Annotated in this window: 59 protein-coding genes and 1 riboswitch (2 of these 60 only partly in view); of the genes, 46 read left to right on the forward strand and 13 right to left on the reverse strand. The window is 54.0% G+C overall.

Translation table 11 applies throughout. From position 1 onward, the window contains the following. The 9 genes from ACI48J_RS11130 to ACI48J_RS11170 all read left to right on the forward strand — a co-directional run. A protein-coding gene (locus ACI48J_RS11130; protein ID WP_405082784.1) for a multi antimicrobial extrusion protein MatE crosses the window boundary here: on the forward strand, window positions 1–335 show its final stretch. The gene continues 1,102 nt to the left of window position 1, outside the view; only the last 335 of its 1,437 coding nucleotides appear in the window; its start codon lies off the left edge, out of view; its stop codon occupies window positions 333–335. A 128-nt stretch (window positions 336–463) separates the two neighbouring features. After that, window positions 464–1,900, forward strand: coding sequence for an erythromycin esterase family protein (locus tag ACI48J_RS11135; RefSeq protein ID WP_405082785.1), 1,437 nt, complete (start codon window positions 464–466; stop codon window positions 1,898–1,900). 147 nt (window positions 1,901–2,047) lie between these two features. Then, window positions 2,048–2,671, forward strand: coding sequence for an MSMEG_1061 family FMN-dependent PPOX-type flavoprotein (locus tag ACI48J_RS11140; RefSeq protein ID WP_405082786.1), 624 nt, complete (start codon window positions 2,048–2,050; stop codon window positions 2,669–2,671). A gap of 39 nt (window positions 2,672–2,710) precedes the next feature. After that, on the forward strand, window positions 2,711–3,133 hold the full coding sequence (locus ACI48J_RS11145; RefSeq protein ID WP_405082787.1) for an immunity 22 family protein: 423 nt from the start codon (window positions 2,711–2,713) through the stop codon (window positions 3,131–3,133). A gap of 151 nt (window positions 3,134–3,284) precedes the next feature. Further along, the gene (locus ACI48J_RS11150; protein WP_405082788.1) at window positions 3,285–3,422 is read left to right on the forward strand and encodes a hypothetical protein; all 138 of its coding nucleotides are present in this window, start codon (window positions 3,285–3,287) and stop codon (window positions 3,420–3,422) included. A gap of 36 nt (window positions 3,423–3,458) precedes the next feature. Beyond that, a complete protein-coding gene (locus ACI48J_RS11155) occupies window positions 3,459–4,049 on the forward strand; it encodes an AAA family ATPase (protein WP_405082789.1) in 591 nt (196 codons plus the stop codon). Window positions 4,050–4,062: 13 nt separating this feature from the next. Beyond that, complete coding sequence (locus ACI48J_RS11160; RefSeq protein ID WP_405082790.1) at window positions 4,063–4,611, forward strand: hypothetical protein; 549 nt, start codon at window positions 4,063–4,065, stop codon at window positions 4,609–4,611. Between the two features lie 52 nt (window positions 4,612–4,663). Then, a complete protein-coding gene (locus ACI48J_RS11165; RefSeq protein WP_405082791.1) occupies window positions 4,664–4,942 on the forward strand; it encodes a protein tyrosine phosphatase in 279 nt (92 codons plus the stop codon). Between the two features lie 167 nt (window positions 4,943–5,109). Further along, complete coding sequence (locus ACI48J_RS11170; protein WP_326050357.1) at window positions 5,110–5,301, forward strand: antitermination protein NusB; 192 nt, start codon at window positions 5,110–5,112, stop codon at window positions 5,299–5,301. 38 nt (window positions 5,302–5,339) lie between these two features. Here the strand turns inward: ACI48J_RS11170 and ACI48J_RS11175 are convergent, their stop codons facing one another. The 5 genes from ACI48J_RS11175 to ACI48J_RS11195 form a co-directional block, all read right to left on the reverse strand. After that, a complete protein-coding gene (locus ACI48J_RS11175) occupies window positions 5,340–6,002 on the reverse strand; it encodes a sensor domain-containing protein (RefSeq protein ID WP_326050358.1) in 663 nt (220 codons plus the stop codon). A gap of 66 nt (window positions 6,003–6,068) precedes the next feature. After that, window positions 6,069–6,716 (reverse strand): metal-dependent hydrolase, encoded by a 648-nt coding sequence (locus ACI48J_RS11180; RefSeq protein WP_405082792.1) that lies wholly within the window; start codon window positions 6,714–6,716, stop codon window positions 6,069–6,071. Between the two features lie 196 nt (window positions 6,717–6,912). Continuing rightward, a complete protein-coding gene (locus tag ACI48J_RS11185; RefSeq protein ID WP_326050361.1) occupies window positions 6,913–8,010 on the reverse strand; it encodes a Ger(x)C family spore germination protein in 1,098 nt (365 codons plus the stop codon). Then, complete coding sequence (locus tag ACI48J_RS11190; protein ID WP_405082793.1) at window positions 8,003–9,085, reverse strand: GerAB/ArcD/ProY family transporter; 1,083 nt, start codon at window positions 9,083–9,085, stop codon at window positions 8,003–8,005. The genes ACI48J_RS11185 and ACI48J_RS11190 overlap by 8 nt, the downstream gene beginning before the upstream one ends. 10 nt (window positions 9,086–9,095) lie before the next feature. Continuing rightward, window positions 9,096–10,574, reverse strand: a complete 1,479-nt coding sequence (locus ACI48J_RS11195; RefSeq protein ID WP_326050364.1) for a spore germination protein — start codon at window positions 10,572–10,574, stop codon at window positions 9,096–9,098. A 210-nt stretch (window positions 10,575–10,784) separates the two neighbouring features. Here ACI48J_RS11195 and ACI48J_RS11200 point away from each other — a divergent pair, with 210 nt between their 5' ends. From ACI48J_RS11200 to ACI48J_RS11220, 5 genes are all read left to right on the forward strand, one after another. Further along, on the forward strand, window positions 10,785–11,606 hold the full coding sequence (locus ACI48J_RS11200) for an MBL fold metallo-hydrolase (RefSeq protein WP_326050366.1): 822 nt from the start codon (window positions 10,785–10,787) through the stop codon (window positions 11,604–11,606). A 307-nt stretch (window positions 11,607–11,913) separates the two neighbouring features. Continuing rightward, complete coding sequence (locus ACI48J_RS11205) at window positions 11,914–14,763, forward strand: 2-oxoglutarate dehydrogenase E1 component (RefSeq protein ID WP_405082794.1); 2,850 nt, start codon at window positions 11,914–11,916, stop codon at window positions 14,761–14,763. A gap of 25 nt (window positions 14,764–14,788) precedes the next feature. After that, window positions 14,789–16,051 carry a 2-oxoglutarate dehydrogenase complex dihydrolipoyllysine-residue succinyltransferase gene (gene odhB / locus ACI48J_RS11210; RefSeq protein ID WP_405082795.1) on the forward strand — a complete coding sequence of 421 codons (1,263 nt, stop codon included), beginning with the start codon at window positions 14,789–14,791 and terminating at the stop codon, window positions 16,049–16,051. A gap of 377 nt (window positions 16,052–16,428) precedes the next feature. Then, window positions 16,429–16,584, forward strand: coding sequence for a hypothetical protein (locus ACI48J_RS11215; RefSeq protein WP_405082796.1), 156 nt, complete (start codon window positions 16,429–16,431; stop codon window positions 16,582–16,584). An 88-nt stretch (window positions 16,585–16,672) separates the two neighbouring features. Then, window positions 16,673–16,966 carry a DUF6509 family protein gene (locus tag ACI48J_RS11220; RefSeq protein WP_326050372.1) on the forward strand — a complete coding sequence of 98 codons (294 nt, stop codon included), beginning with the start codon at window positions 16,673–16,675 and terminating at the stop codon, window positions 16,964–16,966. A 240-nt stretch (window positions 16,967–17,206) separates the two neighbouring features. On the opposite strand, the gene ACI48J_RS11225 is transcribed toward ACI48J_RS11220, so the two are convergent. Both ACI48J_RS11225 and ACI48J_RS11230 read right to left on the reverse strand, forming a co-directional pair. Continuing rightward, window positions 17,207–17,449 (reverse strand): hypothetical protein, encoded by a 243-nt coding sequence (locus ACI48J_RS11225; protein ID WP_405082797.1) that lies wholly within the window; start codon window positions 17,447–17,449, stop codon window positions 17,207–17,209. 104 nt (window positions 17,450–17,553) lie between these two features. Next, window positions 17,554–18,009: a GNAT family N-acetyltransferase gene (locus tag ACI48J_RS11230; protein ID WP_326050375.1), complete on the reverse strand. Its 456-nt coding sequence runs from the start codon at window positions 18,007–18,009 to the stop codon at window positions 17,554–17,556. Between the two features lie 152 nt (window positions 18,010–18,161). On the opposite strand from ACI48J_RS11230, the gene ACI48J_RS11235 reads away from it, so the two are divergent. From ACI48J_RS11235 to bshB2, 7 genes are all read left to right on the forward strand, one after another. Then, entirely contained in the window at window positions 18,162–18,305 is a 144-nt protein-coding gene (locus tag ACI48J_RS11235; protein ID WP_405082798.1) for a hypothetical protein, read from the forward strand. A gap of 126 nt (window positions 18,306–18,431) precedes the next feature. Continuing rightward, window positions 18,432–19,361 (forward strand): manganese-dependent inorganic pyrophosphatase, encoded by a 930-nt coding sequence (locus ACI48J_RS11240; protein WP_326050379.1) that lies wholly within the window; start codon window positions 18,432–18,434, stop codon window positions 19,359–19,361. Between the two features lie 184 nt (window positions 19,362–19,545). Then, the gene (locus ACI48J_RS11245; RefSeq protein WP_405082799.1) at window positions 19,546–20,064 is read left to right on the forward strand and encodes a TetR/AcrR family transcriptional regulator; all 519 of its coding nucleotides are present in this window, start codon (window positions 19,546–19,548) and stop codon (window positions 20,062–20,064) included. A 95-nt stretch (window positions 20,065–20,159) separates the two neighbouring features. Continuing rightward, window positions 20,160–21,047, forward strand: coding sequence for a hypothetical protein (locus ACI48J_RS11250; RefSeq protein ID WP_405082800.1), 888 nt, complete (start codon window positions 20,160–20,162; stop codon window positions 21,045–21,047). A 269-nt stretch (window positions 21,048–21,316) separates the two neighbouring features. Beyond that, a complete protein-coding gene (locus ACI48J_RS11255; protein ID WP_405082801.1) occupies window positions 21,317–24,781 on the forward strand; it encodes a PAS domain S-box protein in 3,465 nt (1,154 codons plus the stop codon). Between the two features lie 189 nt (window positions 24,782–24,970). Then, window positions 24,971–25,315, forward strand: a complete 345-nt coding sequence (locus tag ACI48J_RS11260) for a YojF family protein (RefSeq protein ID WP_326050386.1) — start codon at window positions 24,971–24,973, stop codon at window positions 25,313–25,315. A gap of 26 nt (window positions 25,316–25,341) precedes the next feature. Further along, complete coding sequence (gene bshB2 / locus ACI48J_RS11265) at window positions 25,342–25,998, forward strand: bacillithiol biosynthesis deacetylase BshB2 (RefSeq protein WP_326050388.1); 657 nt, start codon at window positions 25,342–25,344, stop codon at window positions 25,996–25,998. A gap of 84 nt (window positions 25,999–26,082) precedes the next feature. Here bshB2 and ACI48J_RS11270 read toward each other — a convergent pair whose 3' ends face one another. Continuing rightward, window positions 26,083–26,571: a spore coat protein gene (locus ACI48J_RS11270; protein WP_405082802.1), complete on the reverse strand. Its 489-nt coding sequence runs from the start codon at window positions 26,569–26,571 to the stop codon at window positions 26,083–26,085. A 253-nt stretch (window positions 26,572–26,824) separates the two neighbouring features. After that, a riboswitch (cobalamin riboswitch) is annotated at window positions 26,825–27,035 on the forward strand. 233 nt (window positions 27,036–27,268) lie between these two features. Between ACI48J_RS11270 and ACI48J_RS11275 the strand changes: the two genes are divergently transcribed. The 3 genes from ACI48J_RS11275 (at window position 27,269) to ACI48J_RS11285 (ending at window position 30,374) form a co-directional block, all read left to right on the forward strand. Next, window positions 27,269–28,159, forward strand: a complete 891-nt coding sequence (locus tag ACI48J_RS11275; RefSeq protein WP_326050395.1) for a class I SAM-dependent methyltransferase — start codon at window positions 27,269–27,271, stop codon at window positions 28,157–28,159. A 224-nt stretch (window positions 28,160–28,383) separates the two neighbouring features. Then, window positions 28,384–29,406 (forward strand): permease, encoded by a 1,023-nt coding sequence (locus ACI48J_RS11280; protein ID WP_405082803.1) that lies wholly within the window; start codon window positions 28,384–28,386, stop codon window positions 29,404–29,406. 29 nt (window positions 29,407–29,435) lie between these two features. Continuing rightward, complete coding sequence (locus ACI48J_RS11285; RefSeq protein WP_405082804.1) at window positions 29,436–30,374, forward strand: TIGR03943 family putative permease subunit; 939 nt, start codon at window positions 29,436–29,438, stop codon at window positions 30,372–30,374. Between the two features lie 179 nt (window positions 30,375–30,553). On the opposite strand, the gene ACI48J_RS11290 is transcribed toward ACI48J_RS11285, so the two are convergent. From ACI48J_RS11290 to ACI48J_RS11300, 3 genes are all read right to left on the reverse strand, one after another. Then, window positions 30,554–31,624, reverse strand: coding sequence for a CobW family GTP-binding protein (locus ACI48J_RS11290; protein ID WP_405082805.1), 1,071 nt, complete (start codon window positions 31,622–31,624; stop codon window positions 30,554–30,556). 279 nt (window positions 31,625–31,903) lie between these two features. Beyond that, window positions 31,904–32,041 carry a hypothetical protein gene (locus ACI48J_RS11295; protein ID WP_009672324.1) on the reverse strand — a complete coding sequence of 46 codons (138 nt, stop codon included), beginning with the start codon at window positions 32,039–32,041 and terminating at the stop codon, window positions 31,904–31,906. A gap of 186 nt (window positions 32,042–32,227) precedes the next feature. Continuing rightward, entirely contained in the window at window positions 32,228–33,292 is a 1,065-nt protein-coding gene (locus tag ACI48J_RS11300) for a lytic polysaccharide monooxygenase (RefSeq protein ID WP_326050403.1), read from the reverse strand. Window positions 33,293–33,764: 472 nt separating this feature from the next. On the opposite strand from ACI48J_RS11300, the gene ACI48J_RS11305 reads away from it, so the two are divergent. Further along, the gene (locus ACI48J_RS11305) at window positions 33,765–34,961 is read left to right on the forward strand and encodes an MFS transporter (protein WP_405082806.1); all 1,197 of its coding nucleotides are present in this window, start codon (window positions 33,765–33,767) and stop codon (window positions 34,959–34,961) included. 229 nt (window positions 34,962–35,190) lie between these two features. On the opposite strand, the gene ACI48J_RS11310 is transcribed toward ACI48J_RS11305, so the two are convergent. After that, window positions 35,191–35,685 carry a DinB family protein gene (locus ACI48J_RS11310; protein WP_405082807.1) on the reverse strand — a complete coding sequence of 165 codons (495 nt, stop codon included), beginning with the start codon at window positions 35,683–35,685 and terminating at the stop codon, window positions 35,191–35,193. 197 nt (window positions 35,686–35,882) lie between these two features. On the opposite strand from ACI48J_RS11310, the gene ACI48J_RS11315 reads away from it, so the two are divergent. The 5 genes from ACI48J_RS11315 to ACI48J_RS11335 all read left to right on the forward strand — a co-directional run bounded on the left by ACI48J_RS11315 (window position 35,883) and on the right by ACI48J_RS11335 (window position 40,450). Beyond that, on the forward strand, window positions 35,883–36,434 hold the full coding sequence (locus tag ACI48J_RS11315) for a CGNR zinc finger domain-containing protein (RefSeq protein ID WP_405082808.1): 552 nt from the start codon (window positions 35,883–35,885) through the stop codon (window positions 36,432–36,434). 122 nt (window positions 36,435–36,556) lie between these two features. After that, window positions 36,557–37,789 carry an aminopeptidase gene (locus tag ACI48J_RS11320; protein WP_405082809.1) on the forward strand — a complete coding sequence of 411 codons (1,233 nt, stop codon included), beginning with the start codon at window positions 36,557–36,559 and terminating at the stop codon, window positions 37,787–37,789. 262 nt (window positions 37,790–38,051) lie between these two features. After that, window positions 38,052–38,687, forward strand: a complete 636-nt coding sequence (yqeK, locus tag ACI48J_RS11325) for a bis(5'-nucleosyl)-tetraphosphatase (symmetrical) YqeK (RefSeq protein ID WP_405082810.1) — start codon at window positions 38,052–38,054, stop codon at window positions 38,685–38,687. After that, window positions 38,675–39,031: a DUF3139 domain-containing protein gene (locus ACI48J_RS11330; protein WP_405082811.1), complete on the forward strand. Its 357-nt coding sequence runs from the start codon at window positions 38,675–38,677 to the stop codon at window positions 39,029–39,031. Before yqeK ends, ACI48J_RS11330 begins: the two co-directional genes overlap by 13 nt. Window positions 39,032–39,223: 192 nt before the next feature. Then, window positions 39,224–40,450, forward strand: a complete 1,227-nt coding sequence (locus tag ACI48J_RS11335) for an MFS transporter (RefSeq protein ID WP_405082812.1) — start codon at window positions 39,224–39,226, stop codon at window positions 40,448–40,450. 71 nt (window positions 40,451–40,521) lie between these two features. Here ACI48J_RS11335 and dhaS read toward each other — a convergent pair whose 3' ends face one another. Continuing rightward, window positions 40,522–41,106: a dihydroxyacetone kinase transcriptional activator DhaS gene (gene dhaS, locus ACI48J_RS11340; RefSeq protein WP_326050416.1), complete on the reverse strand. Its 585-nt coding sequence runs from the start codon at window positions 41,104–41,106 to the stop codon at window positions 40,522–40,524. Between the two features lie 381 nt (window positions 41,107–41,487). On the opposite strand from dhaS, the gene ACI48J_RS11345 reads away from it, so the two are divergent. The 16 genes from ACI48J_RS11345 to ACI48J_RS11420 form a co-directional block, all read left to right on the forward strand. Further along, the gene (locus ACI48J_RS11345) at window positions 41,488–44,670 is read left to right on the forward strand and encodes a bifunctional cytochrome P450/NADPH--P450 reductase (RefSeq protein WP_405082813.1); all 3,183 of its coding nucleotides are present in this window, start codon (window positions 41,488–41,490) and stop codon (window positions 44,668–44,670) included. A 387-nt stretch (window positions 44,671–45,057) separates the two neighbouring features. After that, on the forward strand, window positions 45,058–45,672 hold the full coding sequence (locus tag ACI48J_RS11350; protein ID WP_405082814.1) for a TVP38/TMEM64 family protein: 615 nt from the start codon (window positions 45,058–45,060) through the stop codon (window positions 45,670–45,672). Window positions 45,673–45,840: 168 nt separating this feature from the next. Continuing rightward, complete coding sequence (locus ACI48J_RS11355) at window positions 45,841–46,458, forward strand: cupin domain-containing protein (RefSeq protein WP_405082815.1); 618 nt, start codon at window positions 45,841–45,843, stop codon at window positions 46,456–46,458. Between the two features lie 189 nt (window positions 46,459–46,647). Continuing rightward, complete coding sequence (locus ACI48J_RS11360) at window positions 46,648–47,214, forward strand: helix-turn-helix transcriptional regulator (protein WP_405082816.1); 567 nt, start codon at window positions 46,648–46,650, stop codon at window positions 47,212–47,214. A gap of 5 nt (window positions 47,215–47,219) precedes the next feature. Continuing rightward, window positions 47,220–48,881, forward strand: a complete 1,662-nt coding sequence (locus ACI48J_RS11365) for an amidase (RefSeq protein ID WP_405082817.1) — start codon at window positions 47,220–47,222, stop codon at window positions 48,879–48,881. 18 nt (window positions 48,882–48,899) lie between these two features. Beyond that, window positions 48,900–49,514 (forward strand): SRPBCC domain-containing protein, encoded by a 615-nt coding sequence (locus ACI48J_RS11370; RefSeq protein ID WP_405082818.1) that lies wholly within the window; start codon window positions 48,900–48,902, stop codon window positions 49,512–49,514. A gap of 108 nt (window positions 49,515–49,622) precedes the next feature. Then, complete coding sequence (locus ACI48J_RS11375; RefSeq protein WP_405082819.1) at window positions 49,623–49,961, forward strand: VOC family protein; 339 nt, start codon at window positions 49,623–49,625, stop codon at window positions 49,959–49,961. A gap of 24 nt (window positions 49,962–49,985) precedes the next feature. Then, the gene (locus tag ACI48J_RS11380; protein ID WP_405082820.1) at window positions 49,986–50,387 is read left to right on the forward strand and encodes a GNAT family N-acetyltransferase; all 402 of its coding nucleotides are present in this window, start codon (window positions 49,986–49,988) and stop codon (window positions 50,385–50,387) included. Between the two features lie 270 nt (window positions 50,388–50,657). After that, the gene (locus ACI48J_RS11385) at window positions 50,658–51,323 is read left to right on the forward strand and encodes an amino acid ABC transporter permease (RefSeq protein WP_405082821.1); all 666 of its coding nucleotides are present in this window, start codon (window positions 50,658–50,660) and stop codon (window positions 51,321–51,323) included. After that, the gene (locus ACI48J_RS11390; RefSeq protein WP_405082822.1) at window positions 51,304–51,972 is read left to right on the forward strand and encodes an amino acid ABC transporter permease; all 669 of its coding nucleotides are present in this window, start codon (window positions 51,304–51,306) and stop codon (window positions 51,970–51,972) included. The genes ACI48J_RS11385 and ACI48J_RS11390 overlap by 20 nt, the downstream gene beginning before the upstream one ends. Before the next feature lie 33 nt (window positions 51,973–52,005). Next, complete coding sequence (locus ACI48J_RS11395; protein ID WP_405082823.1) at window positions 52,006–52,773, forward strand: amino acid ABC transporter ATP-binding protein; 768 nt, start codon at window positions 52,006–52,008, stop codon at window positions 52,771–52,773. After that, window positions 52,770–53,657: a transporter substrate-binding domain-containing protein gene (locus ACI48J_RS11400; protein WP_405082824.1), complete on the forward strand. Its 888-nt coding sequence runs from the start codon at window positions 52,770–52,772 to the stop codon at window positions 53,655–53,657. The genes ACI48J_RS11395 and ACI48J_RS11400 overlap by 4 nt, the downstream gene beginning before the upstream one ends. A gap of 169 nt (window positions 53,658–53,826) precedes the next feature. After that, the gene (locus tag ACI48J_RS11405) at window positions 53,827–54,423 is read left to right on the forward strand and encodes a TetR/AcrR family transcriptional regulator (protein WP_326053727.1); all 597 of its coding nucleotides are present in this window, start codon (window positions 53,827–53,829) and stop codon (window positions 54,421–54,423) included. A gap of 306 nt (window positions 54,424–54,729) precedes the next feature. After that, complete coding sequence (locus ACI48J_RS11410) at window positions 54,730–55,749, forward strand: aliphatic sulfonate ABC transporter substrate-binding protein (protein ID WP_405082825.1); 1,020 nt, start codon at window positions 54,730–54,732, stop codon at window positions 55,747–55,749. Window positions 55,750–55,772: 23 nt separating this feature from the next. Further along, complete coding sequence (locus ACI48J_RS11415; RefSeq protein ID WP_405082826.1) at window positions 55,773–56,630, forward strand: ABC transporter permease; 858 nt, start codon at window positions 55,773–55,775, stop codon at window positions 56,628–56,630. A gap of 2 nt (window positions 56,631–56,632) precedes the next feature. Continuing rightward, window positions 56,633–57,369 carry the 5' portion of an ABC transporter permease gene (locus ACI48J_RS11420; protein ID WP_405082827.1) on the forward strand. Its footprint extends 124 nt past the window's final position, so 737 of the gene's 861 nt are visible here — the first part of the coding sequence; it begins with the start codon at window positions 56,633–56,635; its stop codon lies off the right edge, out of view.

Here is a 57,369-nt window from a genome sequence, read left to right on the forward strand (position 1 = left end):
GTGTCGGCGACCGGCTGATGGAGGAAGTGATCAAAACGCTGCGCGTGTTTATGATTCTCACGCTTGTGTTTCCCTGGCTCGATTACGGCAACGGGATTCTTATGCTGCGCCGGGAAACGAGGACGATGGTCTATTCGCAATCGGCCAACGTTACCGTGATGCTCGTCTCGCTTGTTCTGCTGATTGTGATCACGCCGGGCTGGAACGGGGCAATCGGTGCGTTTGCCCAGTCAGTCGGAACGCTGGCTGAGTGTATCGTCGTATTCGCTGCGGTAAAGCGCGGCAGGGGAGAAGCGCTCGTAAGCGGCAGCGCCCCGCGAGAAAAATCCGTCTAATCCTTTCAATAATTTAAACGAAATTTAAACAAACCCCTTCCTCCTTTTAAATGGCAAGGTTTAGCATAAAGGTGGTCATCCTCATGACGCTTTTACTTACCGGCTTACTTACTAGGGGGGAATTTCTTTTGTATTTACATCATCTGAAGCTAAGAACCATCAAAACGACCGTCGCCTTGACGATAGCCGCCGTCTGCGCTTTTCCCGCTGCGGGTATGGCAGCCGCCGATACCGCTGCGGACAGCAAGCCGCCCGCAGTCAGAACAACGGAGCAGTACGGCCGCAACTGGGCGAACTGGCTTCAAAGCCACGCGTATGCCCTGGACCGCATCCAGCCTGAAGCAAGCGTGAAAGGCATCATAGAAAAAGACCGGTTTAAGGATCTGGAATTTCTGAAACCGCTGCTGATCGACAAAAAATTGGTCTACCTCGGTGAAAACACGCATGGGGCGGCGGAATACAGCTCTTCGAAAGTCCGTCTCATTCAATACCTGCACCAGGAGCTCGGTTACGATGTCATCGCTTTCGAATCGGGACTAGGAAATGCGTCCGCCGCCCTTGCCAAAAGCGCCGATTCGACTCCGGAACAAATGATGAAAGAAGCCATTTTCGGAGTGTGGTGGTCCAAGGAAACGCTGCCTCTATTCGACTATATCAAGCAGACTCTCGCAACGGACAAGCCCTTGATCCTGAGCGGATTCGATATGCAAATTCAGTCCCCGTATTCGGAGTTCGTCCGTGACTGGATCGGGTCCAGAGACGCCAAATTGGCCGAAGCGTTCGCGGATGCGGAGCGGGAGCTTGGCGATTGGAGCTTCAGTGAAGACGAAGCGGGATACGCCAAGGCGAAACCGCGTCTGCTGGAAACGTATGCGGGCATGAAAACGTTTGTGAAAGAGAACGCCGACAAGCTGAAAGCGGACTATCCCCGTAACCCGCACTTGATCGAGATGACGCAGCGCGTTCTGGATGACCGCATCGAGGTCATCCGTACATATACCGAAGCGAATATCCGCAGCAACCTTGCGCTCAAGAAGAACGATATCGTCCCCTTCCAGGAAACCGTTAGGATGCGTGACGAGATGATGGCCGCTAATCTGACCTGGCTTGCCGAACAAGTTTATCCGGACAAGAAAATCATTGTCTGGGGACATAACGTACATATTCGGAAGAAAAACTCGGCGGTTTTAAATTCGGCCTACTCGGGTCTGAGCCTTATGGGCGAGAGCATGCCGGCCCGTCTAAAGAAACAGAGCTATGTGATCGGCCTGTATACGTATCAAGGCGAAGCCGCCAACAATATGGGGCAGAGCTATCCCATCGTTAAGCCGGAACGGGGTTCGCTCGAAGACATTTTGAAGCAGTACGGGCATCCTTATACGTTCGTAGATATCAAATACCGTAAAGACAAACCGGGAACTTCCTGGATGTTTGAACCCCGTCTCTCACTCGATTGGGGATTAATGCAGGAAAGCTTTATTCCACGCGACCAGTTTGACGGGCTGCTGCTTATCGATACGGTCCATGCGCCGTCTTACATACGCGGTAAACAGGGTTCGCAGTAGCACTGCCCTCCCATAATGAACGGCCGGAATCCGCTTAGGCAGATGACCGGCTTTTTTTCGTTTAACCTGAAAAGATGCAAGTGAGATATAAAATCCGATATAATCAAAAATAAAGTAAAATTGTTCCAAGGAGAGGAGGTTGGATAGATGTATTATTTTGAGGACCGGATCGAAGCCGAGGCGGAATTGCGTGAGATGCTGGGGTACCCCAACAAAATCGTGGAAGCGATGAAAATCACTTATATGGAGCGGCACTGCCGGGAATTTATCGGTCTGTCGCCTATCCTGTTTGCGTCGACGGCCGATCTCTGGGGAAATTGCGACGTTTCGCCGAGAGGCGACGCGCCCGGTTTCGTGAAGGTGCTGGACGATCATCATCTGATTATTCCCGAAAGGCCAGGCAACCGGCGCATGAACACATACCGGAATATTCTGGAGAATCCGCATATCGGACTCATTTTTATTATACCGGGCTTGGAAGAAACCTTGCGGATTAACGGAAAAGCCTGTCTGACGAAAAATCCCGGTCTGCTCGCTCCGCTTGAGGCGCACGGCAAGATTCCGAAGCTGGCGATCGGGGTCGAGGTGGAAGAAGTTTTTCTCCACTGCGCGAAAGCGTTTAAACGGTCCGAGCTGTGGGATACGAAGACCTGGCCTGCGGCGCTGCCCTCCGTACCGGAAATGATTGCCGCTCACGCCAATCGTCCGGACATTACGGCGGATGAGGTTTCCAAAGGGTTAAAGGACAGCTATGAGAAGAGGATGTATTGAGACTCTCAGCATACTCTGGGCATATAGGAGGTCGGTTTAATGCCAAACACCGAGGAAGAACAGGAGCTTACCGGGGAACGCCCCGGCATTGTTTCCTTATGGGTGGGACAGTTCGGCGAGGATGAAGACCTCAGGCAATATACCGAATTTACGTATGATGAAGACGGAGAAAGCGTATTGCCGGCATTTTGCGCCGACTTCGGAATCGGCTGGTTCGACGAAGATTTTTTCGAAGCCTATCGGGTCGGGGAAGAAACCTCTTCGTTAGCTGAGCTGCTGGAAGGATGTTCGTACGACGAAAAGATCATTCCTGAGTTCGTATCGCAAAGTCTCCCGGAGGGAGGCGCCTGGAATACGGTGGTGCTCCTTTACAATTTCGGCTATCCCTTAAAGAACCGGGGAAAAAGTTCCGCGCCCGGCGCAAACCGTCTTGTATTCGCAGGGATGGCCGAGTACGAATAAGGAGAAAAATTTTTGTTATCCCGCTGATTAAAAAGGATGATTTTTACATCGTGTGCTTTTGCCTGTAAGGCAGATAGCAGAGGTGAAACGACATGACAATTGATTTCGGAATAGTATCCGGCGGCATCTGATGCCAGGGGGCAGCCTCATCGTGATCAATTCCGTATTTGAATCCAAGGAACTCCGCATGAAGGTGAGCGGCGAACTGCTGCGGAGCTTGTCCGGCTTTGACCCGATTTTGCCTATTCCGCATAAATTCTCGGCGGCCGTGTTGACTCTGGAGAGCTGAGCGGCCTCCGCACATTTTAGGAAAGCGGGTGATTCCGTGATTATATGGGTGAACGGCGCCTTTGGCTCCGGTAAGTCCCAAACGACGCACGAGCTGCACCGACGGATACCCGGCTCGTTTTTATACGATCCCGAAAATGCGGGGTTTTTTATACGCAAAAATGTGCCTCTTTCCACGGCGCTGGATGATTTTCAGGATTATCCGATGTGGCGGGAAAGCAATTACGGGATGCTGGACTACATAAGCGGCAAATTTGACGGCGTTATCCTCGTTCCGATGACGCTCGTCAACCCGGTTTATTTCGACGAGATCGTGGGAAGACTCCGGCGGAATAATAGGACCGTTCACCATTTCGCCCTCTGCGCGTCCAAGGAAACGCTGCTCAAACGATTAAGATCGAGAGGGGAAGGCGCGAATTCGTGGGCGGCCCGTCAGATTGACCGCTGCAGGGAGGGACTCTCGCAGGAAGTTTTCAAACATCACGTGGATACCGATTTTTTGACGATCGGTGAAGTCAGCGAGGGAATCGCCGCCATTGCCGGGATACGGCTTCTCCCCGACAACAGGAGCACAATCCGGAAGAAGGCCGACCGTCTGCTGACCCAGCTTAAACAAATCCGGTTCTAGGAAGGAAGTCGCCGTGACGACCATTCAAAGCATTACAGGCTTGTTTCTGCTCGTGTTCGGAACGTTTTTCTCTTTTTCGGCAGGCAATCTGCCGGCGGCGTTTATCAGTCTGGTGGGCGGCTTCGTCCTCATGTCCTTGTCTAGGCTTGTGGATCTTCAACAGGCGGCGTATCTCAAAGCGCTTGGACTGCCGGTAACGGGCGACCAGCTCCACTTGATGATGAAATATTCGCCGGAATATGCGGTAGAGTCTGCGGATTTTAACGTTTATCCGGGAAGTCATAAGGAATATGCTCTCATTCGTCTGGAAGGCGAATTATACTTGTCCGTACAGGTTTTTAAAAACGTAATGACCCAGGAGGAGAACGAGTATACGTTCCGCTTTCCGGGACGCGAGCCCATCAGCCTTTACCGTACCCTATCGTTATACAAAGGGGCCGAGTTGTTTGAATACGGAGGCCTGGCGTTTGTCAGCATTTCGGCATTAAATCTGGTAAGCGACATCCGCGAAGGCAGGCTCCTGCTGAATTTCGCGGTACGAGGGAGAGAGGCGGACAATTAAACTATTATTTCTTTGCAGCCGGAACAGGTGGCGGAGCTTAACGGCCGAGAAAGTGTTTGACGGGGTAAAAGATTGGCAGGTCCGTTCCGCCGGAACGGAGCAGAATGCGCGAATTAAGGTGACCGAAGGCCACGTCGGCTGGGCGGACGTTATTTTCGTCATGGAGAAGAAGCATAAAAGAAGAATTGAGGATAAATTCGGCTCCGTCGTGAGACAGAAGCGGGTGATTTGCCTGGAGATTCCGGACGAGTACGGATTTATGGACGAGGAGCTCGTCGAACTTCTGGAATCCCGGGTATCGGACTATTTTCCTCTCACGGAAAACGGATGATTTTTCGGCGTGCAGGCTGCATTTGTGCAGCGGAAGGACAGCGTTTGGAGAAGGATGTCATCTGAACGCTTATCTTAGCGTTTTATGCGGTTGCCCGGGAAATGAATCGCTGATTTCTCTGATTATTTCCTGGAGGTCAAGCATGCGGGGAATGGAGGGACGCGACTTTGGAGGTAAACGGGGAAAACGGGATCGGCTGGCTGACGCTGGCGCTCATCAATGCGGGTCTGGCTCAAGGGAAAAACAGGAGCGGATCAAACTGGTTTTTCATTTCGCTGCTGATCGGGCCGCTGGCTACTCTGCTCATTGTCGTTTGGGATAGAATTCCGAAGGACCCAGAGCGGAAAAGAATGTACTAAAAAAGAGCTGTCTTCCCTAAGGGAGACAGCTCTTTTTATTATCGGAGGGGAGCGGGATGATACGCCGGCGCGCCGATGCGGGTCATCTCTACGGCGATAGAGCCCATGAACTGGGCCAGTTTGCGGATAGCGATCACGCCGACAGGAGCGGCCAGGATGCCGATTCCCGTATGGATCAGGGAAAGCTGCATGGAATCGATCCGTTCGTTCATCAGGAAGAAGTTCAGCTGATCATGAAATATATCGATGTGGAGGGTCTGGAGAAGAACCCAGTACACAATCGGAGAAACCAGCAGAGCCAGGACGACCGAGGCAATCGAGACCGCGAACGCAAAAGCGAGAATGCCAAGCGGCAGGCGGATGAACTGCCAAAGCAGCGCGCTGAACGATCTTGCGTCGACCAGCTCCGCGCCGAGCAGGGCCCAGAAGGACTTCCGTTCTCCCCGGTGAATGTTGCCGGACGTTTCCGCCTTGGTCTGCGGTTCCAGGCCAAGCAGCCGGGAGGCGAGTCGGGCGTCCAGATCCGTCAGGTTCCGGTTCGTCCGCAGTACAAACAGAAGGAGCGGAAATCCGATAAAAACCGGCATAAGCCCGATGGATAATGCTATCCCTACGACTGCATATACGAAGCCGAACAGTCCCATGGGAAGTAGAGCAAGCAAATAAAAAAACGACGCCGTGAAATCTGGTGATTTATTCAATGTCTTCCACCGTCCTTATGTGATCTGTTTAATAAGACGACGATGGAGGACGATTCCCTTCAAAACTTACAGAAACGGGATTTTGAAAGACTTTTTGTAGATCGGATACAGCCATTTGACGCCGCTTGGCGTTAAGGTATCGGCGAACAGATGGGAGAAGTAGCCCGCGACTGCGACCATCATAATGCCTTCCAGCTTCAGCTGGTTCTCCAGCTCCATACCGATGGCGCCCCAAGCCGCAAGCGCCCATACCGTGTGCGTCATCCCGCGGTGTTTCAACCAGGGAGCCCAGACGACAAAAGCGCCGAGTCCGATCAGCCATCTCATTTGCGTATTCCAGCCCCAGTAAATGAGGCCCGCTCCGACGAGACTGACCAGCGTGTTGCGGATAATCCCTTCTTTGGTCACGAAGCCGATCAGAAAAATCATGACCGCGATCGTCATCCGTTCCGGGTAAAACTGATGCTTCGTAAAAAAGAGATAGGCCACGGCCGCGACAAGCAAAGCGCCTCCCCACAGAAACACTTCGCGCAGCCATTTGGAAATTTTGCCGAGCTTGCTGCTCAGCATGCTGGGACCGTCCAGATCCGCGCTTAATGCGGAGAAAGCGGCCACCGATATGTACACCGCAAAATTCGTTGGGGTAAAAGGATGAAAAGCGGACGCGGCAAGTCCGATGGCAGTGCCGATTGCGAGATGAGTTGAACCTTTCATAATGCCTCCGTTTGACTGACGATGATAGAATGCAAACGTATGTTTGCTAAAACAGTATACAAGGAAAGCTCATTACGCACAAGGCACGGAGGAAAAATAAGCACATCGGCGGATAATCGGACTTCGGAGAAAGCGAGAAAAAGGCGCGGCACCCGTCAAAACGGGCTGCCGCGCCTTTTCCTGCATTTGTCTGCGTTCAATCAAAGAAATTGCCGAAATTTTTGATAAGGAAATCGGTTGTGACATGAACTTGTATAGCCGGATAGGTCTCTTCCCAGTCCAGCTTCTTCCACTCCGCATACCCCAGCTTGTTCCGGACGTACCGGCCCAGCCCGATGCTGTCTGTGCCGTTTTCCTGCATAAAGGAAAACACCCTTTCGGACTGCTCCGATATATAGGCGGCTACCTTCTTCTCGACCTTGGATCGCTCATTCGTGCTCAAATTCAGGTTGCCGCTATATTCAAGCACGCTCCCGTGGACTTTTAATCGGATGTCCGCGTGTATAACGCCTTTCTCGTCTTTGCGGATTTTAATTTTCCGCTTGCTGGTGATGGCGTTGAACATGATCGACTTAACTTCCTCGTCGTTCAGGGCGAATGAAAATTCACCCTGTTTCTGATTTTGGTACAGCAGATTGAAAAAGATCATGTCTTTCGTAGGCAGCTTCGTGACATACACATCGTTTCTGAATAAAGCGATCCCGCTGACCTCCAGATCCTTTCCGGTCATGCGGATGATGGTCGCGATGGGATCGATGCCTTCATCAAAATAGTCCCGGACAAATTGATGGAGGAGAATACGCGGCATATTTTGAAGCTGGTATTCTTTTTGCAGCAGCTTATCTATATATTGCTCCGTTTTGGGATGCCCCGGGTAGTCCCGGTCGATGATATCGTGCGCTTTGTCTTCCGTCAGGATGATATTCGCTCTTTTGGAGATGGAGGGATCGCGCAAAAGAGCATCCATATGCTGCCGCAGCCCGGTTCTGGCCAGTTGAATGCCGTAAAGCAGGTTTCTCAGCTGACCGCTGACCAGCGTCCGGCTCGTTCTCCTGGACAACAGGTTTTTCGCCGCTTTGTTGCTTGAAGCTGTAATCGTTAGCACCTCTTCGTGCCCGTCCCCGGATTCTCTCTCGATAACCGGGATGCTGAGGGTTACCGTCATTTTGTTGCCGGGTGCCCAGTCATAAGCGGCGGATTGAACGTAGCCGATCTTTTCCAGGACGTTCTGGTCCCTTGCGCAGCCTGCTAGAAGGAAGAGGGCAGGAAGAACAAGAATCCGCGGTTTAAACATGGGGCTGCCTCCTTTTACGGAAAAGTAAGACAACGAGAGCGAATACGGGAAGAAAAAATGCCAGAAAAATCATCATCACGCTGAGATAGCCGAACCACTCTTCCACGACGATGAGGGTTTGGGGAATGTAGGAAATGAAAAAAGTGGCCAGCATAATGGCGACGATGAGGTAGGTTCCTTTTATTCTGGGAAAAAGCCGTTTCAACGTTTCTTTTCCGCTCCAGAAGTACATGGCCGCCGTAACGATAACGGAAATGAGAAATACGCTGTACAGGAAATTTTGAATCCGTTCCATAAACGGAAATTTCAAAAAAGCGAGCAGGTCCAGCAATGGGAAAGACTGATGTTTAAGCTGGATGTAGCTGAAAAAGCCGTAGCAGATGAAAGTCACCGTCGTGTAGACGAACGTGACCACGAAATTTCCGATATACACTCCCCGCATCCATTTGACGCTTTTGCTTGCGTACGGAATGAAGAAGAGACTGATCTCGTAACCCATAAATGCGCTGTACATCTTGACGAATCCCTTGGATATGCTTTCCCCGTCTTTGAAAAAGGAAGTTGTGAGACGGACCGAATCGAACTCCGTCGTGAAAGCGATGAATATCGGAACGAGCAGCAGCAAGAGCAGACAGAAGATGATGTTCGCTTTCGAAATGGTGTAAATTCCTTTGAGAAGCAGCAGCAGAACAAGGAGATCGACCACCAGCTTCAACACGATATCGGGCGTAGACGGAAAAATCAGAAGCTGGTAAATGAGCACATACTGCTTGACCACCAGGCATCCGACCATACTGAACACGGCGGTCATGAACAGGTAAAGCGGCGCCAGCACCCACTTGGGAATCGCCTTCTCCACGATCTCGAAGAACGACACTCCTTTTCCGTACTTGTTGACAAGCGAAATCAGGTAGATATTGAAGGTGGCGATCACACCGACGAGCAGTACGGACATCCATCCGTTCGTCCCGAAATAGGTGGCGGCAATCCGGGGGAGAGTGAAGAAGACGACACCCATCTGCGTATTAAAAACGAGAAACCCGGCATGGTGGGTATACAATTTCTCCCTGGACAAATCAGACCACCTACTTTTTGAGCTTGTTGTATTTTTTGTTTATGGATAAGGATTGGGCCGGCCGGCTTTTCAGGCTCCAGAAAGGAGCGCGGATAAAGATGTCTTTCCAGTCCTTTAATTTGATAGGGGCGACCGGCATGGTGTAAGGAGCGCCCAAGCTCGTTAATTTGGCCAGATGGATGATAACCAGGGCGATACCGGCCATCAGGCCGAAATTGCCCAGCACGCCTGCCGCGATGACCAGACCGAAGCGGATCAGCCGGATGGAAGCGCTCATCGTATAGCTCGGAATCACGTAAGAGGCTATCGCCGAAGAAGCCACCGCAATAATCAGGATATTGCTCGTAAAACCCGCCTGGACGGCCGCCTGCCCGATGACGATACCGCCTACGATGCCGATCGTCTGTCCGATTTTGGTCGGGAGCCGGGCTCCGGCTTCCCGGAGCAGTTCGATCGTCGTTTCCATCAGGAGCGCCTCGAAAACCGGCGGAAACGGAACGCGGCTGCGTGATTCCGTCAGCGTCGTGATCAGGTTGTCCGGAATCATCTCGTAGTGGTACGTCGTAACGGAGACGTAGAGAGCCGTGAACGAAATCGTGATGATAAAGGCCGTGTAGCGCAGCAAGCGGGTCGCGGTGCCGACCGCCCAGCGGCTGTAATAGTCGTCCGGTGAAATAAAAAATTCGAAAAAGGAAGTCGGTCCGCAGATGACCGACGGGCTCTGCTCGACGATAGCGACGACTTTGCCTTCCACGAGTTTGGAGGCCGCAACGTCAGGGCGTTCCGTGTTCAGCATAACCGGGAACACCGAGTTGGGAAAATCGTCGATGAGCTGGACGAGCATGGTCGCATCGAAGATCGCGTCCGTCTCGATAGCCTGTATACGCTGCGTCATCGTGTTGACGTACTCCATGTTGGCGATTCCATCGATATAGAGGACGAATACTTTGCTTTTCGTAACCTCGCCTACGGTCAACGTCTGGACTTTCAGACGGTTGCTTTTCACCCGCCTGCGGATGAGAGACAAGTTCGCTTCCAGAGATTCCGTAAAAGCGTCGTGGGGGCCGACGATGACGCCTTCCGTCTCCGACTGTTCGATGGCGCGGACTTCGGGCCCGTAAATATCGACGGTATAGGCGGTCCCTTTGACGAACAGAGCGGCCCAGCCGCTTACGATTTTTTCGATAAGCAGCTTTTCCTCGGTCACACGGATAAAAATCGAATTTTTCAGCAGCTCGTCCGTTTCGTCCGCCTGGATATTTTCGAGGGGAGTCAGAACTTCGCGCTCGAACAAATCGGGGCTGACCATGTGCTTAAAATAAAAAAGCGTGATCTCGAGCTCCGGAAATTCCCGCTCGGTCAGATCGCTGCAATCTTTAAACTGTTCTCTGATCGTGTCAAGCACAGGAGGAACGGCATGAATTTGCCGGATAACGGGCGAAGGGGGATTCGTGCCGGACAACAAACGCATCCATTTTTTGAAAAGCATAGCCCATCTCCTCTCCGCCGGTTTTTCCTATTTTGTGAAAAGAGGGAAGATTTATACCTCCTATCAAATTTTGCGCTTTAACGCACTTCCGCTCCAAGAGAATTCATAGAAAAGCCCGGAGCGGAACCGATTTTTTTATGTTGAATGGGGTAAGTATAAGCAGGCGCTGCGTTTTCTGGAAAACTGCGGAATAAGAAAGGAGCCGAACAGATGGAAAATCCGTTTGAAGATAAAAGGATGCCGGTCACGTCCGTCAAGAGTGGGGAAGGGACCGAGGCCGCCCCGGACATCTATTGTCTCACCTTGCAGATCGTGAACGTCGTATTTGTGGGCGAAGTCAGCAGCCCGCAGGGGTGGGTTCTTGTGGACGCGGGAATGCCGCGCTCCGCGGACGACATTGTCGAAGCCGCGGAAAAGCGTTTCGGGACGGTGCCTCCGCGCGCGATTGTATTGACCCACGGTCATTTCGATCATGTCGGGTCCATCGCCCGGCTGGTCAAGCGGTGGAACGTGCCCGTATACGCGCACGAGCTCGAAATTCCTTATTTGAACGGCATGCAGGACTATCCCCCGGCCGATCCCGACGTGGACAGCGGGCTTGTCGCGAAAATGTCGCCCACTTTCCCGAACGAAGGAATCGACCTGGGCAGCTATTTGCGCAAGCTCCCGTCGGACGGCTCCATCCCCGACATGCAGGACTGGAGATGGATTCATACGCCGGGACACACACCCGGGCATATTTCACTTTTCCGGGACAAGGATAAGGCATTGATTGCGGGGGACGCTTTCGTGAACGTCAAGCAGGAATCGCTTTATAAAGTGATCATGCAGACGCCGGAGGTAAACGGACCCCCGAAATATTTTACGACCGACTGGGAAGCGGCCAAAATCTCCGTCCGGTTTCTGGAAGGATTGCAGCCGTCTCTGGCCGTCACCGGACACGGAAGACCGGTTTCCGGACCAGAATTGGCGGAAGGATTGCGAACACTTTCTGAACATTTCGAAGAACGGGCGATGCCGGAGAAGAAATAACGGCTGAAAACCCTCTTTTTTTAAGGTAAATTGTCTGAAAATTTGTCGAAAAAACCGGCAATCTATGAGGTTTTTACCAAAAAAGCCATAATTGCCGGTTAAATTGTGAACTCTTGTGACAAAATGCGCAATTTTTTTGGACTTTTCTATAGACTGCATTATAATAAGTATTGTAATTTCCACATTTGATGACGATACCTGAAATTGAGAAGAAATTCTCGACGAGGAAGGCTATCGTTATTGTTATGCTAGGATGTTCTATACGAGCAGAACTAATATCTTAAAAGTGAGGCGGAAAATTACAGCTATGAGGAATGAAGTGGAAGGCAGTCGATGGCCCTGGGAATCTTATTACGGGCCGAACCTAGGTTACATTCAAGAGAAGTATGAGCAGTATCTGAACGATCCCGACTCTGTGGAAGCAGCTTATCGGGACCTGTTTGCGCGTTTTGGAGCGCCTCCGGCATCGGTACAAACCGTCCAATCCGAAGGTCAGGCAAACGCAGGAACCACTACCACCAGCGACCCGAACGTGCTGAAGAAAGTCGTCGCCGTCGGCAAACTGGTGTGGAATATTCGCACATACGGGCACTTAGCTGCCAACCTGGACCCGCTGGGTCTGAGCACCAACCCGGATACAAGACTGCTTGAGCCGGGCACATACGGCCTGACCAAAGAAGATCTGATGGCTATGCCGGCATCAATCGTCTGGGAAGAAGCTCCGTCCGACGTGGCGAACGGCTGGGAAGCGATCCAGCGCCTGCGTCAAAGATATTCCCAATCGATCGGTTTTGAATTCAGCCATGTTCATGAAGAAGACGAGCGTAACTGGCTGAACCGTCAAGCGGAATCGGGCGCATCTATCGAGCCGCTGACGAAAGAAGAGCGCACCAAGCTTCTGGACCGCCTTGTACAGACAGAGCAGTTTGAAAACTTCCTGCACCGCACATTTGTCGGCCAGAAGCGTTTCTCGCTGCAAGGTACGGACGTACTTATTCCACTTTTAGACGAAATCGTTCATGAAGTCGTTCACGACGGAGCGGAACACATTCTGATGGGGATGGCTCACCGCGGACGCCTAAACGTGCTCGCTCACATTCTGGGCAAGCCGTACAAGAAGATCTTTTCGGAATTCCATCATGCGCCGAACAAAGACATCATTCCGTCCGAAGGTTCCACAGGAATCAACTACGGCTGGACAGGGGACGTAAAGTACCACCTGGGTGCACGACGCTCAATCAAGGAAGGCGAAACTAGAGAAGCCAAGCTGACACTCGCGAACAACCCGAGTCACTTGGAGTTTGTAGGCGCAGTCGTTGAGGGCTTTGCGCGTGCGGCACAAGATAATCGCGAAAATCCCGGCTATCCAGAACAGGATCTGAACAAGGCGGCTTGTATTGTCATGCACGGCGACGCCGCTTTCCCGGGTGAAGGTATCGTTGCCGAGACGCTCAACTTTACGAAACTGACCGGTTATCAGAACGGCGGAACGATCCATATTATCGTCAACAACCGGGTAGGTTTCACGACCGACAGCACGGATTCCCGCTCCACTCACTATGCGAGCGACCTGGCCAAAGGCTACGAGATTCCGATCGTTCACGTCAACGCGGACGACCCGGAAGCATGTCTTGCAGCGGCGCGTCTGGCTTGCGAATACCGCAACCGGTTCAAGAAAGACTTCCTGATCGACCTGATCGGCTACCGCCGTTACGGCCACAACGAGAACGACGATCCGGAAACGACTCAGCCGCTGATGTACGGCAAAGTGAAGAACCATTCGACGATCTCCGTCCTGTATGCCGAAAAGCTGAAGCAGGAAGGGCTTGTAGACGACAACGGCTACCAGCAGATGATCCAGAACATCCAGAGCACGCTTCAGGAAGCGTACGAAGTCGTTAAAAATCACCAAGGCAAGGGACAGCGTGTCGCCGAGCCGGCTATTTTCGACGATCTTAAGAAAATCAAGACGGCCGTTCCGCTTCAGGAACTGCAGGAAATCAACCGCGAGCTGATTACATGGCCGGAAGATTTCAACGTCTACCCGAAATTGCAGCGTATCCTGGAACGCCGCGGAGACGCGCTTAACGAAGGCGGCAAGGTAGACTGGGCGCTCGCGGAAACGCTGGCGTTCGCTTCGATCCTGGCCGACGGCAAGCCGATCCGGATCAGCGGACAGGACGTAGGCCGCGGAACGTTCGCGCACCGCCACCTCGTGCTGCACGATGTGAAGAACGGCTCGACCTACTCGCCGCTGCACAAGCTGCCTCAGGCGCGCGCATCGTTCGCGATTTACAACAGCCCGCTGTCCGAAGGCTCCGTCCTTGCTTTCGAATACGGCTATAACGTCTATTCGCCGGAAACCCTCGTGATCTGGGAAGCCCAGTATGGCGATTTCGCCAATGCGGCGCAGGTAATCATCGACCAGTTCATTTCCGCGGGCCGCTCCAAATGGGAGCAAAAATCCAGTCTCGTGATGCTTCTGCCTCACGGCTACGAAGGTCAAGGACCGGAGCATTCCAGTGCCCGTCTGGAACGTTTCCTGCAGCTCTCCGCAGAGAACAACTGGACGGTCGCGAACCTGAGCAGCGCGGCGCAATATTTCCATATTCTCCGCCGCCAGGCTGCCATTACGGAACGCGAAGAGGCTCGCCCGCTCGTTATTATGGCGCCGAAAAGCCTTATCCGTAACGCGCGCGTATCGTCCGACGGCAAGGAATTCAGCGAAAGCTCCTTCCTGCCGGTCATGGAACAGAAAGGTCTTGGCAATCAGCCGAAGAAAGTGAAACGTCTTGTGCTGACCACCGGTAAAATGGCGATCGATCTGGAAGAAGCGCTTGAAACGGCCGAAGACCGCGATTTCTCGTGGCTTCATATTGCCCGCGTAGAGCAGCTTTACCCGCTGCCGGAACAGGATATCGCGGATATCATCGCGAAGTTCCCCGGACTGAAAGAAATCGTCTGGGTACAGGAAGAACCCCGGAACATGGGCTCCTGGAACTTCATGGAATCCAGAATCCGTTCCCTTGCGCCGGATAAAGTCAACGTGCGTTACGCAGGTCTGCCTGACCGCTCCAGCCCGGCCAGCGGCTTCCAGGAGATTCATACGTACGAGCATAACCAGATTATCTCGCTCGCTCTTAAACAACCGGAATAATAAACTCGCATAGGAGGTCACCATCGTGGCTGATATTAAAGTGCCTGAATTAGGCGAATCTATTACTGAGGCAACCATCTCTAAATGGCTTGTGACTGAAGGAAGTACGGTAAATCAAGGCGACTTGCTTCTTGAACTTGAAACGGACAAAGTAAACCTGGAAATCAGCGCGGAACAAGACGGCGTCCTGTCTGAAATCCGCAAACAGGAAGGCGACAACGTATCGGTCGGCGAAATCGTCGGCGTGATCGGCGCTTCCTCCGGCGCACCGGCGTCAGCGGCTCCAGCGGCAGCGCCTGAGGCTCCGAAAGCGGCGGAAGCTCCTGCAGCTTCCCCGGCTGCCAAAGCTCCTGCGGCTTCCGCAGCGGAGAGCGACAGCGCGTCGCTGGCCGCTTCGCCGGCAGCCAGAAAGCTTGCCAGAGAGCGCGGTATCGACCTGAGCCAGGTCAAATCGCAGGATCCGATCGGCCGCGTATACTCGGACGACGTGAAGTCCCACGGCACGCAAGCGGCACAACCGGCAAGCGCGCCAGCCGCAGCGAAGTCCGGTGGCGCCGGACAAGCCGCTCAGCAAGCGGTACCGGGCAAACCGGTTGAGCGCAAGCGCATGTCCCGCCGCCGTCAGACTATCGCGAACCGTCTGGTGGAAGCTCAGCACACGGCTGCTATGCTGACGACTTTCAACGAAGTCGACATGACGGCGATTCTCGACGTGCGCAAACGCCGCAAGCAGGCGTTCCTTGACAAGCACGATGTGGGTCTGGGCTTTATGTCCTTCTTCACGAAAGCGGTCGTTGGCGCGTTGAAGAAATTCCCTCATCTGAACGCCGAGATCGACGGAGACGATATCGTAGTGAAGCAGTTCTACGACATCGGTATCGCCGTATCCGCGAAAGAAGGTTTGGTCGTTCCGGTCGTTCGCGAAGCGGATCGTCTGAGCTTTGCGGATATCGAGAAGCAAATCGGAGACCTGGCCGGCAAAGCGCGTGCCAACACACTGGCGCTGTCCGACCTTCAAGGCGGTACGTTCACGATCACGAACGGCGGCGTATTCGGTTCCCTGCTGTCCACACCGATTCTTAACGCTCCGCAAGTGGGTATTCTGGGCATGCACAAAATCCAGATCCGTCCGGTTGCGATCGATGCGGAAAGAATGGAAAACCGTCCGATGATGTACATCGCGCTTTCTTACGATCACCGTATCGTTGACGGCAGCGAAGCGGTTCGCTTCCTCGTAACCGTCAAAGAACTGCTCGAAGATCCGGAATCCCTGCTGCTTGAAGGTTAAACGCCCAACTGGAGCGGTTTAACCGACAGACATGTTCTATAGCTTATTGACATAAAAGCCTGCCGAGCATTTGCTCGGCAGGCCTTTTTGCAAATAATGTCCCGTTTGGCTTTCAAATATCCAACTAATTAAGGTTAATAATTATTAATGAGATTAACTAAAGAATTTCAGATAATTACATCTGCTTTTTCTTCTGAATCCGTCACGGTGCGTCGCCTACCTATACTTTCCGGAGGTTCGGCACTGCGCCTGGCTTGTCGGATAAGCAGGCTGCTTTTAAAATTCAGGAAGCTTCGGCTGTCATAGTACTTGCATTTCTGGGTAATGAATGAAAAGAAGCGCGATGCAGCGATGACCATTCGAAGGGGGAAGAAGAGATGAAGATCATGATTACGCAAAGCGAGGCGCTGGAGAAGGGTATCTGGCCCGAAGTGATGAAAATGTTCGGCTTGAATCAAGAGGACGATGTGTGGCCCGGCGAAGAATTTGTCCTGACCGAAGAACAGGCAAGAAAGCTGGGATTGATCTCTTGAAAATTCGGGGCCGGAAGAGAGGGATGGGAAATTCCCGGATTCGGTGTATAATAGGCTTCGAAGGTTTTGATGAGAAAGGAATGCTGACATGCTAACGATTACAGCTTTTAGTGCAGAACTTGTAAAAGATCCGTTCGGGATTATTCCGGGAAAGCGTTATGAATTTAATCTGGAGATAGACGTTCCGGAAGACGACGAGCTGTACACGGCCAACGGAATCTACCTGCGGGTCATATACGGCGTGGACGAAGGCCAGGGCCGGATCATCAAGTACGATATCCATGAAAATTCGACGGATACCTACCTCGAGTTCGATCTTGAGGACGAAGAGCTTGCGGTCGTCGATACGTTCTGCAGGGAACATCTTCCGCAGGACGAATAAAATGCGGGGATGAAGGGACGGCTTATTGCCTCAACCAATCCCGTCATGCTGGCTGGTAAAAGGCTTACCAGGCCCGTCTTCGGATGGCCGCGGGAAGCCTTTTTTCATGCTTTTTGTGCTGCATACGAGGTACCGCCGCCATTTGAGTGCCGAACGGATGCCAGCCGCCGCATAAAAAGCCTGTTCCTACAGGAACAGGCTCGGCAGATGTAAGTAAAGGTTTCGAAGGGATTGCAGGGGTTAATCCGTAACGTCTTCGGATTCCGTATCTTCGACGGCTTCATCCGCTTCCGGGACTTCGCCGACGACCTCTTCCGTACTGTCTTCTAAGGCATCTTCGTCGGGGGCGGCCTCTTCCGTCGTTTCGGTTTCCGCGGCATCGGCGGCGCTTTCCGCATCCGCTTGGGCTTCCCGGGCTGTTTCTACCTCGCCGGCAGCGGCTTCTTCTTCAGACAATTGAATTTCATTTTCGGACTCTGCCATCGTTCATCCCTCCATTTGTACACTTAGTTCTCTAAGCGCATCCTAAGCATACCAAACGAAAAGCGAAGAAAATGTCGGAGGTTGAGAGCGATTTCATTAAAATCTTATAAATCCTGGGACATCCGGACCATATCGATCACCTGCATCCCGTTCTCGTAGATTTCTTCGGCATAGTGCCGGACGAAAAAATCTTTGTCGATTCCCGTAATCCGGAATCCGCACTTTTGATAGAGCGCAAGCTGGGCAACCCCGGTGCTGCCTGTTCCGATTTCGATCGTTTTGAAGCCGATCTCCCGGGCCTGCCCGACGGCATGTAGAACCAGCTCCTTGCCGTAGCCCCTGCCGTGACAATCCTCGCGGACCGCCACGTTGACGAGTTCGACCGTCCCCGGGCGGGTCGGCAGCAGTACATAGACGCCTATCACGGTCCCGTCCGCAGCCGCTCCGGTAAAGCAGCGTCCTCTTTGTATGTATTCACGCACCAGTTCTTCCGAAGGATCGGCAAGCAGGAGCAGGTCCATCGGATGTGGTTCGCCATGACGCAATTCGGTAATGTTCATCTTTTTTCTCCTTTTATACGGTTTCTGTCTTCTAACAACTCCACGCCTCTACTCCTATTAAACATCCGTCCCCCTAATTCCTGTTTTGTGAAAAGGAAAAACGGCTTTCGGCTCGAATTGTTTGGAGTAACAGCAAACGGGTTACCGGCGGAATGACGGAGGAGCAGTGGGATTACTGGCGCTCGCAAGGGGAGGAAGTCTCCCGGAGAGTGATGGATCTGATCATGCAAGCGGCCGAAGATCCCTACAATCTCGGCTCTTCCACGCACCTTTTGTACGTGGGCAGGAGACTTTAAAACAGCCGTCCGATTATTCTCTGTATAGGGATTGGAATAAGATGATTTTAACGCTATAATCGAGTTAGGATTTTAGCTCTTTTTGCGATCCATTTCAAATTCAAACGAAGTAAGGAGCCTTTACTGATGGAAAAAACATTGATTTTCGGACACAAAAACCCGGACACCGACACCATTTGTTCCGCACTCGCATATGCAGACCTGAAAACCCAGCTTGGCGAAAACGTAGAAGCGGTCCGCCTGGGAGCCGTAAGCGGCGAAACCCAATTCGCGCTGGATACTTTTAAGGCAGAAGCTCCCCGTCTTGTCGAGACGGTTGCCGGCGAAGTCAAGACCGTTATTCTCGTCGATCATAACGAACGTCAGCAGAGCGTTAGCGACATCGATCAAGTGCGCGTAGCCGAAGTCATCGACCACCACCGCATCGCGAATTTCGAGACGAGCGGCCCGCTTTACTACCGCGCCGAACCTGTCGGCTGCACGGCGACGATTTTGAACAAGCTGTACAAAGAAAACGGCAAGTCCGTTCCGCAAAACATTGCCGGACTGATGGTGTCCGCCATCATCTCGGACACGCTGCTGCTGAAATCGCCGACCTGCACGGAGCAGGATGTGGCGGCCGCCCGCGAACTGGCGGAGATCGCCGGCGTTAACCTCGAAAGCTACGGACTGGACATGCTCAAAGCGGGCGCGGACCTCAGCGACAAAACGATCGAGCAGCTCATTTCGCTGGACGCGAAAGAGTTCCAGATGGGCTCCCGCAAAGTGGAAATCGCGCAGGTAAACGCGGTGGACACGAATGAAGTGCTCGCCCGCCAGGACGAGCTGGAAGCAGCTTTGAACGCGATTATCGAGAAAAAAGGGCTGGATCTTTTCCTGTTTGTCGTAACGGATATTCTTAACAACGATTCCATCGGTCTGGCGCTCGGCTCCTCCGCTAAAGCGGTGGAGGAAGCGTACAACGTAACGCTTGCCGACAACAAAGCGGTGCTGAAAGGCGTCGTTTCCCGCAAATCGCAGATCGTTCCCGTTCTGACAGACATTTTGAGCAAATAAGTCTTTAAAAATAACGGCCGCCGGGCATCCAAGCCAGGCGGCTTTTTTACGTTCGGTTAAAGGAGGAATCGGGAAGGAACAGGCTTCTGGTTACGGGCTGGTAAAAAAAGTTAGCGTCGCCTCTTGACGAAACGTTGCTCGGGTTTTATTATTTATTTATCAATAAATAAAAGGAGGTGCGGAATTGGTTGTCCGCGAAGATCGTAAAGAACAGATTATAAACGCAGCCGTGGGAATATTCGCGGAACTCGGATATTACAAAACAACGACAGCCATGTTGGCTAAAGCGGCGGGCGTGACCCAGCCGTACGTGTTTCATTTTTTCAAGAACAAGGAAGAGCTGTTCAAGGCGGTGATTGACCGGGCCGTACTGCGGCTCTATGATGCCTTCATGCAGGTGGAGGGTCCAGGGAATCTCATTATGGAATCGATGGGCCAGGCGTTCAAAGAGTTTATGCGGGTTAACCGGGCGGAAATATTGATGGTCATGCAGGCGCCTGCCATATCGGAACCGGAAATCCGCAGGCACATGAGCGAGAAGTTTGCCCTGATCCACGCCACAATTTTGCGGAAATTCGAAGAATCCGGAATGGACGATGCCGAGACGGCAGCTGGCAATTTCATGGCAATCGGACTTCTGATCGTAACTTCGGATGTGCTGCAGCTTCCCGGGCTGCTCCCTTTCAAAGATGCGAACTGCTAGGAGACCTGGCAAGGCGGCAAGTTAAGGCTGCCTATTTTTTTGCAGCATCATTTATTGACTAATAAATAAATAACTAAGAATAGGATGTGCATAAAATGAAACCGGCTCTTTATAACGGACACGGCGGCTCCAATTCGATGTTTTCAGGCGAACGCGTACTAATCTGGACGGGACTGGCAGGCTTGGTCCTCGCCGCTTTTATGGCGGTTTATGTGACCTTATACGGAAGCATAGTCCTCCCGGAAGGCAATGTGGAAAGCGCCTTTTCCTTTAACGCGGCGCTGGGTGTTTTCATCTTGTCGATGGCGGCCATTCTCCCATTAGCCGCAATGGGCAGCCGCTCGCGCAAAGTATTTCGCTGGCTGCTCGCATTTACGGCAGGGGGAGCTTATCTGCTGGAGTCCGTCCAGCATCTGAGGGGAATCAATCCGCGCTTTACGCAGGCGGGCTCCGGCGTCGATCGCATTGCAAACATTACCTTCGGACTTGACTCCATGCTGCTGATTGTTCTCATCGTCTGGCTTGCCGCGGCTTTTTACAGAAAATCGGTACTTGCGGAGCGGCCGCTTGTTATTCTCGGCATCCGTTACGGGTTTCTCTCCACGATGGCGGCCGTCGTCGCGGGTATCGGCATGATCGTGCTTCAGAGCCGTTTCACCGGAACTTCGGGCAATCTGATTGTTCTGCACGGGCTCGGGTTTCATGCGGTTCAGACGATTCCGCTGCTTGGCTGGCTGCTGGAAAAATCGGATGACGCGCAGTCCCGCAAAGTCATGCTCGTCCACGCCGGCTCACTTGGCTGGATGCTGGCAATAGCGGGCATCGGACTCCAGACGGCTTCGGGCATGTCCGTCGCCGAGCTGTCGCCATGGACGCTCACGGCAGCCGCGGGATTGCTCGTGTGGCTCCTTGTTCTGGGCGCGGCTCTACGGAAGTCGGTAACCGTAGCCTGGAGAGTCCGGCCAGGGGTGTCGAAACTTTAACGGCCTCACGCTTCGGCAAAGCTGCGCGGCTTACTGCCGTGCGGGGTTCCGCACTCAGCCGGATTTTCCTTGCAAGCGAAGGAAATCCGGCTTTTTGCAGCGGAATGAAGAGAGATTGAAAGTTTCAGAGAGAGGAAGCCAATTTCGGCGTTTCTAAATGGTTCGTTGTTGTTATAATAACTACATCGAACCTATCTGTTTCCCGGACGCATCGCCGGTTTTAGTGAAACAGAGCCCCGGAACCAGGGGCGGAACCAAGGAGGCTTCCCGTGAACATTCCTTCGCAGGCTAAAGAAACGCTTTTTACCCATTTGTACGGTCAGGCGGCGAACGGCCTGGTATTCGCATCTCCTGAAAACGGGGAGTGGCTCGGCATTAATCCCGCTTTATGCAAAATCCTCGGCTACACGGAAGCGGAACTGCTCGAGAGAACCGAAAAATTACTTCTGCATCCGGACGACGAAAGCTTTATGAGTAAACACAAACAAGTGATGGAGAAGCTGGCCGCTTTTCCCGGTGAGGCCTCCGATAGAGAGAAACGGTATTTTCATAGAGACGGGCGCGTCATTTCGCTAAACGTCCGCACGACACTGGCACGCGATCCGGAGGCTGGACAGCCGCTGTATCTTCTTCATGAATTCACGGATATTACGGACCGGAAAGCAGCCGCAAAAGAGCTTGAGGACAACCGCGACCTCTCCCTGCTTTTTTCCAAAAACATTCAGGATGTCATTTCATCCAGCTCTCCGAGCGGGACAATTTTATATATTTCGCCCTCTGTCGAAGGGCTGCTGGGCTATAAGCCGGAAGAAATGGTCGGCCGCAAACGCGTCGATTTCTATCATCCCGACGATGCTTTGCAAATGAGAAACCGGGACAAGCTCTATTCGGAGAAAGAGGTTTTCTTAAGACGGGTCCGGCACAAGCAGGGGCATTATATCTGGCTTGAGACCGCCTTTCAGCTCGTGCGTGACAGCCAAGGCCGCGTCATCAAAATTTTAGCGATCGGCCGCAACGTGACGGAACGCAAAAAGTATGAAGAAACGCTGGCCGAGGCCCAGCGGGTTGCGCATATCGGTTCCTGGGAGTGGGATCTGCTTAACTCGCGGCTTTCTTTCTCGGACGAAATGCGCCGCATATTCGGTTATGCGATCCATTCCGTGGATTCCGATGCGGAGTTGTTTCTGAAGTGCATTCACCCCGACGATCTCCCGCGTGTCCGCGAAATCATCGACAAGGCGTTCGAAAGCGGGGAATCCGGTGAAATTTTCTACAAAATTTGTCTGCCGGACCAATCGGTACGCACCATTGCGGGTCAATGGGAAGTCGTGACCGACGAATTCAATAAACCCATCCAGATTATCGGGATGGTGCAAGATATCACCGAACGGCGGCGGATGGAAGAACGGATTCTGGAAAGCGAGCAGAATTACCGGCTTATTTCGGAATATTCGCTTGATTTTATTTCCAGACATGCCGTGGACGAGCAGGCGACGTTCCTGTTCGTGTCCCCGATCTGCCGCAAGATGCTCGGTTACGAGCCCGAAGAAATGGTGAACACGGCGGGGCTAAGCTATATTCACCCCGACGATGTCGGCTATGTTAAAAAATATCTGCAGGAAACTCTCCACGAAGAAGGAGAGGAGAAGATTACGTTCCGGTTCTTCCGTAAAGACGGCACGTATGTCTGGTTCGAAACGGCCAGCCGTTACACCCTGGACGACCAGGGCAGAGAACAGGAAATCGTGGCCATTTCACGCGATATTACAGAACGTAGAAACACGGATCTCCGGCTCCAGGAATACAAATCGCTGTTTGACTACAATCCGGTCGGCGTAGCTTCGCTCGATCTTCATGGAAAGCTGCTGACGGTTAACCGGGGGCAGCAGGTTCTAACGGGTTATTCCGAAAAGGAGCTGACCGACGGTTACTTCGCATCGCTGGTTCATGAGGCCGATTACGACAAGGCTCTCCGGCATTTCGAACTGGCAGTGCAGGGCGAACCGCAGACTTACGAAACGGGGCTCATTCATAAAGACGGACACCGCATCGAAGCGAGCGTCATGAATGTTCCGATCGTGCTGGACGGGAACATTGTCGGGGTGTATGTCCTGACGAGCGACATAACGGACCGCAAAAAATATACGGAAGAGATCGAGAAGCTGAGCTACGAACACGCGCTGATTCTCAATTCCGTTTCCGAAGGAATCTTCGGGCTGGATCTGCAGGGGCAGGGGATGTTTATCAATCCCGCAGGCGCATCCATGCTCGGGTTTAACCCGAAAGAGCTGACCGGGAACCGGCACCTTCAGACCGTCGAACAGGCCTGCCCGGACGGCAATCAATACCTTCCCGGCGATTCGCCGATTGAACGTGCGGTAAGAGACGGCGTTTCCGTATCGCCGAGCGAAGGAATTTTCTGGCGGAAGGACGGAACGAGCTTTCTGGCGTCCTATCAAGTTACGCCTCTGTTCGATAAGGGGGAGAGAAAAGGTGTCGTAGTCGTTTTCCGGGATGTGACGAACGAGAAAGAAATTATCCGAGCCAAGGAGTTTGCCGAACAGGCCGACCGGGCCAAGTCGGAGTTTCTGGCCATTATGTCCCACGAACTGCGCACGCCGATGAACGGCATTATCGGAATGACCGGGCTGCTCCAGGAAACGATGCTGGATGAAGAGCAGCGCAGCTATGCGGATATTATCCGGGAGAGCAGCGACGCCCTGCTGCATATTTTGAATGAAATTCTGGATTTCTCCCGGATCGAAGCCGGCAAAATGGAATTAAACCTGGGCGCGGTCGATTTAAGGGAAACGCTGGCGGGCGTTTTGGAGCTTTTCCGGGTAAAAGCGGAGGAAAAGAACCTGAAGCTCTCGTACGATATCCCGGCCGTGGTGCCCCGGTACGTGCTGGGGGACGAGGCGCGAGTCAGACAAGTGCTGATCAATCTGATCGGCAACGCGATCAAATTCACCGAGCAGGGCAGCGTCTCGGTAGCGGTGGAGATGACGAATTCTCCCGATCCCCAGTCGGTCCTGCTGGAATTTAAAATCCGGGATACGGGAATAGGAATTCCTGCCGGGAAAATCCACCGGCTGTTTCAGTCGTTCTCACAGCTGCATCCCGCCATTAACCGCAAATACGGCGGTACGGGGCTCGGCTTGTCGATCAGCAAGAAGCTGGTCGAGCTGATGGGAGGCGAAATCGGCGTCGAGAGCGAAGAGAACGTCGGCTCGACCTTCTTCTTTACCCTGCACTCCGGTTTCGGCGGCTCAGAAGTGCCGGACACGGCTCCCGCGATCCCCCCGGCGGAAACCGCGCCCGTTCCGTCCCTTCCGGAGGCGAAGCCTGCGCCGCTGCGGGTGCTCATTGCGGACGACCATCCCATGAACCGTAAGCTGCTTCATACGTTAACCGGCAAGCTGGGTTATTCGGCGGATGTCGTAAACAACGGAGCGGAAGCCGTGCATGCTGCAGGGGAGCGGGCGTATGATTTGATTTTCATGGACGTGCAGATGCCGGTTATGGACGGGCTCGAGGCGACCCGTCTAATCCGTGAACAGCACGGGGAGAAGGCAATATCTCCCGTCATCATTGCCGTAACCGCTTTTGCCAGAGAAGAAGACAAGGAGCAGTGCCTGGCATCCGGGATGAACGATTATATCAGCAAGCCGATCCTTGCCGATGAGCTCAAACGTCTGATTGCCGAGTGGACCGCTCGGATAAAAGAACGATAGAAGCCGTGAAAACCCGCCGTGGAGCGGGTTTTTTGTTTGTACAGGCCCGAATACCGGGCCTATCCGCACCGTATGCGATTTGTGAAGTCGATCCGAATGTTTTATAATAAGCTACATTTAAACCTACAATAGATTAGCCGCATACAATAGTTTAGGTGAATACGTCAGTATATTACTGGAGGAATCTTCATGCAGTTTATTAATCAGGCGGCCGTCCAGCAAGTTCTTGATCTGCTTAAGGGCCAAGACCTGTATATTCATCTGGAAATGACGAACGGGGCTTATGCTTCTCATCTTGACCAATCCAAACATACGGCCTCGACGTTTATTCGCAATTCGAAGATCCGTTATCTGCAGGGTTCCATTGCCGGAAACGGCCCCTACCGGGTAGGGCTCAAAATGGAAGAAGGCTGGGTTTATTCCGAGGGACTTACCCATTGGGATGAAACAGAGACGGAGAGACTGATTTTGTCGGGACATGATAAGGACGGGAAGCTCGTCGTTTCGCTGCAGCTGAGCCGCGCCCCTTTTTAACTTACAAAGAGAGAAGGTAGATGGAGATGGAACGACACATACTGGTCGTCCTGCCGCATCCCGATGACGAAGCGTTCAGCGTATCCGGTACGCTTGCCGGCCATATACGGCAGGGAACCCCGGTGACTTACGCATGCTTGACTCTGGGAGAAATGGGACGCAATATGGGAAATCCCCTTGCGGCCAACCGCGTGACGCTGCCTGAAATCCGCAAAGCCGAGCTTGAGGAATCGTGCCGGTCAATCGGAATTCAGGACCTGCGTATGCTGGGCTTTCACGATAAAACGATTGAATTCGAAGACCGCGAACTGCTCGTCGGCAAAATCCGCGGGCTCATCGACGAGCTGAATCCTTCGCTTGTCATTACGTTCTACCCGGGCTACAGCGTGCATCCGGATCATGACGCAACGGGCGCGGCCGTGATTGATACGGTCCAACGAATCCCCGTGGAAGAGAGACCGGCCGTTCACTGCATCGCTTTTTCCAAAGGGTGCGAAGAGGTGCTCGGCAAAGCGGATATCGTGAGCGATGTCAGGCCGTATTTGGGGCAGAAGCTGGGCTCGATCCTTGCACACAGCTCCCAGTTCCAGCTCAACGGAAAACTGAGCGGCAAATCCGCGAACGACAAAGAAGTGCAGGAACGGTTCGGCCACGAGCGGTTATGGACGTACCGGTTTCAATAAAAGAGTGTGCGGGGCGGAAGCCGTTACCGCACGCCGAAAGACCGCCAGGGAGCAGGCGTATCGTTCCTTGGCGGTTTTTTGCCGTTACTCGAGGGAGAGTGCGGCCTGAGCGTTGGCCGCGTCGTTATCCAGCAGTTCCTTCAGGTCATAAGCGGGGTACGCACCGTCCGCATACATCCGGTTGAACACTTTGGCGTGAAATTCGACCGCTCTCAACAGATGTTTCACAAAGGTTGCCCGGAGACGGGGAGTCGCGGTTTCCGTGAGGGCGCAGGCGTAGCCGCGTACGGCGGTTTTGGCAAAACCGAGAAGCTGTCCCGCTTCCAGGAAGGGCAGCTCCGGATTTTTATTCCTGAAGGAAGCAGTAACTTCGGGATAATACGCCAGAAGCTCGTTCAAATTCTGCTCCAAGGTTTGTATCGCCTCTCTGAAGAGCATTTGAAGCCCTTCGTCCGTAAGCGCCGGCAATTTTTGTTTAAAAGCGATCAATTGTCCGGTTTGAAGGCTCACAAGCTCGTGAAGCTCCAAGGTTTCGTGCCAGGCGAGATGCTTGGGGACTTTCGGCAGGCTCATCTTCTCAGACTCCGTTCGTGGGATTTCTAACAGCCTATGTGAAGGGGCGGGAATTAGTAAGTTGTCAGCATCGCAAGACGGAAGTTCAAGTTGACAGAAGAGTTGACGGGGAATAGTTGTTTGGCAGCCCGCCTTACCGTACTTCTCGTTTGCCCGCACGCTTCGGTCATTTGCCAAAACGCCGGATTTGGACTACTATTAACCGTGAAGTTGTTTGGCATGCACGTTTGTTCTTTAAGACAATGGATTATCAAACATTCTTTACTAAACAGGTTCCGGTTCTTTCTCTGGGGAGAGGGAACGGATTAAAAGGGAAGTTCGGTGCAATTCCGATACGGTCCCGCCACTGTAAGGGGAAAAGGGGGGGGAAGCCCCGGCCGAAGCGCATCACGTCACTGGTTAATCCGGGAAGGCGCGCATAGGGTTCCCGAGTCAGGAGACCTGCCTGTTTACCGGTAACTTCATTCCTACGCGGATAGGATGGCGTTGATGCGAATGTTCTCCCTAATCGTCCGGGTCCCGACCCGAGCGTATTCATGCGATGAACCCAAACATCCTGCCTCCGGCGGGATGTTTTTATTTGTTTCGGATCGATTGTCTCCTCCGGCTTTACAGGTAAAATGAAGTCCGCCGCATTTTGATCGAAAGAAGTGTGAATAAGTATTAAGTATCTTCAAACCGCATGGGGAGGCAAACGATGTATTACGGAGTCAAACTAAATACGAATTACAAGACCCTCTGGCAGGAGGGGATGAAGGACTGGGACGGAAATCTTCCCGTACGGATGACCGATGACGTCAAGGAAGAAGGGTTCTGGAACGCTTTTATGAAAAAGAAAGAACAAGCCGGGGTAGATTCCTGGGTCGCCAACCTGCGCAAGGAGCTGATCGCTTTTATCGATCCCGGCGAGGATGTGCTGGAAATCGGTCCCGGCTGGGGAAACTATACGTTCGAAGCGGCCGAGAAAGCGGGGTCCCTTACTTGCGTCGACAGCTCCGAGAGCGTGCTTGCTTACCTGAAAGCCGCAGCGGAGCGGAAGGGCTGGAAACATATGAACTTCGTGCATGCCAAATGGGAAGAGCTTCCCGAGGTGGAGCGTACCGACGTGGTATTCGGCGTCAATTGTTACTACCGGATGCAGGAGATCGACCGGGCGCTGCTGCATATCAACAACACGGCGAAGCGTCTTGGAATCGCGGGGATGGTAAGCGGTCCCGAGAGACCGCACTACAAGGACATCCAGGAGCAGCTGGGCTGCCGGATCAAATTTCAGCGCAGGGATTACATCCACTTGCAGAATCTGCTTTATGAACTGGGAATCGATGCGAACTGTAAAATTGTCAATCTGCACAAAACGTATGCCTACGATACGGAGGAAGAGCTGCTGAAGGACAACCTGAGCGCGGTTTTGGACAAGGAATATGACCGCAGGAAGGCCGTTGATCTGTTGTACGCTTATGTGCGTGAAGAAGACGGCAAGCTGATTTATCCGCACAATTTCAAAGCGGCTCTCCTTTACTGGAAGCCGGAAAAACGGCTGGAACCTGCGCACCAGCCCGCGGAAGTGAAGCGGATCGTGCAGGTTTAAATCATGGCGGTTGAAAAATGATCCCGGTAACGCGGTTTCGCGTGCCGGGATTTTTTTGGCTTCACAGGCCGGACAAGGGAACAAGGGAAGAGCTTGTCATAAATTCGGACGGACTCGCATAGAGATGAAGAAGAGGAGCGGGTTTAAGGGAGAAGTCTTTTTTGTTGAAAAACGTAATAATTACGATTAAAATAAAGGTACTTTCTTACACAGGAGGGGAGAACGTGCATTTCAGCGGAGCAAGCAGAGGGATGAGAAAAAGACACCTGATTTATATCGCAGCGGGAAGTTTCCTGGCTATACTGGCCTGGCAAGCCGTACGGACAGGGAATGCGGTGCTGCCGGACCCTTCGGTCATCCGCCTGTTCAAGACGATGTTTATCGGCATCGTGCTCGAAGCGGTTCCTTTTATTATGCTCGGTGTGCTGCTTTCCTCGTTCATGCAGGTCTACATCCCGGAGACCTGGATCCGCAAAGCGGTCCCCCGGAATCCTTTGCTCGGAATTGTGTACGCCTGTCTGCTGGGCATCCTGTTTCCGATTTGCGAGTGCGGCATGATCCCGGTCGTCAGACGGCTGATCAACAAGGGTATGCCGCTGTACATAGGCGTAGTCGTTATTCTGGCGGGTCCTATCGTCAACCCGGTCGTCTATGCGGCGACATACACGGCGTTCCGGATGAATCCCGAAATGGTGTATGCCCGGATGGGACTGGCCCTTGGAGTTAGCGCGTTTATCGGCTTGTTCGTGTACGCGTTTATTAGCAAAAATCCTCTGAAACACAGGCTGGACTCGCTGTACGCCGGGAACGGACAAGACTGCGCGCACGTGCAGGGCGGCGGCAAATTCGTTACGATGATGGGTCACGCGGGCGGGGAATTTTTCGATATGGGTAAATATCTCATTTTCGGCTCTCTCCTTACGGCCGTTATTCAGGCATTTGTGCCGAGAAGCGATTTGTCGGCGCTGGGGGAGGGGGAGGTGCTCCCGCATCTGTTTATGATGGGATTTGCCTACATGTTGTCGCTCTGTTCCACCTCGGACGCCTTTGTCGCTTCTTCCTTTCTCCAGACGTTTTCCAAAGGTTCCCTGCTCACGTTCCTCGTTTTCGGGCCCATGCTCGATTTTAAAAGCACGCTGATGCTTCTGTCCGTCTTCAAAACGAAGTTTGTCCTGGTGCTGGCCGTTCTTATCACGGTGACCGTGTTTGCCGGTTCCGTAGTGGTCGAGCATCTTTATTTCAAGTAACCATTTTGAATGGGGGGGAGGTGAACCGGGTGGAAGACAGGCGCGCTTACGCGTTCCATTATTTTATCCGGGCGGCGATACTGTGCGGGTTTTCGTTCTATATCGTTTATCTGGTCAAAACGGGCAGTATGCCGCATTATTTGGCGCCCCGCCTGGCACTGTACGTCAAAGCTTCGGCGATCGCCCTGTTCGTGCTGGCCGTGATCCAGATTTATCTGGCTCTGCAGCCCGCTGTAGGCAATGAACTCGATTGCGGATGCGAGCCCGATGTAAGGAAGTCCAAGCTTTCGCATAGTGCGGCTTATTCCTTGTTCCTTTTACCGCTGCTGCTCGGCTTTCTGCTGCCCGACCGAGTAACGGGGAGCGATATCGTTCAAGTCAAAGGGATGCAATTGAATACCTCCAGCCTCCAGACGCAGAGGAACGCAGGTCCCCAGGACGATCCGTCCAAAAAGGAACTATCCTCCGGCGGAGGAAATCAGGGCGGGGAAAACACGGAAGAAGCCAGGCTCAAGGAGATGTTCAAAGGCAGCCGGTTTACGGAAGATTACGCGAAGCTGGCCATGCAGCTTTACAAAAACAAAACCATTCTTATCGGAGAGAAAGGCTTTATGGAGAAGCTGACGGCAGTAGATCTGTTCTCCGGGAATTTTGCGGGGAAACAAATGGAAATCAGCGGCTTCGTTTACCGGGAGGACGGCATGCCCAAAAACCAGTTCGTCGTCGCAAGACTGACGATGCAGTGCTGCTCGGCCGATGCATCCCCGTACGGCGTGATCGTTGAAGCGCCGGGAGCGGATTCGTATCTCAAGGACACATGGGTGACGGTGAAAGGTACGATCCGAAAGTCCGTGTACGAAGATAAAGACGTGATGAAGCTGGAGGAAGCCGTTATCCAAAAAATCAAAGAGCCTTCGTCCCCTTACGTGTATCCGTATGCCGGTGACTTCGCCGATCTCGGTAAATAAAGGCTGTGGCAAAAACACAAAACAAAACCGCTTTCCGACGGAAGGCGGTTTTGTGAGGTGCAAGAGCCGGATGCGGAAGGTGCAGAATAGGTAGACACAATCAACAGAACAGGAGGAAGGTACCGAAAAATCGTATAGATCGCGCCGAATGGAAGGCCCCTCCCTATCCGCGCCTGAAGCTATTTCCGTCGGCCGGACTCCGGTTTAAGGGACTGCGGTGTCTCTAGAAGACGTTTCCATTCTTCGCTAAGCCGGTCCGCATCCAGATCGATCCCGATAAACACGAGATAGGGCTCTCCCTGGTAAAAGGAAGGCTCCCAGTAACTCCGCTTTCCTGCGTACTGCAGCAGATGCATGTGACCGGATTCCGCGAACGTCACATAACCTTTGGCGCGGATCAGACCGTCCTTCCACCGCTGGAGGAAGGCGTCGACATCCGCTTTGGCCAGCCCCGCAGCCCGATTCCACGGGAGGGTGACGGTACGGACGCGGGAGTGGGAAGGCATGGTTTCCGCCGGTGCGGGCGAATCTGCGGGGTGCATGTCGCCTCCGGTGCCAGCTGTGGTGGGCTCCTTCGGATGAGTCCGGATCCTCGTCATCCGGATAGGCCGGACCGTCAGAGGACCCTTCTGCGCGGGCTGGACCCCCTCCAGGATCGGCTTCAGCTCGACGCGGCAGTGGGTCGTATACACGAGCATGGCGTGCCCGTTCAGCTTGCGTATCGCCTTCTCGATTTGGTGCAGCCGGATGCGGTGCACATAATCCGTTTTGTTGACCAGGATAAGGTCGGCAACTTCGACCTGCCTGCGAAGCGTCCGCACGAGCTGTTTGTCCGATGCGAACAGGCTGTTGTAATCCATGAAGTTTTCCGCATCGAGCACGGTGATGACCTGCTTGAGGGCAACTCGGCCCAGCAGACCGGGTTCCGTAAGCACATCGGCAATTTCTTCGGGGTTGGCCACACCGGTCAGCTCGATGAACAAAATATCCGGATTGCGGCCCAGCAGTGCCTGCAAACTGCCGGTAAGCTCGCTTTTCTTACTGCAGCAGACGCAGCCGTCCAGCAGTTTTTCAATCGAAGCGGAACTGTGCCCTTCCAGAATTAAGCCGTCTACATCCGCCTTGCCCAGCTCGTTCATCAGTATTCCCGGGCGCAGACCAAGCTTCTTCGTTTCTTCGAGCATGCGGAGCAGAAGGGTCGTTTTACCGCTGCCCAAAAAACCGCTAAGTACGAGTACAGGTATTTTCACGGTTCTGGTTCCTTTCTTGAGTACAAGATATGTTCTCATTATATGCCTGTCCGGAAACGGCCATGCCAGAAAAATCGTAAACGTTACGTTTAAATTCATTTTACAGGATACCCGGCTATCCGGTAAATCGAATGTCTTCATTAGAGGGGAGTGGAAGGCAGCTTCAGAGCTTCCTTATGTTTTTGTGATTTGGGTAAAAAGTCCCTAATTATTCAAAGTGGCAAAAAAATCCTCCATGCCCATTAAAGGGTATGGAGGATTTTTTGAATTTCCTATGCTTTATTGCAGGGACTGTTGAGTTTTGGCGGAACCCGCAAAGGTTTGAAATTGATCCTTCAATTTCTGGCGGGCGTCTTTATTGCGGAGTAAGTAAGCAGCTCCTAGACCAATTGCAGTAAACATCATTTTTTTACCCATTTTCGTTTACCTCCTCAAATGTAAGGTTGCTTGCTCTACGGAAAATTACCCGTTCAGGCCGATGCTAAACATTTTTTCGCGTAATAGACTAAAAAGAGTGAGCCGTGCTGCCAGGCAGGGGCCTCTTAATCCAATAAAAAAGACCACCCGAAGACGAGCTTCGAATGGTCCTTCTTGTAGAGTGAATTAAACGGTTTTCCAAACGTCGGCTTTACCAGGAGTTTCGCCTTGAGTCCACCATTTGGCTTCGTATACGACACCGTTGTAAGTAACGCGGTTGCCTGCTGTGTAAACGGAGGATGCGCTCCAAGCAGGTGCAGTCGTGCCGCCATTACCGCCGGCAGTTGTTTTAGCCGTTACAGCGGAGCTTGCAGCGGAAGTGTTGCCTGCCGCGTCTTTCGCTTTAACCGTGAACGTGTAGCTAGTGTCAGCCGCCAGGCCTGTTACCGTGAAGCTGGTTGTCGTGGAAGTTCCTACAAGAGTGGAACCTTGGTATACATCGTAACCCGTTACGCCGACATTGTCGGAAGAAGCGCTCCAGTTCAGAGTTACGGAGTTAGCTGTTACGCCGGAAGCAGTCACGCCTGCAGGAACAGTAGGAGCTTGATTGTCTGTAGGTGTGCCAGTTCCGCCACCGTTTACGTTAACGTCGATTACGTTGTAGAAAGCGTTAGGCGTATCGGCGATTTCCCAAACAGCCAGGATTACGTTGTAACCGCTGCGGGCAGGAACGTTACAAGTGTGGGAAGTGGAGGGATCCGGTTTTTTACCGCCGTCGTTGAAGGAGCAGAACAGTTCGAAATCGGAACGTTTCAGAGGTGCGTTAGGGTTCCAGCCTGTTTTCGTGATGTAGTATTTCCATTCTCTCGTTGCGTGTGCGGCAGTCAGCTTCCAAGTGAACGTGTTGCTTCCGCTGTTGATGTTCACTTTGGACCAGCGGTCTGCAGTTTGAGCGTTCAGTTCAGGGAAAGCGGCGCCGGCGCCGGCGATTTGACCGTCAGCAGGGCCTCCTGCAGGGTAGCTGCCAGGTGCTTCAAGGCTTTGCGGCTCATACACGATGGCTCCGCAGTTTTTGTTAATGCCTTGATTACAGAGGGCTGCGCGGCTTGCCGGACCTGTGATGTAACCATGAGCGGAAGCGCTTTCAGCGAAAACGAGCGAACAGATGGCTCCGATTACGAGCGCTGCGAATGCTACGAGAAGGGGAGAAACTTTGAAAAGAGAGCGGTTCCATGAAATGGATTGGGACATTAGTTTAATACCTCCGATTTAAGTGGATTGGAATACAGGGAATTTAGAACTATACTGCTGCGAATCGTAAAAAATCATAATGACACAAACCAGAGTGATTCTGGTGGATAGGTCAGGATTCGGCATCGTAAGCAGTGAATGGCTATCTACCGAGAGCAGCAAATGGCTTTAATTCCTGCCTGTTAAAAAGGTTTAGCATCTACCTCCTGTCAATTTATGTCTAAATAATTCATTTCACCTCCTCATATCCATATTATAGTACAAGGCAGAAGTAATGAAAGTAGGTATTTAGAACTATTTATAGACATAAAATGGTGTAAATAGTAAAAGATCTCCTCCATAAAATCCTGAAAATTTGGATATTTTTTTGTGAAAATCGTAAATCGGAAAATAATTTAGAATTAAAAGGGAAAATGTCGAAAGGAACGAATTAGATGTATACGAATGCGGAAGAGGAAGGGGTGAGCCGGATATGAGTGTCGCGGCAGACATCAAATTGTTTATTTCCGTCAAAAAAGCATGGATTTTGGTCCTGGCGATGATTTTGTACGGAATCGGCGTCGGGATTTTGGCGCCCATGAACGCCATTTACTTAAAAGAAGGGATCGGACTGGGGAAAGGCGAGATCGCGTCGATTTTTGCCATATCACTTGTGCTCAATATGATTTTCACGATCAGCGTGGGCATTCTGAGCGATAAGATTCCGCGGAAGAAAATCATCCCCATGGCGGCGGCTGTGGTGTGTGCGGCCGGGCTGCTGATCTATATGAGAGCGGGCGGGTACGTGTCCGCGCTGGTGGGCATGTCGATCGCATCGGCCCCGTCCGGGATGGTTATGGGGCAGATGTTTGCCATGGCCCGGAACCATTTCTCGAAGCTGGCGCCGGACATCGTGGAGATTTCGCAGCTCTGGCTGCGCGCGTCTTTCAGCGTGGGCTTTTTTACGGGACTGCTGCTGGGAGCGAACATTTATTTATGGTTCACCATCTACGGGGTACTTTGGGGCAATCTTGCGGGATACACGGCGCTCTTCGTCCTTCTGCTGTTTTACCGGGAAACGGTGGAAGCGCCTTCCAAAACGGTCGTTAAGAAGAGCGGAGAGCCCTTCTCGCTGGCTATGCTGGCCGCGCTGCTTATGCTGTCGTGCGCCGATGCGATTCGGGGACTGTATCTTCCCCTTGTCGTGAACGAGAAATTCGGCAATCCGGAGCTGATGTCTTACATCTGGAGCGCGCAGGCGGTGTTCGAACTGCTGTTTATGACGGTTGCGGGCTACTGGGCGCTGAAATACGGCTTCAAGCCGGTCATTCTATTCGCCGGCCTGTTCGCGCTGATCGTCTATCTGGTGTACGCCAATGCCGATTATCTGCCGGTCTTTTTCGCTATGCAGCCGCTGTATTCGTTTTACGTGGCCGTGCTGCTCGGAGTGGCAATGGGCTACGTACAGCGGATGTTTCTGCACAAAACCGGGTTCGGAGCCAGCCTGTATGTTGTGATTTCCCAAATGGCTTCTCTGGTCGGCTATTTCCTGCCGCTGCTGATCGATGGCATCACGCCGTCCATCTTCTATATCCCCGCTGCGCTCATTGTCGTCTCCATGCTGCTTATCACGAGAACGATGCTGAAAGAACGCAGCAGCAGAAAGCCGGAAAACGTACAAACTTTGTAAGTGAGGCGGTGTACCAAACGATCGTGAAAAAATGCTTCGCCGGCACGTTACCGTAAAACGCCCGCTGTGCTAAAAAATCGGAGGGCAAACACATGGGAATATCAATGAAAACGGCGGATCGAGGACGGCAGGATGCACCGTTCCGGCGATGATATAAAAAGCCGTCCGAGTTCTTCTGTAAAGAAGAGATTCGGACGGCTTTTTTTGCCGGTTTAACGGGCCTGCGCCTTTATTCGTAACGGCGAGTGGCCGGCCAAGAGCCTTGCAGCTTACGGATCAGCACAATCTCGCCGGTATGAAAAGCGTCGTGCCGGATGATGCTGTCGATGCGGAAACCGATGGGAGAATCGCGGTATACGGCGTCCATGTCCGGATCGGATTTGGTGCCCAGAAGGCTTCCTATGCGGGTATGAACGGCGTCGAGCTCACGAAGCGTCCGCTGCCAAGCTTCATCGGAACCGTGCGTATCGGGCGTTTTGAATGTGTCGTCGTTGTTCTGGGCCCAGTGGTCCGGTTCTTCGCCCTGGAGCTGCTCCAGCAGCCGCTGCTTGTAGTAGACCAAATGGTTGACTGTCTCCCAGATGGTATTGCCCGCTTCACCCGGCGGTCGCCAGGCAGCCTGCTCCGAGCTTATCCCGCTGACGGCGTCTTTCAGAGGAGCATACCAGTCTTCCGTGCCGTAAGCGTGTTCCCAGCCGCGTTTAAGAAGATCCAATCCGTTCATTCGATTTCCTCCTAAATTAAGAATGGTGTAAAATTAAAATTGCGATGTCATCATGGTGGATAGGTTGTGCGATAAGGCTGCCCGATGTGCGGACAATTCGCACGGATTTATTGTAACCATCTAAAACGATTATGATAGTTACATCTTGGATTTTAACATCAATTGGAAAAAGACTCAATCTTTATTCGGAGGTTGTTTTGGAAAATTCGGCTTTAGAGTTTATGAACAGCCAGTGGCACGACTGGCGGGGATCGGGGCGGAGCGAGGACAGGCTTGACCGGTCGGGCTGGCTGGAAGCTTTCCTCGAGAAGTGGGAGCTGCAGGCTCCGATGCCTCCGCAGCCCCACGAACGCGCCGCCCTTGGCGAGCTCCGGCAGGCCATGCGCTCGATCACGGAATGCGTTTGCTCTAACAGCGAGCCGGATCGCGCGGACATCGCCAGGCTGAACGAAGCGATGGCCGGAGTGCCTTCCCTCCCGGTTCTGGCGAGGGAAGAAGGCGGCTGGCGGCTGGAGCGCCGGACGGGCGATAGGGGCTGGGCCGCGGTCATGGGCCAGGTGGCCGTCGCATTTGCGCGGCTGCTGGCGGAAGAAGACGTGCGGCGGCTCAAAATGTGCGCCAACGAAGACTGCCGCTGGGTTTTTTTCGACGAGAGCAGAAGCCGGACGGCCCGGTGGTGCGACGATAAGATGTGCGGCAACCTGATGAAAGTCAGGCGCTTCCGGAAACGCCGGAAAGAAAACGATTGATCAGGCGTCGGAGCATTTTGCGCCCGTGCCACAAGGAATACGGCTTCGAAAGTCGAAGAAGTTAAGAGGAACTTACATAACGAACAGTCCGAAAGTGAATTTACCTACAAAGGAGAATGAATATGGCGAGTCAATTCGAAAAAAACCTGGAGAAATACGCCGAACTAGCGGTGAAAGTCGGTTTGAACATACAGCCGGGTCAGTCCTTATGGGTGAACGCTTCCATTCAGCAGGCCCCTTTAACCCGGTTTATTGCGCAAAAAGCATATGAAGCGGGAGCGAAATCGGTCCACGTCGAATGGATGGACGATGTAATTACGAAGCTGAAGTATACACTTGCTCCCGACGATTCGTTCGATACCTATCCGGCATGGAGAGCGCGGGGGGTAGAAGAGCTGGCCGAAAACGGCGGCGCTTATCTGCTTATCGAATCGGGCAATCCGGAACTGCTTCAAGGAGTGAAACCCGAACGCATCGCGGCTTATTCCAAGGCTGCGGGCAAAGCGCTTGCCAAATGGAGAGAATACATGACCTCCCACAAGATGACGTGGTCGATTCTCGCGGCTCCGTCCACAGGGTGGGCCAGTAAAGTGTTCCCGGATCTGCCGGAAGATAAAGCTGTCGCGGCCCTGTGGGAGCAGATTTTCAAAGCTACCCGCGCGGATCAGGACAATCCCGTTCAGGTTTGGGAGCGGCACAATGCGACGCTCCGTACTAAAGTGGAGGAGCTGAACGCCAAACAGTACCGGAAGCTTCACTACCGGGCGCCGGGCACGGAGCTTAGCGTAACGCTGCCGGAGCGGCACATCTGGTCCGGCGGCTCGACGGTGAACGAGAAGGGGGATGCGTACAATCCGAACGTTCCGACGGAGGAAGTGTTCGTTTCGCCGCTTAAGGACGGTACGAACGGAGTGGTTCGCAGCACGAAGCCGCTGAGCTATCAGGGGAACCTGATCGAGAATTTCACGCTCACGTTTGAGAACGGCCGTGTCGTGGACTTTCAGGCGGAGAAAGGCTATGAAGCTTTAAAAGGACTTCTCGAACTGGACGAAGGAGCCCGTCATCTGGGCGAGGTTGCGCTTGTGCCTCATGAGTCGCCTATTTCCGCGAGCAACATCATTTTCTTTAACACGCTGTTCGATGAGAACGCGTCGAATCACCTTGCTCTGGGGAAAGCCTTCGGCTTCAGCATCCCGGAAGGAACGAAAATGTCGGTGGAGGAGCTGACGAAGGCGGGCCTCAACGACAGTATTACCCACGTGGATTTCATGATCGGCTCGGCGGAAATGGACATTGACGGAGAACTGGCCGACGGGACGGTTGAACCGATTTTCCGCAAAGGGAATTGGGCTTAATTACCCGCAAAATGCCGCATATTCTGCCTGTAAAGGCAGGGTGACGAGCGCGATAAGGAGATCGAAGGTCAGCCGGGATTGCCGGCTGGCTTTTTCATTGTGTAATCCGAGTTCTTTTCTTTATGTGCAGCTCGTTGCGCGTTTCTTCCGGAAGCGTGCGCAAGGGCTTTTTTGTTTTTAGGAAAGGTTTATTTGGAATTGTCTGGAATATCCTTTTATACTTACAAAGTGGCCCTTATAAAACACAGGGGAAGTGATGAAAATGAACGTTTACGAGCATCTGGTCCGACCGGAACGGTCAGGCGACTTGAAAAAAGATGTGTATGCTTTTCTAATCGAAAACGGACACCGCGAAACCGCGGAGCACTGCATGAAGGTGGGCGGGAAGGCCCGTGAACTAGCCGTCCGCTTCGGGGCGGACCCGGAAACAGCGGCATCGTCCGGTTATTTGCATGATATCAGCGCCGTTTTTCCCAACGATACGCGTATTTCCGCGTCGGTCCAGCTTGGGATCGAAGTACTTCCGGAGGAAGAAAGCTTTCCGATGATCATCCACCAGAAGATGTCGAAAGCGATGGCACGGGATTTATTCGGAGTGGCGGACCCACAGATCTTGAGTGCGGTTGAATGCCATACCACGCTCAAAAAACAGGCATCGCAGATGGATAAGCTGCTTTTCACAGCCGACAAAGTGGCTTGGGATCAGAAGGGCACGCCTCCGTATCTCGAAGAGCTGAATAGGGGACTTGCGCTTTCGATAGACCATGCGGCGTTTGCTTATGTCCGCTACTTATGGAGCCGGAAAGACACGCTCAGAGTCGTTCATCCATGGCTCAAAGAGGCGTACGCGGATTTGTCGCGGCACATTGAAAGTGAGTCGCAAACGTGCGGAACATAAGCCGGGGAAAAATTATTGCGCTGTCAATCGTACTGCTCGTTTTACTGGCTCCGTTTGTCTATGTTCAGGGAAATAAAATCGTGTATGCGGAACGGGTAAAGAGCTATCTGATTCAAGAAAAAAGCTATAAAGAAGAGGAACTGGCGTCGGTCAAAGGGGTTTGGGGAATGAAACTTCCTTCCTTCTATACGGTTGTTGTTTTTAAGGATGAGCCGGAAGTGAATTATGTTTATTTTTCGCATAACGATGTCCTGCAATTCGATCAGCGGATTACTCCGAAAGGAGTAGGGCTGGGAATAACGCCTGAAAAGCTGAAACACACGGAAAAGCGAAAGGAAGGGTAAGGAGGTCGATGCCGGAACGAATTGACTTTAAATTCTTTAGTAGACAAATCAAATAATTGTTGACTAAAAAACAAACGATATTATATTATGTTTATGTATTAAACAAACAAAATGAAATATTGTTTGTTGATCAGGATTTATTTTGAGTCTGAACAAAATCTCAATGGGAATCACAGGAAGGGGCTCGCAGTCGTGTTTAAAAATGCTTTTGTCAGAACGATTATTTTATCCAACGTTCTGCTCCAGCTTGGCATCTGGGTAAGAAACTTTGCCATTCTGCTGTATGTGACGGATATAACGAACAACAATCCCAAGTTTGTATCGTTAATCTCGGTCGCCGAATTTACTCCTATTTTTCTTTTCGCGATTATCGGCGGAACGTTCGCGGACCGGTGGAAACCGAAGCGGACGATGATCGTTTGCGATCTCCTCTCGGCGTTGTCCGTATTTGTCGTCCTGCTCGTCGTGATGTTCGGATCGTGGCAGGCGCTGTTTTTCGCGACGCTGGTGTCGGCGATCTTGTCCCAATTCTCCCAGCCGTCCGCGTTAAAGCTTTTCAAACAGCATGTGCCGGAAGAACAGCTGCAAGGCGTGATGGCGATGTTCCAAACCTTGATGGCCATTTTTATGGTATTCGGCCCGATTCTCGGAACATACGTTTACCAACATTACGGCCTAGAAATTTCGATAGCGGTCATGGGGGTTTGTTTCATCGCTTCCGCCGCCGTCCTTACATCGCTTCCTGCCGATCAGGAGAATCCGTCCAAAGCCGAACGCAACTTCAAGCAGGAATTGAAGGACGGACTCCGCTACGTATGGAACAGCCGCGCGCTGAAGACGCTTGGCGGAACGTTCGCCGTTTCGGGCCTGGCGGTAGGGGTTATCCAGCCTTTGATGCTGTTTATCGCCATCGAAAATCTAGGGCAGGATAAACTGTTTCTGCAGTGGCTTCTGGCAGCCAACGGAACGGCTATGCTCGTAGGCGGCGGCTTCGTTATGGCACTCTCGAAGAAAATGCAGCCGCAATCGCTGCTTGCGGCCGGGCTTATCGCCAGCACCGTCGGAACGATAGGAATCGGCTTATCCACGAGCGTGCCGCTTACGATCGGCTTCCAGGTGCTGACGGGCCTGTTTTATCCTTGTATTATGATCGGAATCAACACCATGATGATGAAAAACACGGAAGCGGCTTTTATCGGCCGTGTCGGCGGCGTGCTTACGCCCATGTTCATGGGATTCATGGTAATCGGCATGTCCGCCGCGGGGGTTATGAAGGCTGCGTTCTCGCTTCAAGCGGTCTATGCCGGAAGCGGAATCCTCTTCTTCCTCGGGGCGCTGCTGCTGGTTCCGTTGATGCTGCGCCGCTCGGAACCTCCTCTCGAAAGCCAAGGGACAGCCGCGGCGGAGAGCGCCGATTAATTAACCCGCATCGCCCGAAGTCCGGCACCATAGAAAAGCCTCCCCTTTTTAGAAGGGGAGGCTTTTGGGCGTTAAGGCGCGGCTTCAAGCGGCTGCGGTCCGGCATGCCGGCTGAGCGCACGCAGCAGCGTACCGTCCACGAGGTCGCTGATCCGTTTCATCATCGTTTCGGGCAGTTCCTTCATGCCCGTCTTGACCCATTTGACGACGATGCCTACGAACGCGAAGGTGTAAAATTCCGCGATAAAGCATTTGTCCGCGTCCGATACGTCAAGGCCGGAGGAAGCGTCGTCCACCACGCGTTTAATCATATCCTTGGTCGCGTCGAACAAATAGCCGTCAAACGCGTTTTGTCCCGGTGTATGAAGCGCGTTGACGTAGAACAGCCGGTTTTTCATCAGATAGTGCAGGATTTGTACGGCCATGTCGCTCCAGTGTTCGTAATCGCGGTAATCGGCGATGCTTTCCACCGCTTCCGAATAGTAAATCCAGTGAACCAGGTCGTATTTGTCTTTAAAATGATAATAAAAGGTCTGTCTGTTCAGTCCGCTGCCGGAGGAAATATCCTGAACACTGATTTTCGCCAAAGGTTTCGTTTCCATCTGCTTTTTGAGCGATGCGGCCAGCGCTTTTTTGGTCGTTTGCGAATCGGTCATGATGTCACCTCGATATGGTTCTTCACACTCCGCTTTCCCTCGATATGGTTCTTCACACTCCGCTTTCCAGTATAAAGGAATTGAGATCTTTTTTAAAATATTCGGAGGCTGTCTCTGGAAATCGAAATTCGACTGGGGGAGTAATAAACATTCCTGGGAGAGTGTTTAGGTTTTAGACAATGGAATGAAATTGTCTATTTTGCCTTGCCGGTTTTTTACGGTAGACTGGAAATGATTGCATAATACATCCATACAAGTGGTAATTTATTCGGTCGCATCCGCTAAAAGCCGAAAAGAAACGGATAGCCGTTCCCTTCTTTTCAAATAGTAGTAAGGATGTGTAAATACCGGTAAGGCATCAAAAAGGAGGGCGAGAGTGTCTTGGCTAAATCAGAATCTGTAATCCCGCAGCCCAAAACCTACGGGCCGCTCGGCAATCTTCCGTTAATTGATAAAGAAAGCCCGCTGCAATCGATGATGAAACTGGCGGACGAACTGGGCCCCATCTTCAAACTGGAAATGCCCGGCAGAACGCAGCTGCTGATCTCCAGCCACGAGCTGGTCGCCGACGCGTGCGACGAATCCCGTTTTGACAAGAAAATCGGGGCCGCTCTTTCGAATGTGCGCGCCTTCGGCGGGGACGGTCTGTTTACCGCACACACGTACGAGCCTAACTGGCAGAAGGCTCATCATATTCTGCTGCCGACGTTCAGCCAGCGTGCCATGAAGGGGTACCACAACATGATGGTGGACATTGCGGTCCAGCTCATCCAGAAGTGGTCCCGGCTCAACCCGGACGAAGTAATCGACGTACCCGAGGATATGACGCGTCTGACGCTGGATACGATCGGATTGTGCGGGTTCAACTACCGCTTCAACAGCTTTTACCGGGAGCAGCCGCATCCTTTTATTACGAGCATGGTAAGAGCGCTTCACGAAGCGATGAATCAAACGCAGCGTCTGGGTCTTCAGGACAAGCTGATGGTCATTACGAAGAGGCAATTCAATCATGACATCCAGGCCATGTTCGCCTTGGTGGATAAGCTGATTGCCGAACGAAAGGCCCAGGGAACGGAAGGCATCGATGACCTACTGTCCCACATGCTGAACGGCAAAGACCCGGAAACGGGGGAATCCCTCGACGACGAGAACATCCGTTATCAGATCATTACGTTTCTGATCGCCGGTCACGAGACCACAAGCGGACTTCTCTCGTTCGCCCTTTATTTTCTTCTTAAAAATCCCGACAAACTCCGGAAAGCGTACGAAGAAGTGGACCGGGTTCTGACCGATCCCGTGCCGACTTACGCACAAGTCCGCGAGCTTACCTACATCCGGATGATCTTGAACGAAGCGCTGCGGCTTTGGCCGACGGCTCCAGCTTTCGTGCTTTACGCGAAAGAAGACACCCTGCTGGCCGATAAATATCCGCTGCAAAAAGGGGACAGCCTGACGGTGCTCATTCCGAAGCTTCACCGGGACAAGACCGTGTGGGGAGAAGACGTGGAATCGTTCATTCCCGAGCGGTTCGAAGACCCGGGGAAAATTCCCTACGATGCGTACAAGCCGTTCGGCAACGGACAGCGCGCCTGCATCGGCCAGCAGTTTGCCATGCAGGAAGCTACGCTTGTGCTGGGAATGGTTTTGAAGCATTTTAACATTAAGCAGCATACCGATTATGTCTTGAAAGTAAAAGAAACGCTGACGATGAAGCCCGACGGCTTTACGATGAAAGTGGAGCAGCGCCATCGTGGCGTCGCCGTCACCATTCCGGGCACTGCGGCATCCGCGGCGGATGACAAACAGGTCAAAGAACAAGCCGCGCCGCTAAGCGTGAATGCCCATAACACGCCGCTGCTTGTGCTCTACGGCTCTAACCTCGGCACGGCCGAGGGAATTGCCCGGGAGCTTGCCGATGCGGCGAAATACCAGGGCTTCCGCCCGGAGGTCGCAACCATGAACGACTATGCCGGGAAGCTGCCGAAGGAAGGGGCGGTGTTTCTCGTCACCGCCTCCTACAACGGCAAGCCGCCGAGCAACGCCAAAGATTTCATGGACTGGCTCGAAAGCGCGGAGCCAGGCGAAATCGCCGGCGTGAGGTTCGCCGTGTTCGGCTGCGGCGACCGCAACTGGGCGAGCACGTACCAGGACGTTCCGCGCCGGGCCGACGAGCTGCTTGCCTCCAAAGGAGGACAGCGCCTTGCCGGACGGGGAGAAGGCGACGCCAGCGGCGATTTCGAGAAGCAGCTGGAAGACTGGCGCGAAGCGCTCTGGCCGGACGTCATGAAGGCGCTGGGCTTGGAGCTTGCCGAGATTTCGGAGAAGGAGAAAAGCTCGCTCAGCCTGCAGTTTGTGAGCGGCTTCGCCGGTACGCCGCTGGCGGAATCCTACGATGCCGTGCATGCGGTTATCGCCGGGAACACGGAGCTTCAGCGGGAGGAGAGCGGGCGCAGCACCCGCCGCATCGAGGTGAAGCTGCCCGAAGGCGTGACCTACCGGGTCGGCGATCACCTGGGCGTCCTGCCGCGCAACTCGCGCGAAAGCGTTGCGCGTGTGCTCCGCCGGTTCGGGCTGCAGGGCAGCGATCACCTCATCCTGAGCGGAAGCGGACGGAGCGCCGCCCATCTGCCGCTGGACCGCCCGGTCAGCCTGGACGATCTGCTGGGCCACAGCGTGGACCTGCAGGAAGCGGCCACCCGGGCTCAGCTGCGGGAGCTGGCGGGCTGCACGGCGTGCCCGCCTCACAAGCGCGAGCTGGAAGCCTTGCTGGAGGAGGACGCGTACCGCGAGCAGGTGTGGAAGAAGCGCGTGTCCATGCTCGACCTGCTGGAGCGGTACGAAGCGTGCGAGCTGGGCTTCGAGCGCTTCCTGGAGCTGCTGCCGCCGCTGAAGCCGCGGTACTACTCGATCTCCAGCGCCCCGCAGGTGCAGCCGGAAAAGGCGAGCATCACGGTCGGGGTCGTGAAGGGTCCCGCGTGGAGCGGGCTCGGCGAATACCGGGGCGTCGCATCGAACTATCTGGCGGAGCGGCAGGCGGGCGATGCGATCGTCATGTTCATCCGGACGCCGGAGTCGGGCTTCGGGCTGCCGGACGATCCGAAGACGCCGGTCATCATGGTCGGCCCCGGCACGGGCGTCGCGCCGTTCCGCGGCTTCCTGCAAGCGCGCAGCGCATTGCGGCGGGAAGGAACGGAGCTGGGGGAAGCGCACCTGTACTTCGGCTGCCGGTGCGAGAGCGACTACATTTACCGCGAGGAGCTGGAGCGGTACGAGCGGGAAGGCATCGTCAAGCTGCACACCGCGTATTCGCGGGCGGAAGGCACGCCGAAGACGTACGTGCAGCACCTGATGAAAGAGAATGCGGCAGAGCTGATCGCCCTGCTGGATAAAGGCGGCCGGCTGTATGTATGCGGCGACGGAAGCCGGATGGCGCCGGACGTGGAAGAGCAGCTGCGGCAGGCTTACGCGAATATTCATCAGGTAAGCCCGGACGAAGCCCGGAAGTGGCTGGACGGGCTGCAGACGGACGGACGCTACGCCAAAGACGTCTGGGCAGGCATTTAACGGCGAGCGTTGGAACTGAACGGGATCATCCGAGATACCATTACAGCAAGCCTCCGCAAGCGGGCAATTCCGCTGGCGGAGGCTTTTTGACTGCCGCTTTTTGGCAAGCGGGAAGGGTGGATCGCCGCTCGCACTCGGGTCCCGACTTCTTATCTGCGCCGCATCCGGTAAGTTATCCCTGGCATATGAAGAATGAGAGATAGGAGGAGCGGCGGACGGCAGAGCAGCTAAGGCGGTCTCCGGAAAAAGAGAGGCAGCTTCGGGCAGGCATGCAAATGGTTCCTGGTTTTCCCGGAAGTAAGGGTGGGAAAGAGGAGGGTTTTAAGGTAAGCTTAGGCTAGCGGAAATGACCTTCCCAATGCCCCCCGAAAGGAAAAAGCGGAATTCATGGATATTTCAGACATCGTGTCCTATGTAACAAATGAAGATAATTTAAAACATCTGCTGGAACAATACCGGTCGCTCGGTCCGCTTCCGGGTATTTTGCTTACTTTTATGAAATCGTTTGTCCCGCCCCTGCCGACTTTGCTGATCGTAGGAGTAAATGCTGCGGTTTACGGACTGTGGGCCGGTTTTCTCTACTCGTGGATCGGGATCGTGAGCGGCTGTCTCGTCACCTTCCTGATCGTCCGCAAGATCGCCGGTCATTCTTATCTCGAAAGGCTGGCCCGCAAGCCGAAAATCGCAAGAACGACGAAGTGGATCCGGCGGAACGCTTACAGCTACGTTTTTCTGCTGAGCTTGTTTCCCGTGGGTCCGTTCGTGGTCATTAACATAGCGGCGGGACTGGCCGGCATGCGCCTCCGCTCTTTTCTGATGGCGGTTCTGATCGGCAAAGGCATTATGGTGTTCACCGTTTCCTATATCGGTTACGATGTGGCCAAATATATCGAGAACCCGTACCAACTGCTCTATGTCGTCCTTTTCGTCGCCGTATCGCTGATCGTCAGCAAAAAGATAGAGAAGCGGTTTTCGTCCGGTCAGAGAATGGAGCTGGAATAGGGCCGAACTCTCTGAAAACCTCCTCTCCGCCGCGGGAAACTCATTCTATACGCTGCTTGGCTGCGTTAAACTTGTACTTCTTCCGCTTTCGGATAATGTTCCGGCTGACGGCATATGTATGAAGGAATGCAGGATACGGAATGCGGAATGCGGAGAGGAGTTTGGCTAGTGAGCGGATACGGTTATAGGGCCGGCCCGACGAATCATCACAAAAGTTCCGGCATGCCCAATCTCGCCTTTAACGTACGCGATAACGTGCTGTTTAAGCGCAACGAAGACAATGTGGCGTATGAAGTCACCTCGACGCAGCTTCCGCCTATGACGGGTGGAGCTTTTACGGATCTGCGGCTCGGCAGGGGACATATCCGGGAACCCCACTGGCATCCGAACGCGTGGGAGCTTCATGTCCTTGTAGCGGGAGAGGCGGAGATTTCGGTGATGTGCCCCGATAGCCCCCAACTGGTGAACTACCGCGCGAAGGAAGGGCAGGTCGTTTTTGTTCCCGCAGGTTGGTGGCACTGGATTACGCCGCTTTCCGAGAAGGTGCATCTTCACGCGTTCTTCAATCACGAGCAGCCGGAGACGGTGCACGGCTCCGATATCCTGCGGCTGACTCCGCCGGAAGTGCTGCAGAACGCCTATAATGTCAATGCCGCTCTTGCCGGCAAAGCCTTCGCGCCGATTACGGAGTCAGTCCGTATCGGACCGGCGGTTCCTGTGCACGGCGAACCGGGAAAACCGGCCAACCCGGGTCAGCCTTTCCTTAATGAAAAAAAGAAAACCTAGGCACTCCGGCCCCGGAGGCCGCCGTTCGTTTATAAGCTTTCCGCACTCTTTCCAGAGCGGGAGGCTTTTTTTATAGGTGAAAATTCGGAGACAGGGGGTACGCCCCCATTTACAGGTGGAAAAATATAGGGTAATATATGATCTATAATCATATGACCAGTGATAATATGAATGGGGCGGTTCAACTCTATGAATATCGAACAAGTGATTTTGGGGTTTATTTACGGGGAAGCGATGACCGGCTACGAGCTGAAAAAGCGGTTCGACGAGTCGGTCGCCCATTTCTTCGGAGCGACTTTCAGCGGAATTTACCCGGCGCTCAGGCGGATGGAAAGGGAGGCGCTCATTGAGAAGGAAGTCGTCGTCCAGGAGGGTAAACCTTCCAAAAACATAGTCCGCATTACGGAGAAAGGGCGGCAGTCGTTTGCGGACTATTTGAAGTCCCCGTTGTCGCCCGGTGTGCAGAAATCGGATATGCTCGTCCGTTATTTTTTCGGTAGGTATGCCGCCGCGGATCAGATACAAGGCTGGCTGTTGGAGGAACGGACGCGGCTTGCACATACGAGGGAGGGCCTTCTTCATATGCGGCAAGGAGCTTTGAATGATCCGGACAGCGATGCGTTTCGTCTGAAAACGCTCGAGATGGGTATTGCCCAGCTTGAGTTTTCCCTCCGCTGGATAGACGAGGAACTGGCGAAACAGTCCGCTGGAGATTCCGGTGCCCAAGAGAAGCCCGGCAGAGAGGAGAAGGTGTGAATCCTATGAATATTCCCGCAAAAATCCCGGATACACTCGCCTCATCCGCCACGGGCAGCGCGGAAGCTGAATCGCACGCTTCTTGCGCGAGGCTGCCGGAGCTCGGCGCCGCCGAAATGGCCCGCGGAATTAAAGCGGGCAGATGGACGTCGATCGAGCTTGTGGAGGCGCATATCGCCCGGATCGGACAGATCCAGCCGCTGCTCGGAGCGGTTGCCGTCCCGCTGTTCGAGGAGGCGCGCCGGGCGGCGGCGGAAGCGGACAGTCGTACCGCCTCGGGAGCACCGCTCGGTCCTCTGCACGGAGTGCCGGTCAGCGTCAAGGAATCGCTTGATGCGGCGGGAACCCCGTCAACGTGGGGGCTGGCGGGACGCACGGCGCCTGCTTCTGAAGACGATCCGGCCGTCGCCGCTCTCCGCCGGGCCGGAGCGATCGTTCTGGCGAAGACGAATGCGATGCAGCTGCTCATGGGCTGCGAAACCGTCAACCCGGTATACGGGCGCACAAGCAGCCCGTGGAACCCCGCCGGGCGTTCGTGCGGCGGAAGCAGCGGCGGTGAAGCCGCCCTTATCGCGGCGGGCGGATCGCCGCTCGGTCTCGGCACGGATGTCGGCGGCTCCATCCGCACGCCGGCGCACTTCTGCGGCGTCCACGGGCTGAAGCCGACGCCTGGCAGGGTGGCCTCGCGCCCGCCGGCCGGCATCGTGCACGTCTGCCGCGAGGCGGCGGAGATGGCGAGCACCGGCCCGCTGGCGCGGAAGGTTGAAGACCTCGCGCTCGCCATGGAGGTGCTCGCTGCGCCGGAGACGCTGCAGGCGCATCCCCTGCAGCGTCCCGGGGAAACCGATCCGGCGGGACTGCGGATCGGCTTCTACACGTCGGACGGCATTCTGCCGCCGTCTCCCGCCGTGGAGAGGGCGGTCCTGGACACCGCGGAAGCGCTGCGTGCCCGCGGCGTGGCCGTGAAGCCGTTCCGCCTGCCGGAGCCGGATTTGGCGCTGCATCAGTTCTACGCGCTGATGTCGGCCGCCGGGGCGGAAGGCATCGCGGAAACGGCCGGCACGGAAGCGCTAGTTCCGCAGGTGGAGGGCACCCGCCGTTCCTTCGGGCGTTCGCGGACGGCGAACCGCATCCTGGCGCTGCTTCTGAGGGGTGCGGGACAGAAAATCGCCGGCACGCACATTCTTCCTTACCTCGGGCGCAAAACCCGGGAGGATCTCGGGAAAGCCGCGGAGCTCCGCCAAGCCTACCGTGAAAAGTTCGCGGCGGAGATGGAGCGGCAGCAGGTCGACGTCCTGCTGTCGCCGCCCTTCCTTACGCCCGCAATCCCGCACGATCATTCTCTCGCAATGACGTACGAGGGCTCTTATGCGTTATTGTATAATTATCTCGGCATGCCTGCAGGGGTCGTCAGTCTCAGCCGGGTTCGGTCCGGGGAAGCGGCTGCAATGCGGGCCGTCCGAAGCCGGGACAGACTGGTTCAGGCCGCCGCGGAAGCGGACGTGAACAGCGCCGGGCTGCCTGTCGGTGTCCAGGTCGCGGCCGCACCCTGGCGGGAAGACCGGGTGCTTGCCGCGATGGATATGCTGGAGAAACTTTTCCGGGACCGTCCGGATTATCCGCCGGGAAAACTTGCGGCGGCTCCTTTGCCGATTACCGATAAATAACTGTCAGGAGGAACGAGTATGCCCGGAACACTTTTTAAAGAAAACGTTCGGAAGGAAACGGGGATTACCTGGGAAGAATGGGTCGTCAAGCTCCGGCGTTCCGTGAACGAGCTTTGGTCGCACGAGCAGATCAGGGATCACATTTGCGGGTCATACGAAGTTTCGGACGAGTGGGGAGAATGGCTGGCTGCCATGTACGCTCCCTTATTGGGAAGGACTCCCGTCGGTGTGACGAAAGACGCAGGCGTTCAGATCGGGGTAAGAAAAACGGTTGCGGTATCCGCCCCGCAAGCCTGGAATTATCTGACTTCGAGGGAAGGACTGTTGTTGTGGATAGGAAGCGTGTCCGCGTTTCCTGTGGAGAAAGGGGCGGAATTTTCCTCAGCCGAAGGAGTTACGGGAAAGCTGACCGTGGTCGATCCGTTTCGAAAGCTCCGGATGACCTGGAAGCGTAAAGAGTGGTCGAATCCCTCGCGTCTTCAAATTACTTTGGCGGCCGCAAAGTCGGGAGGGACCACGATTTCCATTCATCAGGAGATGCTGGACGATGTATATATGCGGGAAATGATGAGACGGGAGTGGGAGTCCGTGCTGAACCGTATCCGGGATATGAAAACGGGAGACAAAGGCTGAGGGAAGCGGAGCCTTCTTCCTTTGAAATGGAACAATATGGGTGATAATTGTGGTAAACTGAAGCTGCCGGATCAGCCATTCCAAATCTATTCAAAGGCGGTGCGTAAGATGAAGCTGAACCATCTGAATTTGACTGTTACGGACGTCCCGGCGTCCCAAACTTTTCTGGAAACGTATTTCGGTTTGACAACCCGCAATACGCGAGGCAGCGCGTTCGCAGTATTGTCCGATGACAACGGAGCGGTCCTGACCCTGATGAAAGGCGCGGAAGTCAGCTATCCGAAAACGTTTCACATCGGTTTTATCCAGGAAAGCGAAGAGAAAGTAAACGAGATTAACCGGCGTCTGAAAGAGGACGGGTTCGACGTGGAACCGCCTCAACGAATGCACGGCTGGACATTTTATGTAAAAGCCCCGGGCGGCTTCGTCGTCGAGGTGCTGAGCTGAAACCGTCAAGGAGGATTCATCGAATTGGACATCCGCTACAGTCATTCCAACGAAGTCAATCTAGTCGAGCTCCGAGAGCTGTTCCTGTCCGTAGACTGGGAATCGGGCAAACACCCCGAAGAGCTGCATCAGGCGATTCTGAATTCCCACTCGGTCGTGACGGCATGGCACGGCGATAAGCTGGTCGGGCTGGTTAATGCTCTTTCCGACGGCGTAATGACGGCGTATTTTCATTACATGCTGGTGAGGCCGGATTACCAGAACCAGGGGATCGGCAAAGGGCTGATGACCGAGATTCTCGGCGAGTACGGGGAATACAAAACGAAAGTGCTGATTTCTTACGCGGAAGCGGAATCCTTTTACCGCTCGCTCGGGTTCCGGGCGGAGCAGGGAACCGTTCCGCTCTATATTTCCGAATTGGTTTAAAGAGAAGAGGAATAAAACCAAGTTGACAACTTGGAAAAATATGTTATAAGATATGGAAATAACGGCATCGTCCTGCTCCGTGCGGGGTTGAGCAGCATGACTTTTTCCTATCCAGACAGCCTAGGCGGACCCCATCAGGTGATAGCCGCGCGGCTGTTTTTTTGTTTGCGCGGGAGGTGGGAGGAAATTCCGGTCCGGTACAAGGCCGCCTTTAAACCTTGTTATCGGGTAAGAATAGAAGGGTTTAGCAGTAGCAGTAGGAGGGGAATTGTGCATCTCGATACGGACTTTATGTGGAAACATCTGCCCGATTTTGTGCGAGCCGGAGGGGAAACGCTCAGAATCGGGGGCATCGCCATCTTTTTTTCCCTTGTCGTGGCTGTCATTCATTCGTTTATTTTGTATTTTCGCATCCGTCCCCTGACCTGGGCCGTCCGGCTGCATATTGAATTGGCGAGAAACATACCGCTGCTTATTCAGTTGTTTTTTCTGTATTTCGCCCTGCCGCAGCTGGGGATTAAACTGTCCGCGATGACGACGGTTTTTATTGCGATGACCTTCCTGGGCGGCGGATATTTTACGGAGGTGTTCCGTTCGGGCATAGAGGCCGTTGAGAAGTCGCAGTCGGAATCGGGGCTTGCCATCGGGCTTTCGAAATGGCAGCTGTTCCGGTATGTCATCCTGCCGCAGGCGCTGCGGATTTCCATCCCGTCGTTGTTCGCGAACTTTATTTTCCTGCTTAAAGAAACGACGGTCGTGTCGGCGATTGCGGTACCGGAGCTGCTTTATACGACGACGAGTTATATTTCGCTCTATTACAAAACGTACGAGATGCTTCTGATGATGACGCTCTGTTATCTCGTTATTTTTCTGCCGCTGTCCTTTCTGCTGGGTTATCTGGAAAGGAGGTTCCGGCATGGCGCTTTCGGCGTATGAGCTTCTCGTCAGGAGCCTGCCCCAGCTTGCGGAAGGGCTGTGGGCGACGCTGCGAATCTCGCTTCTGACCATTGTGTCCAGCGTGGCCGGAGGCATCGGTTTCGGGCTGCTGAGAAATTCGCGCCTGCTTCTCGCGCGTCTGCTGTCCGGAACGATTCTGGAGCTGGTCCGGAGCGTTCCGATCCTGGTCTGGCTGTTTTTCTTTTTCTTCGGTCTGCCGATCCTGTTCGACATCCATCTTCCCGCATTCGCTTCGGCCCTGCTTGTCCTGTCGCTGTGGGGGACGACCGAAATCGGGGAAATCGTCCGGGGAGCCCTGCAATCTCTTCCCAAGGGGCAGACGGAGGCCGGAAAATCTTTGGGATTGAGCGGGTGGCAGCTGCTGGTTTACGTGCTTATCCCGCAAGCGGTGAGGCGCATGGTGCCGCCGGTCATCAACGTCTTTACGCGGATCGTCATGACAAGTTCTTTGACGGTACTGGTGGGTGTTCCGGAACTGATCAAATCGGGTCAGCAGATCATTGAACGCCATTACACGCTTTCTTACGCCTCCGTCGTTATTTACGGCCTCATGGCTCTGTTGTATTTTGCCTTATGCTACCCGCTGTCCGTGTTCTCGCGGAGACTGGAAAGAAGATGGGCCGACTAGCCTAGCCTGCTGTACGGCCGGAAAGGAGTTCTTATGGGGGAAGTGCTTCTGCAGCTTAGACAAGTGGAGAAATCGTTCGACGGGCACCGGGTGCTCAAGCGGATCGATCTGGACGTGGCACCCGGGGAGGTCGTCGTCATTCTGGGCCCCAGCGGATGCGGCAAAAGCACGCTACTCCGGTGTTTGAACGGGCTCGAACCGATACAGGGCGGCACCCTTTTGTTCAAAGGGGAAGACCTGAACGCCGGTAAAGTGCTGTGGCGAGTGATCCGGCAGAAAATCGGCATGGTTTTTCAGAGCTATCATCTGTTCCCGCATATGACGGTGCTCGATAACATTTTGCTGGGACCGCTCAAAGTACAAAAACGGAGCCGGCGCGAAGCGGCCGCGGATGCGGAGAAGCTGCTGGCACGCGTTGGCCTGCTGGATAAAAAGAACGCTTATCCCCGTCAACTGTCGGGCGGGCAGCAGCAGCGGATCGCTATCGTCCGGGCGCTTTGCATGCGGCCCGAGGTGATGCTGTTCGACGAAGTAACGGCGGCGCTCGATCCCGAGATGGTGAAAGAAGTGCTGGAGGTGATGCTGGACTTGGCCCGGGAGGGTATGACCATGCTGATCGTGACACACGAAATGAGATTCGCCCGGGCGGTTGCCGACCGGATCGTTTTTATGGATGAAGGCGAAATTTGCGAAATCGCGCCGCCGGATACATTTTTCAGCAGTCCCCAAAGCGGCCGCGCAAAGCGGTTTTTAAATCAGTTTTTCGAAATGGAGACGGGAAAAGGGAGAGAAGAAGCATGAGAAAAACAATAGCCGTATGGGTAACGGTTTTCCTGCTTGCGGGCATATTGGCCGCTTGCGGAGCCGCCAAAGATCCGAAAGACGCCACGGGAAGCGGAGCCAAACCCGCATCGGCCGGAGAAAGCGGCGGAGGAAGCATCCGGAAGATCAAAGACCGGGGCAAGCTGATCGTAGGCGTATTCACGGACAAGCCGCCGTTCGGCTTTACCGACGACAAAGGGAACAAGATCGGCTTCGACAGCGATCTGGCCAAACGTTTCGCCAAGGATCTGCTGGGTGACGAATCGAAGATCGAGTTCGTGACGGTCGAGCCCGCCAGCCGCATTCCGTTTCTGCAAAGCGACAAGGTGGACCTCATCGTGGCGAATATGACGGTGACCGACGAGCGCAAGGAAGCGGTGGATTTTACGAATCCCACGATGAAAGTAGCGACGCAGGTGCTCGTGTCCGAGAAAAGCGGGCTTAAGACGCTGGCCGATCTGAAGGGCAAAAAAATCATCGTCACAAAGGGCACGACAGCCGATCTGTTTCTGACCAAAAACCGCCACGATGTAGAGCTGGTAAAGTACGAGAAAAATACCGAATCCCTGCAGGCGCTGAAAGACGGGCGCGGAGACGGCTATGCCCAGGATAACTTCGTTCTCTTCGCCTGGTCCCGCCAGAATCCCGGCTTCACGCTTATCCCGGAGAAGCTGGAGAAAGAAGCGCCGATCGCTCCGGCGGTCAAGAAAGGGAACACCGAGCTCCGGGATTGGGTGAACAAGGAGCTGGAGACGCTCGGGCAGGAGAAGTTTCTGCTGGAGCTTTATAATACGTACGTAAAAGAGGAACTCGGCTCCGCAACAGATCCGAACGATGTCATTACAGAAGGCGGCAAACTATAAGCGGCGCACAATTGCAAAGCATCCCCTCTTCCGGGCCAGGGAGAAGGGATGCTTTTTTTAACGTCCGATGTGCCTGTGCGATCCGTTAGTCTTGGCTTTTGAGGCCAGGTTGATTATCATAGACGCAGGGAAGCCAGTAAATACGGGCAGTCCGTAAGGAGGGAACCGGGTGTCGCCGAGAAATACGGAACGGGATTTACGCGTCAGAGAAGAACGGATTCAGCTCATTCTGGATTCCGCCATAACGGTCATTGCGTCAAAAGGGTTCGGAGCGGCAAGCATCAGCGATATCGCAAAGGCGGCCGGCATCAGCATCGGCACGATGTACCATTATTTCAGCTCCAAAGACGAGATTTTCGCCGACGTGTTAAAGCGCGGGCAGCTCGATTACGGAAAGAGAGCGGCGGAGCTCGCCGACGAGCAAACGATGCCGCCGCTAGTCAAGCTGCACGAGTTCGCGGCGGGCTGGCTTGCCAATCCGATCAATTGGGCCTACACGATCATGCTGCAGAGCGCCCGGACGACCGAAACCGTACCCGTGGAGATCAGGCAGGCCGTTACGGACCGGTTTACGGCCAATCTTCAGCCGATCGCGCGCATTATGGAGGATGGACAAGGCCGGGGGGAGATTAGGACCGGAGATCCGCTGCAGCTGGCTTTTTATTATGTGAGTCTGATTCAAGGTCTGACCCTGCAGAGGGCTCCGGGTTTCGAAATCCCCGTATCCATTGAGGCGGACGCGCTGATCCGTTTTTTTGAAGCTTGATTCAATTCCGATTTATCCGATGGGAAAAAAGTGTTGACAATCTTCTTTTCAGCCTGATAGAATGCTGATAGCAAACCGAATGAATATTCAGGTTGTGAAACGAATAACCGAATTCAGATTCAGACCTTTTAACGCATTCGACCAGACAGCTGGAGATTGGCGGTAGGCAAACAAGCGGGGAACGAACCTGCTTATAGTCCTGCGGCCATTTTTTATTTCTCAAAACCAATTAAAAAGATCGGTTTTGTTGTTTTTTTATGGGCATCGGGCGCAAATTTGAATGACATACGGAGGAGAGATACGGATATGAAAACATGGACAACGGCGCTGCTTCTGCTTGCAACCATTCTGATCGCGGCCGGCTGCGCCAAGAAAGACGAAACGTCCCCGTCCGCAAACGGAGGCAAGCCGGATTATAAGGGGCTTACCCTTAAGCTGGGCGTCCAGGGAAGCGGGGGCATGTACGCCAAAGCGAGGGAAGAGAAATGGTTCGAGAAAGCCTACGAACCGCTTGGCGTAAAAGTCGAATGGGCGGAATTTCAAAGCGGTCCGCCCATGACGGAAGCGATGGCCTCGGACAAACTGGATTTCGCTTCCCTCGGCAATATGCCGGTCATCGCCGCCCAATCGGCCGGAATCAAGTTCCAGATTATTTCCCAGATACTCGACGGCAAGCGGAATACGGCCATCATCGTACCGGCGGACAGCCCGCTCAAGGACATCCGGGAGTTGAAGGGCAAGAAGGTTGCCGTTACGAAGGGCAGCAACGCTTATAATCTGCTGACCCGTGGATTGCACGATGCCGGAGTTAGCCCTGCGGACGTTGAGGTCATCCAGCTTCAGCCGAACGAAGCTCAGCCCGCCTTCGATTCCGGCAAGGTCGATGCCTGGGCGGCCTGGGATCCGCATATTACCGTCAACACCTTGACTGCAAAAGGAAAAGTGCTGGCCGAAGGCGAGACTTTGGGTGTTCTGGCCCCGTCATTTGTCATCGTGCGCAAAGAGATCGCGGATAAATACCCGGAGCTTGCCACCGTCTATTTGTCCGTTCTTGAGAAGGCGAGGCTGTGGGAAGAACAGAACTCCGCGGAAGCTCTGAAACGGTATGCGGCGGATTACAAAATCCCGGAAGCGGTCGTCGGCGGCATGCTGACACGTTCGAAGTCGATCAATATTCCGGTCAGCGAGGCTACGGCTGCGGAGCTTCAGAAAACGGCCGATTTTCAGGAGTCGGCCGGAACGATCCGCAAGAAGATCAAAGTGGCGGACGCTGTGAACAACACCTTTATCGAAGAGGCTCTTAAAGCGGCCTCTGCGGCCAAATAAGATCCGAAGGAGAGGCGCTGCACATGCTTTCGGCGGGTACCCGAAACAAACTTATGGACGGCAAACGGTTCGGCAGTACGCCGGCGGCCGGAAAATCACGCAAGAAATCTCTTCCTGCGGTTAACCGGCTCATCGGACTTCTGCTTCCCCTCAGTCTGCTTGCAGGTTGGCAGATCGCGGGTTACGCCGGATGGCTGAATCCCATCCTGCTACCGACCCCGTCCGATATACTCGGCGAATTCGGGGCGATGCTGCTAAGCGGGGAACTGTTCCGCAACCTCGGAGTCTCGGCATGGAGAGTGCTGTCGGGCTTTCTGCTGGGAGGTAGCATCGGACTTGCGGCCGGGCTGTGGGTCGGATTTTCACACAAGGCGGAAAGACTGCTGAATCCCACGCTGCAAATGCTGCGAACGCTGCCGCATCTGGCGATCGCGCCGCTATTCATTCTCTGGTTCGGCTTCGGGGAGGAATCCAAGCTCCTGCTCATAGCCAAAGGTTCTTTCTTTCCGCTTTACATTCAAACTTTCCTGGGCATACGTTCTGTGGACAATAAAATGTTCGATGTCGCCCGGGTGCTTGAGTTCAGCCGCTTTAAGATGATCGCCAAGCTGATTATGCCCGCTTCTCTGCCTAACATCCTGCTCGGCACCCGGTTGTCGCTCGGCGTCGCATGGCTGGGGCTGGTCGTCGCCGAGATGATGGGCTCCAGTACAGGCATCGGTTTTATGATCAACGATGCCCGGTCCATGTCGCTCACGACGGTTATGTTCGTCGGGATTATCGTGTTCGCGGTGATGGGCAAGCTGTCCGACTCGCTTGTGCTTCTGGCCGAACGGAGGCTGCTCCGCTGGAGAGACAGCTTCCGCGGGGAGGTGGAATGAGCATGGCGAAATCCGTATCCGCAAAAGGCTCCGCCAAAACGTTTCCGGGCAAAACGGCCCCGAACGCCTACGGCAGGACGGCCAACGACTTGGGCTGGCTCGGAGTGTTCCCGTCCTGGACGCACGGCCTGCTTGTCCCGTTCGTCCTGCTGGCGGTATGGCAGGCGGCCGGTATGAGCGGACTGGTCGGCAAGGAGCAGCTGCCGACGCCTTCGGACATTGCCCGGCGCTTCGCCGAGCTGGGCCTGAGCGGCGAGCTGCTGCGGCATCTCGGCGTCAGCTTCGTCCGGGCCGCAAGCGGTTTTCTGCTTGGGGCGCTTACCGGACTACTGACCGGGCTATTCACCGGAATCGGCAAAATGATTGAACGGACGCTGGACCCGTCGCTCCAGATGCTGAGGACGGTTCCGCTGCTTGCGCTGATTCCGCTGTTTATTCTGTGGTTCGGAATCGGGGAATTCAGCAAAATTCTGATGATTTCGCTGGCCGCTTTTTTCCCGGTCTACCTCAATACGTTCACGGGAATCCGGGGTGTGGATTCCAAGCTCTACGAGGTGACCCGCATTTTGCGGTATTCGCGCAGCCAGCAGCTGAGGAAACTCATTATCCCTTCCGCGCTGCCCCACATTTTGCTGGGTCTGCGTCTGGCTATGGGCGTTTCGTGGCTCGTACTCGTTTTCGCCGAACTGATGGGAACGAGCGCGGGCATCGGATACATGATCGAGGATGCCCGGACGTA

Origin of the sequence: Paenibacillus chitinolyticus (assembly GCF_045038035.1) — a bacterium.
In the GTDB taxonomy this organism is placed as follows: Bacteria; Bacillota; Bacilli; order Paenibacillales; family NBRC-103111; genus Paenibacillus_F; species Paenibacillus_F chitinolyticus_A.

Bases quoted from the DNA above. Each gene is read 5' to 3' on its own strand.
- ACI48J_RS11250 (WP_405082800.1), top strand. From the start codon at position 20,160: ATGAAACCGGCTCTTTATAACGGACACGGCGGCTCCAATTCGATGTTT.
- ACI48J_RS11215 (WP_405082796.1), top strand. From the start codon at position 16,429: ATGAAGATCATGATTACGCAAAGCGAGGCGCTGGAGAAGGGTATCTGG.
- bshB2 (WP_326050388.1), top strand. From the start codon at position 25,342: ATGGAACGACACATACTGGTCGTCCTGCCGCATCCCGATGACGAAGCG.
- ACI48J_RS11220 (WP_326050372.1), top strand. From the start codon at position 16,673: ATGCTAACGATTACAGCTTTTAGTGCAGAACTTGTAAAAGATCCGTTC.
- ACI48J_RS11230 (WP_326050375.1), bottom strand. From the start codon at position 18,009: ATGAACATTACCGAATTGCGTCATGGCGAACCACATCCGATGGACCTG.
- ACI48J_RS11240 (WP_326050379.1), top strand. From the start codon at position 18,432: ATGGAAAAAACATTGATTTTCGGACACAAAAACCCGGACACCGACACC.
- ACI48J_RS11310 (WP_405082807.1), bottom strand. From the start codon at position 35,685: ATGAACGGATTGGATCTTCTTAAACGCGGCTGGGAACACGCTTACGGC.
- ACI48J_RS11195 (WP_326050364.1), bottom strand. From the start codon at position 10,574: ATGCTTTTCAAAAAATGGATGCGTTTGTTGTCCGGCACGAATCCCCCT.
- ACI48J_RS11360 (WP_405082816.1), top strand. From the start codon at position 46,648: ATGAATATCGAACAAGTGATTTTGGGGTTTATTTACGGGGAAGCGATG.
- ACI48J_RS11225 (WP_405082797.1), bottom strand. From the start codon at position 17,449: ATGGCAGAGTCCGAAAATGAAATTCAATTGTCTGAAGAAGAAGCCGCT.
- ACI48J_RS11365 (WP_405082817.1), top strand. From the start codon at position 47,220: ATGAATATTCCCGCAAAAATCCCGGATACACTCGCCTCATCCGCCACG.
- ACI48J_RS11370 (WP_405082818.1), top strand. From the start codon at position 48,900: ATGCCCGGAACACTTTTTAAAGAAAACGTTCGGAAGGAAACGGGGATT.
- ACI48J_RS11145 (WP_405082787.1), top strand. From the start codon at position 2,711: ATGCCAAACACCGAGGAAGAACAGGAGCTTACCGGGGAACGCCCCGGC.
- dhaS (WP_326050416.1), bottom strand. From the start codon at position 41,106: ATGACCGATTCGCAAACGACCAAAAAAGCGCTGGCCGCATCGCTCAAA.
- ACI48J_RS11205 (WP_405082794.1), top strand. From the start codon at position 11,914: ATGAGGAATGAAGTGGAAGGCAGTCGATGGCCCTGGGAATCTTATTAC.
- ACI48J_RS11275 (WP_326050395.1), top strand. From the start codon at position 27,269: ATGTATTACGGAGTCAAACTAAATACGAATTACAAGACCCTCTGGCAG.
- ACI48J_RS11185 (WP_326050361.1), bottom strand. From the start codon at position 8,010: ATGTTTAAACCGCGGATTCTTGTTCTTCCTGCCCTCTTCCTTCTAGCA.
- ACI48J_RS11200 (WP_326050366.1), top strand. From the start codon at position 10,785: ATGGAAAATCCGTTTGAAGATAAAAGGATGCCGGTCACGTCCGTCAAG.
- yqeK (WP_405082810.1), top strand. From the start codon at position 38,052: ATGAACGTTTACGAGCATCTGGTCCGACCGGAACGGTCAGGCGACTTG.
- ACI48J_RS11375 (WP_405082819.1), top strand. From the start codon at position 49,623: ATGAAGCTGAACCATCTGAATTTGACTGTTACGGACGTCCCGGCGTCC.
- ACI48J_RS11410 (WP_405082825.1), top strand. From the start codon at position 54,730: ATGAAAACATGGACAACGGCGCTGCTTCTGCTTGCAACCATTCTGATC.
- ACI48J_RS11300 (WP_326050403.1), bottom strand. From the start codon at position 33,292: ATGTCCCAATCCATTTCATGGAACCGCTCTCTTTTCAAAGTTTCTCCC.
- ACI48J_RS11260 (WP_326050386.1), top strand. From the start codon at position 24,971: ATGCAGTTTATTAATCAGGCGGCCGTCCAGCAAGTTCTTGATCTGCTT.
- ACI48J_RS11320 (WP_405082809.1), top strand. From the start codon at position 36,557: ATGGCGAGTCAATTCGAAAAAAACCTGGAGAAATACGCCGAACTAGCG.
- ACI48J_RS11295 (WP_009672324.1), bottom strand. From the start codon at position 32,041: ATGGGTAAAAAAATGATGTTTACTGCAATTGGTCTAGGAGCTGCTTAC.
- ACI48J_RS11140 (WP_405082786.1), top strand. From the start codon at position 2,048: ATGTATTATTTTGAGGACCGGATCGAAGCCGAGGCGGAATTGCGTGAG.
- ACI48J_RS11395 (WP_405082823.1), top strand. From the start codon at position 52,006: ATGGGGGAAGTGCTTCTGCAGCTTAGACAAGTGGAGAAATCGTTCGAC.
- ACI48J_RS11415 (WP_405082826.1), top strand. From the start codon at position 55,773: ATGCTTTCGGCGGGTACCCGAAACAAACTTATGGACGGCAAACGGTTC.
- ACI48J_RS11180 (WP_405082792.1), bottom strand. From the start codon at position 6,716: ATGAAAGGTTCAACTCATCTCGCAATCGGCACTGCCATCGGACTTGCC.
- ACI48J_RS11305 (WP_405082806.1), top strand. From the start codon at position 33,765: ATGAGTGTCGCGGCAGACATCAAATTGTTTATTTCCGTCAAAAAAGCA.
- ACI48J_RS11235 (WP_405082798.1), top strand. From the start codon at position 18,162: ATGACGGAGGAGCAGTGGGATTACTGGCGCTCGCAAGGGGAGGAAGTC.
- ACI48J_RS11400 (WP_405082824.1), top strand. From the start codon at position 52,770: ATGAGAAAAACAATAGCCGTATGGGTAACGGTTTTCCTGCTTGCGGGC.
- ACI48J_RS11350 (WP_405082814.1), top strand. From the start codon at position 45,058: ATGGATATTTCAGACATCGTGTCCTATGTAACAAATGAAGATAATTTA.
- ACI48J_RS11270 (WP_405082802.1), bottom strand. From the start codon at position 26,571: ATGAGCCTGCCGAAAGTCCCCAAGCATCTCGCCTGGCACGAAACCTTG.
- ACI48J_RS11390 (WP_405082822.1), top strand. From the start codon at position 51,304: ATGGCGCTTTCGGCGTATGAGCTTCTCGTCAGGAGCCTGCCCCAGCTT.